37 protein-coding genes are annotated in these 44923 nt (G+C 69.5%); 26 read left to right on the plus strand and 11 right to left on the minus strand.

Annotated features, from left to right (window positions below):
* Positions 1–309, plus strand: a 309-nt coding sequence (locus ACFSNB_RS13580) for a hypothetical protein (protein WP_377317453.1), incomplete at its 5' end; no start/stop codon positions are given.
* A gap of 19 nt (positions 310–328) precedes the next feature.
* Here ACFSNB_RS13580 and ACFSNB_RS13585 read toward each other — a convergent pair.
* From ACFSNB_RS13585 to ACFSNB_RS13605, 5 genes are read right to left on the minus strand one after another with little or no spacing between them, the layout of a single operon-like run.
* A complete protein-coding gene (locus ACFSNB_RS13585) occupies positions 329–1810 on the minus strand; it encodes a lipopolysaccharide biosynthesis protein (RefSeq protein ID WP_377317455.1) in 1482 nt (493 codons plus the stop codon).
* A complete protein-coding gene (locus tag ACFSNB_RS13590; RefSeq protein ID WP_377317457.1) occupies positions 1797–2720 on the minus strand; it encodes a hypothetical protein in 924 nt (307 codons plus the stop codon). The genes ACFSNB_RS13585 and ACFSNB_RS13590 overlap by 14 nt, the downstream gene beginning before the upstream one ends.
* Positions 2720–3928 carry a glycosyltransferase gene (locus ACFSNB_RS13595; RefSeq protein WP_377317459.1) on the minus strand — a complete coding sequence of 403 codons (1209 nt, stop codon included), beginning with the start codon at positions 3926–3928 and terminating at the stop codon, positions 2720–2722. The genes ACFSNB_RS13590 and ACFSNB_RS13595 overlap by 1 nt, the downstream gene beginning before the upstream one ends.
* Positions 3929–3950: 22 nt before the next feature.
* On the minus strand, positions 3951–5546 hold the full coding sequence (gene xrtD, locus ACFSNB_RS13600; protein WP_377317461.1) for a VPLPA-CTERM-specific exosortase XrtD: 1596 nt from the start codon (positions 5544–5546) through the stop codon (positions 3951–3953).
* Positions 5536–6687: a glycosyltransferase family protein gene (locus ACFSNB_RS13605; RefSeq protein ID WP_377317463.1), complete on the minus strand. Its 1152-nt coding sequence runs from the start codon at positions 6685–6687 to the stop codon at positions 5536–5538. The genes xrtD and ACFSNB_RS13605 overlap by 11 nt, the downstream gene beginning before the upstream one ends.
* 320 nt (positions 6688–7007) lie before the next feature.
* On the opposite strand from ACFSNB_RS13605, the gene ACFSNB_RS13610 reads away from it, so the two are divergent.
* Positions 7008–7949 carry a glycosyltransferase gene (locus ACFSNB_RS13610; protein WP_377317465.1) on the plus strand — a complete coding sequence of 314 codons (942 nt, stop codon included), beginning with the start codon at positions 7008–7010 and terminating at the stop codon, positions 7947–7949.
* Positions 7950–8021: 72 nt separating this feature from the next.
* Positions 8022–8918, plus strand: a complete 897-nt coding sequence (locus ACFSNB_RS13615) for a glycosyltransferase family 2 protein (protein WP_377317467.1) — start codon at positions 8022–8024, stop codon at positions 8916–8918.
* Positions 8919–8946: 28 nt separating this feature from the next.
* Here ACFSNB_RS13615 and ACFSNB_RS13620 read toward each other — a convergent pair whose 3' ends face one another.
* The gene (locus ACFSNB_RS13620; RefSeq protein ID WP_377317469.1) at positions 8947–11358 is read right to left on the minus strand and encodes a tetratricopeptide repeat protein; all 2412 of its coding nucleotides are present in this window, start codon (positions 11356–11358) and stop codon (positions 8947–8949) included.
* Positions 11359–11527: 169 nt separating this feature from the next.
* Positions 11528–12157 (minus strand): hypothetical protein, encoded by a 630-nt coding sequence (locus ACFSNB_RS13625; RefSeq protein ID WP_377317471.1) that lies wholly within the window; start codon positions 12155–12157, stop codon positions 11528–11530.
* Positions 12158–12517: 360 nt separating this feature from the next.
* Between ACFSNB_RS13625 and ACFSNB_RS13630 the strand changes: the two genes are divergently transcribed.
* Together ACFSNB_RS13630 and ACFSNB_RS13635 are read left to right on the plus strand one after the other, a co-directional pair.
* Positions 12518–13891 (plus strand): undecaprenyl-phosphate glucose phosphotransferase, encoded by a 1374-nt coding sequence (locus ACFSNB_RS13630; RefSeq protein ID WP_377317473.1) that lies wholly within the window; start codon positions 12518–12520, stop codon positions 13889–13891.
* 71 nt (positions 13892–13962) lie between these two features.
* Entirely contained in the window at positions 13963–15102 is a 1140-nt protein-coding gene (locus ACFSNB_RS13635) for an acyltransferase family protein (RefSeq protein ID WP_377317475.1), read from the plus strand.
* A gap of 81 nt (positions 15103–15183) precedes the next feature.
* Here ACFSNB_RS13635 and ACFSNB_RS13640 read toward each other — a convergent pair whose 3' ends face one another.
* Entirely contained in the window at positions 15184–16257 is a 1074-nt protein-coding gene (locus ACFSNB_RS13640) for an ExeA family protein (RefSeq protein WP_377317477.1), read from the minus strand.
* Between the two features lie 415 nt (positions 16258–16672).
* Here ACFSNB_RS13640 and ACFSNB_RS13645 point away from each other — a divergent pair, with 415 nt between their 5' ends.
* From ACFSNB_RS13645 to ACFSNB_RS13710, 14 genes are all read left to right on the plus strand, one after another.
* A complete protein-coding gene (locus tag ACFSNB_RS13645) occupies positions 16673–17203 on the plus strand; it encodes a hypothetical protein (RefSeq protein ID WP_377317479.1) in 531 nt (176 codons plus the stop codon).
* Entirely contained in the window at positions 17196–19340 is a 2145-nt protein-coding gene (prsK, locus tag ACFSNB_RS13650; protein WP_377317481.1) for an XrtA/PEP-CTERM system histidine kinase PrsK, read from the plus strand. Before ACFSNB_RS13645 ends, prsK begins: the two co-directional genes overlap by 8 nt.
* On the plus strand, positions 19312–20769 hold the full coding sequence (prsR, locus tag ACFSNB_RS13655; RefSeq protein ID WP_377317483.1) for a PEP-CTERM-box response regulator transcription factor: 1458 nt from the start codon (positions 19312–19314) through the stop codon (positions 20767–20769). Before prsK ends, prsR begins: the two co-directional genes overlap by 29 nt.
* A gap of 8 nt (positions 20770–20777) precedes the next feature.
* Positions 20778–21434 carry a hypothetical protein gene (locus ACFSNB_RS13660; protein WP_377317485.1) on the plus strand — a complete coding sequence of 219 codons (657 nt, stop codon included), beginning with the start codon at positions 20778–20780 and terminating at the stop codon, positions 21432–21434.
* Positions 21431–21811, plus strand: a complete 381-nt coding sequence (locus tag ACFSNB_RS13665) for a hypothetical protein (RefSeq protein WP_377317487.1) — start codon at positions 21431–21433, stop codon at positions 21809–21811. The genes ACFSNB_RS13660 and ACFSNB_RS13665 overlap by 4 nt, the downstream gene beginning before the upstream one ends.
* 4 nt (positions 21812–21815) lie before the next feature.
* A complete protein-coding gene (locus ACFSNB_RS13670) occupies positions 21816–22202 on the plus strand; it encodes a hypothetical protein (RefSeq protein WP_377317489.1) in 387 nt (128 codons plus the stop codon).
* 21 nt (positions 22203–22223) lie between these two features.
* Positions 22224–23327 carry a UDP-glucose 4-epimerase GalE gene (gene galE, locus ACFSNB_RS13675; RefSeq protein ID WP_377317491.1) on the plus strand — a complete coding sequence of 368 codons (1104 nt, stop codon included), beginning with the start codon at positions 22224–22226 and terminating at the stop codon, positions 23325–23327.
* Positions 23328–23454: 127 nt separating this feature from the next.
* Entirely contained in the window at positions 23455–24066 is a 612-nt protein-coding gene (locus tag ACFSNB_RS13680) for a polysaccharide biosynthesis/export family protein (RefSeq protein ID WP_377317493.1), read from the plus strand.
* Positions 24067–24077: 11 nt separating this feature from the next.
* Positions 24078–25307, plus strand: coding sequence for a hypothetical protein (locus ACFSNB_RS13685; RefSeq protein WP_377317495.1), 1230 nt, complete (start codon positions 24078–24080; stop codon positions 25305–25307).
* 29 nt (positions 25308–25336) lie between these two features.
* Entirely contained in the window at positions 25337–27109 is a 1773-nt protein-coding gene (locus ACFSNB_RS13690; protein ID WP_377317497.1) for a GumC family protein, read from the plus strand.
* Between the two features lie 18 nt (positions 27110–27127).
* Positions 27128–27964, plus strand: coding sequence for a CpsD/CapB family tyrosine-protein kinase (locus ACFSNB_RS13695; protein ID WP_377317499.1), 837 nt, complete (start codon positions 27128–27130; stop codon positions 27962–27964).
* 143 nt (positions 27965–28107) lie between these two features.
* Positions 28108–29298 carry a family 16 glycosylhydrolase gene (locus ACFSNB_RS13700; protein WP_377317501.1) on the plus strand — a complete coding sequence of 397 codons (1191 nt, stop codon included), beginning with the start codon at positions 28108–28110 and terminating at the stop codon, positions 29296–29298.
* Between the two features lie 73 nt (positions 29299–29371).
* Positions 29372–30463: an acyltransferase family protein gene (locus tag ACFSNB_RS13705; protein WP_377317503.1), complete on the plus strand. Its 1092-nt coding sequence runs from the start codon at positions 29372–29374 to the stop codon at positions 30461–30463.
* Entirely contained in the window at positions 30460–31800 is a 1341-nt protein-coding gene (locus ACFSNB_RS13710; protein ID WP_377317505.1) for an O-antigen ligase family protein, read from the plus strand. The genes ACFSNB_RS13705 and ACFSNB_RS13710 overlap by 4 nt, the downstream gene beginning before the upstream one ends.
* 149 nt (positions 31801–31949) lie before the next feature.
* Here the strand turns inward: ACFSNB_RS13710 and ACFSNB_RS13715 are convergent, their stop codons facing one another.
* From ACFSNB_RS13715 to ACFSNB_RS13725, 3 genes are all read right to left on the minus strand, one after another.
* On the minus strand, positions 31950–32333 hold the full coding sequence (locus tag ACFSNB_RS13715; RefSeq protein ID WP_377317507.1) for a response regulator: 384 nt from the start codon (positions 32331–32333) through the stop codon (positions 31950–31952).
* Positions 32334–32365: 32 nt separating this feature from the next.
* A complete protein-coding gene (locus tag ACFSNB_RS13720; protein WP_377317509.1) occupies positions 32366–33559 on the minus strand; it encodes a methyl-accepting chemotaxis protein in 1194 nt (397 codons plus the stop codon).
* 205 nt (positions 33560–33764) lie between these two features.
* Positions 33765–36731 carry a response regulator gene (locus ACFSNB_RS13725; protein WP_377317510.1) on the minus strand — a complete coding sequence of 989 codons (2967 nt, stop codon included), beginning with the start codon at positions 36729–36731 and terminating at the stop codon, positions 33765–33767.
* Positions 36732–37010: 279 nt separating this feature from the next.
* Here ACFSNB_RS13725 and ACFSNB_RS13730 point away from each other — a divergent pair, with 279 nt between their 5' ends.
* The 7 genes from ACFSNB_RS13730 to ACFSNB_RS13760 all read left to right on the plus strand — a co-directional run.
* On the plus strand, positions 37011–38945 hold the full coding sequence (locus ACFSNB_RS13730; RefSeq protein WP_377317512.1) for a methyl-accepting chemotaxis protein: 1935 nt from the start codon (positions 37011–37013) through the stop codon (positions 38943–38945).
* A gap of 27 nt (positions 38946–38972) precedes the next feature.
* Entirely contained in the window at positions 38973–40559 is a 1587-nt protein-coding gene (locus ACFSNB_RS13735) for a chemotaxis protein CheW (protein ID WP_377317514.1), read from the plus strand.
* Between the two features lie 25 nt (positions 40560–40584).
* Positions 40585–41700 (plus strand): chemotaxis-specific protein-glutamate methyltransferase CheB, encoded by a 1116-nt coding sequence (gene cheB, locus ACFSNB_RS13740; RefSeq protein ID WP_377317516.1) that lies wholly within the window; start codon positions 40585–40587, stop codon positions 41698–41700.
* Positions 41681–42307: a HEAT repeat domain-containing protein gene (locus ACFSNB_RS13745; RefSeq protein WP_377317518.1), complete on the plus strand. Its 627-nt coding sequence runs from the start codon at positions 41681–41683 to the stop codon at positions 42305–42307. The genes cheB and ACFSNB_RS13745 overlap by 20 nt, the downstream gene beginning before the upstream one ends.
* A 3-nt stretch (positions 42308–42310) precedes the next feature.
* Positions 42311–43174, plus strand: a complete 864-nt coding sequence (locus tag ACFSNB_RS13750; RefSeq protein WP_377317520.1) for a CheR family methyltransferase — start codon at positions 42311–42313, stop codon at positions 43172–43174.
* 5 nt (positions 43175–43179) lie between these two features.
* The gene (locus ACFSNB_RS13755) at positions 43180–43575 is read left to right on the plus strand and encodes a response regulator (RefSeq protein ID WP_377317522.1); all 396 of its coding nucleotides are present in this window, start codon (positions 43180–43182) and stop codon (positions 43573–43575) included.
* A partial coding sequence (locus ACFSNB_RS13760; RefSeq protein ID WP_377317524.1) for an Hpt domain-containing protein occupies positions 43572–44923 on the plus strand: 1352 nt, incomplete at its 3' end. The genes ACFSNB_RS13755 and ACFSNB_RS13760, both read left to right, overlap by 4 nt.

Raw genomic sequence — 44923 nt, forward strand, 5'->3', positions numbered from 1 at the left:
GCGCGGGCGCTGGCCCAGGCGGTGGGCAACCGGCTGCGCCGCCTCGGCGACCGCCTGCCCCGCCGCGCCCCGCCGCCAGCCGCGCTGGTGCTGACCGCCGCGCCCGATCCGGCCCGGCTGGCCGAAGCGCGCGCCGAAGGGCGACAGGTGCGGCATCACCCCACCGAGGGGACCGGACTGGACGGTCTCGCCCCGGCCGAGTTGACCGCGCTGGCGCTGACATTGGCCCGGCTCGGCCCCGGCACCGGCCTGATCGGCGCCGAACCGGCCCAGCCCGATCTGCGGCCGTTCCTGCTCGAAACCGCCTGATCGCCTCGGCCGGGACCGTTCAGCCGGGCGGACAGGGGGCCGGGCGCCGCAGCGACCGCGCCAGATCCCGCGCCCGTCCGGTCAGGAAGGCGAGGCAGGACCGTCCGTCGGGAAACAACGCCACCACGGCGAGATAAACCGGATAGGACAGGACGAACAGCGCCCCCGCCAGCCAGATATCGACCGCGACCAGCCGCGACAGCGCCAGATGCAGCCCGGCCAGCGTCGCCGCCGCGACCAGATGCGGCAGCATCGACCGCACCAGCGCCCGCAGCGAAACCGGCCCGACCCGGGTGGTCGCCCACCACAGCAGCGGCCCCTGCACCAGACCGACGCCGACATAGCAGGTGGCCACCCCGATCGCGCCCCAGGGCAGCCCGACCACGAAGGAGGTGATGAAGACGATCGAACTGAGGATGCCATAGTTCCGCATCTCGCGGGTGCGGTCCTGGGAGATGAACAGCCAGCCGGTGGTATGGGTGATCTGGGAGAGAACGGCCCCCACCGCCAGGACCGAGAAGATCGGGGCCACCCCGCCCCATTGCACCCCGAGCAGGGTGACCACCAGCACCGAACTGTGGCAGCCGCCGAACACGATGGCGGGAAAGGTGACCAGGACGATGAATTCGAGGACGCGAAGATAGGCCCGGCGATAGGCGGCCGGATCATCGGCCAGTTTCGCCAGCAGCGGCAGAACCACCCGGGCAAACGGGGCCGACACCTGGGTCAGCGGCAACAGCAGCAATTTGTAGGCGCGATCGTAGAGGCCGAGCTGCTCCTGTCCGAGATAACGGCCGATGAGGACGTTGTCGAGGTTCCGGGCGAAGAAATTGAAGAAGTTGAACCCGGTCAGGTTCAGCCCGAATTTCAGCGCGCTCCGCCCGGCCCCGACCCAGCGGGGCGGGCCGGGGATCCACCGGGCCGCGCGCCAGGACAGCGCGACCGAGACGAGGGTCGTCACCCCCTGGGTCAGCATCAGCGACCAGTATCCCAATCCGTGGACGGCGCCCGCCACGCCGCAGACCGCCCCCGCCAGGAAAGCGAGGACGTCGATTTTAGCCAGATCCAGGAAACGGAGGTTCCGGTTCAGCAGCGCCTGATGCTGCGCCCCCAGGGCGTTGAGCCAGAGGAACGCCCCCGACAGACCCATGATCGCGACGACATTCGGCTCGTGATAGAACGCCGCCGCGACCGGGGCCAGGGCGAGGCACGCCACGCCGATGAACAGCCCGGCGAGGCAGTTGCACCAGAAAATGAAGCTGAGGATCTCCTGATCGACCTCGCGCCGCTGGATCGTCGCCTGGGACAGCCCCAGGTCGGACAGGATCGCGACGAAGGCCACGATCGGAGCGACCATCGCCACCAGTCCGAAATCGCCCGGAGACAACAGCCGCGAGATGGCGACCTGGTAGCCGAACTGGAGGGCGAACTTGACGATCTGCGACGAGGAACTGACCAGAACGCCGTTGACCGAAGCCTTTTTCAGATCATCGTGGCCCATGGTCCTCCCCCCACGCCGCCGGCACCGCCCCCGGCAGGCCATAGCGGGCGACCATCCGGGCGATCTGGCGGTCGTTGGCGTCCTGGGCGAGGTTGTCGTTCCACAACGCAACCTCCTGGGTGCCGTCCCAGAACACCAGCCCGGCGCGATCGCCGACACGGCGATAACGCATGCCGTTGCGCCGCCCCATCCAGTACAGCCAGACATCGTCGGCCTGGGGACACAGATCGAGGAACGCCGCCCGGTCGCGCACCTCGGGATGAAGCGAGCCGGGCGGATACAGCACCCCGCCCACCCCGGTCGGGAAGATCTCGGTCGAGTCCCCGTCCCGGACCGTTTCGAACCCCCAGGCGCGATAGGGACGCAGGCCGCCGTCGCCGTCGCGGCCGACCAGATGGGCGCGCCGGCAGACGATCCGGTCGGGCCGGCCCTCCCAGCCCGTGACCAGTTGCCGCAGCCAGTCGGCCGGGTAATAGAGGTCGTCGTCGGCGGTGACGATCACCGCGTCGGGAAAGGCCTCGAGCGCCGGAATGATCTTCTTGTAGGAGCGCAGATCCTCGGTGGCGGCGATGGTCAGGCCGGCCCCGCGCAAGGCCAGCACCGCCGGCGGCAGCAGGGCGAGATCGGCATGGGCGACCCACAGCACCACCCGGTCCGGCCGCAGATCCTGGGTCAGCAGGCATCGCAGGGTGAGGGCCAGGGTCGGGAAACGCGGCGGATAGGAGGTCAGCGACACCACCAGCGGCGCCGTCAGGCCATGCGGCCGCCCGGGACGGCGCGCCGCCCAGCGCAGGGCGGTCCTGACCAGAGCCCAACGCACCGTCAGCCGCCACAGCAGATGCCGCCGGCGCCAGGACAGCCCGGGGCCGATCCGGCGCCCCAGCCGGCACAGTCGGTCAGGCCAGGACATCACCGCCGCGCCTCCTCCCCGGTCAGACCAGCCGCCAGCTTGCCGCGCAGGCTGGCGCCCAGCGCGGCGGCGGCGCCGGACGGGCCGCGCCAGCGCCACAGCACCCGGACAAACCCGGCGGCCAGCCCCGGCCGGCCGGCGGCCAGGGCCTCGCGGCCGCGCCACACCAGCGGCTGGGCCAGCGCCGCCACCATCGCGGCCCCGAAGGCATTGGCGCGGGCGAGATCGGCCACCGCCGCGATCACGTCGGCCCGGCCGGGCAGATCGGCGCAGCCATGCTTGCCGAGCAGACAGCGGCGGGCGATCGCCAGTTCCGCCGGCAGCGGCGCCGCGCCGTCCCCCAGCCGCACCGCGACGGCGAGATCCTCGACCGCCTCGTCCCACATCTGCCGCCGGGCGAACACGCAGCCGCGTTCGAGCCGGGCCGCCCGCTCCCGCCCCGGCCCGCTCAGCCCGGCCAGGGCGCGGGGCAGAAAATCGGCCACCGCCATCTCCCGGCGCAGGTCGCGGAAGATCGCCCGGTCATATTCGGCCCAGCGCGCCATCATCTGCCCGGCGCGGATCTGCTCGGCCCGGGTGCCGCGCAGCCCGCCATGGGCCCGTTGCAGGAACAGCGGCGCGTCAACGAAGCGGGCGGGAAAATGCCGCAGCAGACGCAGCCCCATCTCGTAATCCTGCGACCGCACCAGATCGGTGCGGAACGGCCCGACCCGGCGGTAGCCGTCCCGCCGCACCAGGGTGGCGAACTGGAACAGGAAGCAATCCTCCAGCAGGGCACGCAATTCGTCGCCCTCATGCGCCTCGGGCCAGTAATCGGGCGGACGCGCCGCCGCCGGCCCGGCGGCATGATCGAACACCAGATAGCGGCCATAGGCCAGCCCGGCGGCCGGGTCGGCCGCCAGCGCCGCCTCGAGCCGCGCCGCCGCCTCGGGCAGAGCGAGGTCGTCATCGTCGCAGATCCACACCAGATCGCCGGAAATCAGGTCGAGGGCGCGGTTGAGCGCCACCGACTTGCCGGCATTGTCCTGGCGGCAATAGCGCAGCCGGGCGCCATACGCCGCCACCACCTGGGCGGTGTCGTCGTTCGAGCCGTCGTCGATCACCAGGATCTCGTCGAGCGGCCGGGTCTGCCCCAGCAGCGAGTCGAGGCAGGCCCGCAACAGGTCGGCGCGGTTGAAGGTCGGAACGATCGCGCTGATCCGGCTCATCTCATCCTCCTGGCCGCCGCCCTCATCGCGCCGGCTCGCAGCGGCCGAGCCGCGTCGTCAACGCCGGCCGGACCTGGGCGAGGAACGCCGCCAGCCGGCGGTCGGCCGCGTCCTCGGTCTCGCTTGGGGTCAGCGCGGTCGAGAGGCGGACCAGCGCGCCATCAGACCGGTGCAGCCGGAGCGAATCGACCAGCAGCCACCATTTCAGCGCGGTCTGGCTGGTCAGCGAGCGGCAACGCTGGTCGAACCAGTAATAGACCAGTTGCCGCGCCTCGCCCTTGCCGACCAGGATCCGCCGCACCGGCTGATCCGCCCCGTCGGCCAGCGGCACCGCGCGGACCGCGTCGGCGAGGATCCGCCAGCCGGCGCCGGGGATGCAGCTGGCCGGGCTGTGGGTCATCCCGCCGACCCGCTGGCGGCTGTAATAGGCGACGTAGAAATTGACCGGGGGCGCCGGTTCGCCCGCCCGGCGGAAATCGGCCAGCAGATAATCCTGCAATCGCAGCACGCCGAGCAGCGCGGGATCGAGCGTCAGCGGCAGACCGCTCCATCCCCCGATCTCGGGGGGGAAGCCTGCCAGCGGGCGGGGCGTGTCGGACGGCGGATCATCCGCCGGGGCGAACCAGCCGGCCGCCGCCGCCAGCGCCGCCGCCAGCGCCAGCACCGCCAGTCCGCCCCCGGCCGGCGCGACCGCCAGCCGGCCGGACCAGAACGGCGGGCGGGGCAGCGTCAGGTAGTCGAGGCAGATCCGGTCGCCCCGGCCCAGGCGCACCAGCAGCGCCGCCTCGGCCAGCAGCACCGCGATGCACAGCACGAACACCGTCCAGCCCTCGACCTCGTGGATCACCCCTTCCGCCGCCGCGATGCCCCAGGTGTTGACGGCGACGCCGATCAGGGTGATCCGCAGCGAATTCATCACCAGGGCGATCGGCACGGTCGACAGCAGCAGCAGCAGCCGCTTCCACAGCCGGCCCTTGAAGACATAGGCGGCGAGGTAGCCGAAACTGACCATCGGGAACAGATAGCGCAGGCCGGAGCAGGCCTCGATCACCTGAAGGCGGACCTGCCCGAGATCGATCACGTTGCCGTCCTGATAGACCGGCACCCCGCCCAGTTCGAGGAACCACACCCCGAGCGAGGAGGACACAAACTGCAATTCGGACGACAGGCCGCTGTAGAGGATGTTGGGCAGCGGGATGGCGAAGCAGAGATAAAGCAGACTGGGCCAGCAGATCCGCAGGAACGCGGTGCCGAACGCCGCCACCGGCACCGCCGCGATCGCCAGCACCAGCCCGTAAAGCGACAAGGCGACGAAGGCGGCATGCTGGCCGACGAACAGCAGGGCGAGCGCCAGCGCCAGCAGCACCGCCCCGACCCAGGACGGACGCGGCTCGGGCCGGGCCTGGCCGAGCTGGTGCAGCCCGATCAGCAGCGCCAGCAGCGGGATCAGCGGCCCATGGCTGTATTCCTCGCTGCGCCACACCGTCAGCAGGTCACCGAGCGGCCCGGCGAACGCCGCCAGCACCGCCAGCAGCGACAGCGCGGACAGGCCGCCGGGGACGACCGCCTCCCCCCTCGCTCCCAACCGGCCGGGTTGCTGCCGGGGGTCAGGATTCACGCGTGGCTCCTGGGGTAGAAACGCTCCGGCCCAGCTCTTCGATCAGGTCGCGACACTCGGACTCATCCAGCCGGAACAGGCGCGGGTCGCTCGCGGCCAATTGCCCGGTCAGCCTGACATAGCCGGCAGGGGTCAGGTTGGACAGGAACACGATCATCGCCGCCTCGACCGATTCATCAAGCCGCACGCCAAGATCGTGGCGGGCCAGCCAACGTCCGGTTTCGACCGAGGCCACCGCGATCGGCACGGAACCATGCAGGCAGCTTTCATAGAGCCGGTTGGGCAGCAGCCAGGAGGAATTGAGTCCCTCCTGGTAATAATCAATCGCCCAGCAAAAATGAACCTTGGCGTAAATATCGGCCAAGTCCTCGCCGCGATAGCCACCGTGCCAGACGATATTGGGATAGGGCCGCACCTCGTCGGGCAGAGAGGCCAGAGCCTCGCAGCACAGGCCGCCACGTAGATCGATCTCGACCGTATCGGAAAAACGACGGGCCAGCGCGATCAGGACGTCCAGGCTGCGCCGGCACCGCAGGTTACCGAACCAGCCGATCCGCCAGGGGGGGCCCGGCGGACGCGACGCGACGGCGGCACGCGCGGGGTAGACCTTGTTCTCGACCAACACCACCGGGGGGTGACCGAGTTGGAACTGGTCGAGATACCGTTCCGCAAAGGCCGGCGAACTGATCAGGATCCGCCCGCAATCGCGCAACAACCAACGTTCCAGCCCCCGCAGAGCGACAGACAGCGGACCATCCCCGACCATCAGGCTGTGGATGTCGATCAGTTCGTAAACCAGTCCGGCGCGCGGGGCGAACAGCCGGCGGGCCAGCCAAGCCAGCAGCAGCATTTCGAGATTGCGGGCGACCACCAGATCGGCCCCCCGGCAGGCACGCCCCCAAACCGCGAGGCCAAACGCGGCCCGGATCACCTGGACCGCGCGCAGGGCCAGACGGCTGTCGTGGGTACGGCCAAGATCGGTGGCCGCGACCCCCGCCACTTCCGCAACCGGCGCCTCGCCGCGGCGAAAACCGAGCAACCTGACCCGTCCTCCCCCCGCCAGAAAGGTTCTGACCCGCCGCTCAACATTACCGTTGCCCAGATCGTGGACGAGATAGACAACCGAAAGCTCTTTCGTCACCGACTGCGTTCCCCGTCGTTAGCGCGGCTTCCGCCGGCCGCTCCTTCTCCGCTGCAAAAGCCGCGTCACTATGATTTTTCCATGATGCGGCTGTCCATTGAAAAGCGATTTTTATCGGTATATTTTAACCAAAATTGATAAAATTCTCTCCCTAACCGATCCTGGTGGCACCCCCGTTGCCACTACCCCCCGACCCGACGGATCAAGCCGAGCCCGACGTGACACTGCCAGACCAGCCTTCGGACGGAAGCCTCGCGACACCCGAGGCAAACGACCGTCCTCCCCCGTCCCCCGCCCCGGATCTCGCCCTGTCGATCGTGATGCCGGCCCTCGACGAGGAACGCCACATCGCCGCCGCGCTGGCCTCGCTGGCCGACGACGATCCCCGCATCCGCGAGATCCTGGTGCTGGATGGCGGCAGCCGCGACCGCACCCGGGCGATCGTCGCCGAGTTGGCCCGCCACGATCCCCGCATCCGCCTGCTCGACAATCCCGGCCGGTTGCAGGCGGCGGCGGTCAACCGCGCCGCCGCGCTGGCCGACCCCGCCGCCACCGTGCTGGTGCGGGCCGATTGCCACGCCGTCTATCCCCCGGGCTTCGCCGCCGCCGCCGCCGCCCGCCTGCGCGCGGTCGGCGCCGAGTCGCTGGTGGTGCCGCTGCTGACCGCCGGCACCGCGCCGCTGCAACGGGCGATCGCCGCCGCCCAGAACAGCCGGCTCGGCAATGGCGGCGCCGCCCACCGCCGGCCCGGCCCGGGCGGCTTCGTCGAGCACGGCCATCACGCCGCGTTCGACCGCGCCTTCTTCCTGCGGGTCGGCGGCTATGACGAGCGTTTTTCCCACAACGAGGACGCCGAGCTTGATCTGCGCCTCGCCCAGGCCGGCGGGCGGATCTGGCTCGAACCGGCGCTGGCGGTGACCTATTTCCCGCGCGACCGGCTCGGCGCGCTGGCGCGGCAATATTTCAATTACGGCGCCGGCCGGGTCCGCACCCTGCGCAAGCACCGCCACCGGCCCCGGCCGCGCCAGATCGCGCCGGTACTGATCCTGGCCGGCTGCGCCGCCGCCCTCGCCGCCGCGCCATGGCTGCCGGCGGCACTGGCCCTGCCCGCCGCCTATCTGCTGCTGTGCGGCGGCTGGGGCGGCGTCGCCGCGCTGCGCCGGCGCGATCCCGCCCTGCTGGCGATGGGGCCGGCGGCGGTGACGATGCATCTGAGCTGGGGCGCCGGCTTCCTGCGCGGACTGGCGCGGCGGGCCGGCTGAAACGGGCGGCCCTTCGCGCCGACCCGTGATGGCGGCGAGCCCGCCCGCGCAGCATGAGAGGAGAGAGGGACCGTGGGGATCGAGGATCAAGAGGAACCGGCCGCCGAGGTGACGGTGTGCATCTGCACCTTCCGCCGGAGCAGCGTCGCCGCCGCCATCGCCTCGGTGGCGACCCAGAGCGTCCCGCCGCCGCCGATCGTAGTGGTCGATAACGACGAAACCCCCTCGGCCCGCGCTACCGTCGAGGCCGCCGCCGCCGCCAGCGGGGTTGATCTGCGCTATGTTCATGCGCCGGCCCGCAACATCTCACGCGCCCGCAACGCCGCGCTCGACGCGACGGCAACCCGCTGGGCGGCCCTGATCGACGACGACGAGGTCGCCGCCCCGGGCTGGCTGGCGGCGTTGATGGCGGAACGGCACGGCCACGCGGCGGTGATCGGGCCCGCCATCGCCCTTTATCCCGAGCAGGCGCCCGCCTGGCTGCGGCGGTGCGACTTCCACAGCAACCGGATTTCCGGTGATCCCGCCAACGCCTATACCGCGAACGCCCTGCTTGATCTCGCCCTCGTCCGCCGCCTCGGCCTGCGTTTCGACGAGGCCTACGGCCAGACCGGGGGCGAGGACACCCTCTTTTTCCGCGCCCTCGCCCGGGCGGGCGGGCGGATCCATTACTGTCCCGACGCGGAGGTCCACGAAGAGGTGCCGCCGGCGCGCGCGACGATGCGCTGGGTCCTGCGGCGCCGGTTCCGGTCCGGCCAGACCCACGGCCGCCAATTGTCGCTTTTCAGCCCACGCGCCTACCGCCTGCTGCCGGCAACCGCGCTGGCCAAGGCGGCGGTTGCCGCCCTGGTCGCGGCAGTGCTGTGGCCGGTCGATTGTCGCTGGCGCCGCTGGGCGGCCCGGGCGGCGCTGCATCTTGGCGCCCTTCATTTCACCCTCACCGCGTCGATCCACCGCGAATACGCCTGACCCGCGCGCACCCCCTGCCCTCCCCCGGCTAGCGCCCGCCACCCGGGCCCAGATCGCGCAGGGTCCGCCGGGCCTCGTCGAGACCGGGATAGGGCTCGGGGCTGTTGACCGCCAGCTGAAGGTGGCGGGCGGCATCGTCGCGCCGCCCGGCCTGGGCGTAGATCTCGCCCAGATGGTAGTGAACCTCGGCCGGAATGTTGGTGGCGGTGGCGATGCGGTCGGCCAGCACCAGGGCGTTGGCGATCCGCCCCTGGCGGCGATAGACCCAGGCCAGGGTGTCGAGCGCGGCCGGATTGTTGCTGCCGAGGAAGCGTTCCGCCACTGCGGCGGCACGATCGAGCGCCTTCTGGTCGGAATAATGCAGGTCGGCGATCAGCGCCGCCATGTTGTTGGCGGCGACGTCGAGGCCGGGATTGTTGCTGAGCAGGCTGTCGTAAAGGGCGATCGCCTCGCCCGGGCGGCCCATGTCGCGCGACACCGCCGCCAGCTGCATCGGCAGGCGGACGTCGTTGGGCACCTCGGTCATGCCGCGCCGCAGCACGTCGGCGGCCTGGGGCAGGTTGCGCGCCTCCATCTCGACCCGGGCGCGGCCGAGGAACGGCTCGGCCCGCTTTTCGCCGCGCGAGATCGCCCGGTCGAACACCTCGGCCGCCTGCTCGGCGTCGCCCTGGGCCAGATGGATCTCGCCCAGCAGGGTCAGCGCGAAGGCCGTCGGTTTGGGCATCGATTCGAGGAAGGTCCGGGCGGTGTCGAGCCGCTTGCTCTGGTTGCAGGCGGCCAGCAACGCGGTCAGGGCGTGTTCGGCCAGCGGCTGATCGGGCCCGGCCTCGACCGCGGCGATGTATTTGGCGATCGCCTCCTGCGGCTTCCCGGCGGCCTGCAGGATCTGGCCTTCAAGGAAAGTGACCACCACGCTCTGATCGGGGAGACGGGCAAGGGCCTCGACCGCCTCGCGCGCCTCGCCCAGCTGGTTGTGGGCGAGGGCGAGCCGGGCCTGGGTTTCCCACACCACCGGGAAGTTCGGATTGATCTCGGCCGCCTGGGCCAGGATGTCGCGGGCGTGAACGGTGTCGCCGTTGGCGTCGGTCAACTGGGCGAGGCGGACCCGGGCGCCGGGGTCCTCGGGAAAGGCCTCGACCAGTCGGGTGGCGGTATCGACCGCCAGATTGAGATAACCCTGGCGCATCAGGGCTTCCGCCAGCAGCGGCAGGGCCTGGGGATCCTTCGCCCGCTCGCGCAGGATCGCGCGCAGGTCGGCCACCGCCTGTTGGAGCCTGCCGTCGTCGAACGCGAGCGAGGCGCGCAGCAGCAAGGCATTGCGGTTGGACGGATCCTTTTTCAGCACCGCCGCGATCAGGGTCTCGGCCAGGTCGCGGTCGCCGCGGGCGAGGCTGACCTGGGCCATCAGGGCGCGGGCGTTGAGGCCGGACAGCTCGGTCCGTCGTCTGACGACGATCTCCTCCAACACCGTGACCGCACGATCGAACTGGTCGTGGCGCAACAACAGTTCCGCCAGCCAGAAATAAGGCTCGACCACCTCGGGCGCGGTAGCAACGAAAGCGCGGGCTTGGTTTTCCGCCGCCTCAAGGCCACGCTGCTCGCCCAGCAGCAGGATCAACTGCCGCTCGAACCCAAGATCACCGGGATGCGCGGTCAAGGCTTGGCGCAACACCTGCTCGGCGGCGTCAATCCGCTGCCGCTCGGCCAGTTGTCGGGCCAGTTCGCCCCACACCGGGCGGGCCTCGGGGTGAGCGGACAGCAGATCGCGATAGGTGCGCTCAACCCCGTCGGCATCGCCTTGGCGGCCGAGCAGATCGATCTTGAAGGTCAGCAATCGGAGATCTCCTGGCACCAGGGCCAGGGTCTCGTCGATGGCCGCGACCGCCCGGGCGGTCTGGCCGCGCCGACTGAACACGGTGGCGCGCACCGCGGTGGCGGCCGAATTGCGCGGATCGAGCCGGCTGGCCTCCATCGCCTCGGCCTCGGCGGCGGCCAGATCGTCGCGCTTGAGCAGCAGCGCCCCCTTGAGGGCATGGAGTTGTGGATTGTCGTGCTCGATCTCGAACAGGGTATCGAGACGGCGGGCGGCCTGATCGAGATCGTCGGCAGCGATATGGATCTCCACCAGCTTCAGCAGCGCCAGAATATGGCGGGGGTCCTGCTGTTCGGCCCCGACAAAATTGCCATAGGCAGCGCCGAGATTGCCTTGTTTCTCGTCCAGGAGGCCCATCCGGTACCGCACCTCGGCGTCGGTCGGCAGAATCCTGATCGCGTTGCGATATTCAAGGCGCGCCTTGTCATACTCGCCTTTCTGAAAGTACTCATTTCCCCTTTGGATGTATTTTCGCTCCCTTGAAGCGAGATCGTCGCAGGCAGAAACCAGCATGCCGGCCAGAAAAACCGCCAGTGCGACCATCATTTTCCCGTTGCTCATCCCCATCCCCACGCCGCCGCCGGCAAGTCACAGGTTGAAAATATTCATAGATAATTCTTTTATAAAATGACCTCCCCGTCAAACCAGGAAATGTAAGGAAACGACAACGGCGGGGGGAGAAGCCCCCCCCGCCGAAACCTGGGCCAAGTGTCGCCTGAAAGACCAGGGCCGCGGATCAGGCCGCCTTGCGCCGCAACCGTCGGCCGAGCAGACCACCCAACACCAAGGCACTGCCAAGCAGCGGCAGGGCTCCGGGGAGAGGCACGACCGTGGTGCTGATGTTGTCAACATAAAGCGCGCTACCGCCGCTTTTGCTGATGACGATCTTGTAGATGCTGCTGGACAGGCCATGCGTTATCGCGGCTAGATCAACATTTCCCTTAAACCAGGTTATCTTTTCGACATATTCAACGGCATTTTTCATAGCCGCATCCGTATAAATAGTAATGTGAATTTTTTCACCAATCGGCAATAGAGTGTAATACTTAAAATTACTCACACCAAATTTCGTTCCGGCTGAAAATGATATCGAGTTTGACCCTGAAATTTTCAAGGTATAATTATTTGTGAGCGGAATACGGACAACATTGCCATCGATTCCACTCCAGTCAAAATTATAATACTTGCCACCTAAGGTTGATCTATAATCACCGAAACGCAGAGTGACCGGATCACCGATCGACATGCCCTGCAAGTGAACGTAGTCACCATAACCGTTCCAGTTGGCGTAAGAGGCGACCGGAGCAACGATGCTGGAGGCCACCAGGGCTACGACCGCAAGCGCGGCCTTGTACAAGACGTGCATGATCCCCCCTTGAATGTAACGACTTCGACAGTCACAAGCACGAACCATGCCGAAATACGTAAACCAATGTTTTATATAAACAAAAACACAACAAGCCCCAGAGAGTGTCAAGCCCAGCGACGGATGGCCGCGATGCAGCGGCGGCCCTGGGAACCAGAGTGTCGCATATCTTTACAATTTAAATTTCCAGGATTCCTTTCGCCTTTCATGCTATCAGGAAGGACACCGCTTAAGCGCGGGTGAAGACAAACGAGAGCGGAAATGATCCAGATCGGAGCAGCTGAAAAGTCGTGCCGAGGGGAGCGCGAATCAACCGGGCACCCTCAGCTGCCTCCCTGCTCGCTGTGCCGGGCCTGCGTGATGTTTGGCCTCGCGGTGGGCGACCATCTGCTGCTGGCCGGGGCCTATGCGCTGTCCTATCTCGACGCCGCCAGTGTCGGCGGGTTCGACACCGACCTGTGGCGGGGCGCCGACGCGCTGTTTTGCCTTGGCCTGCTGTACCTGCTGATGGCCTCGGGCGGTTACCGGGTGACGGCGCTGGCCGGCATGCCGTCGCAGATCACCCGGCTGCTGGTGATCGGCTGCGGGCTGATGACGTTCGAATGGCTGGGGCTGGTGACGCTGGATTTCGCCGACCATTACCACTGGCCGCTGCACGGGCCGCTGACGGTGGTGGGGGTCGGGGTGGTCGGCATGGCGCTGACGCGCCTGCTGCTCGACCGGGCGCTGCTGCGGCTGGGCGAGGGGGGGCGAATCGCCCGCACCGTGGCGATCGTCGGCGGCGGGGCGCAGGGGGCGCGGCTGCTGGCGCTGCTGCGGCATCAGCACGAGCCCTGGACCCGGGTGCTCGGCGTGTTTGACGACCGCCGGGGGCGGTGCGACGGACAGACGCCGCCGACCGGCACGGTGGACGACCTGATCGAGCTGTCGCGGCGCCAGCCGGTGGACGAGATCCTGATCGCGCTGCCCTGGGGAGCAGAGACGCGGCTGCTGGAACTGCTCGACAAGCTGAAACCGATTCCCGGCAACATCCGGCTCGCCCCCGACGCGATCGGCTATCACTTCCTCAATGGCGGCTTCGATCGCCTCGACGGGGTGCCGGTCTACAACATCTACGGCCGGCCGATGGGGGAATGGGGCGCGCTGGCCAAGCGGGTGGAGGATCTGGTGCTGGGCTCGCTGGCGCTGATGGTGGCGGCGCCGGTGATGCTGGCCTGCGCGCTGGCGGTCCGGCTGGACAGCCCGGGGCCGATCCTGTTCCGCCAGCAACGCTACGGCTACGGCAACGGGCTGATCGAGGTGTTCAAGTTCCGCTCGATGTATCACGAGGCGCGGGACGTCAACGCGACACGGCTGGCCACCCCCGACGATCCGCGCATCACCCGGGTCGGCCGCTTCCTGCGCCGCACCAGCCTCGACGAGCTGCCGCAATTGTTCAACGTGCTGGGGGGCTCGATGTCGCTGGTCGGGCCGCGCCCGCACGCCACCCAGGCCAAGGCGGCGGGCCGGCTGTATCAGGAAGTGGTGAGCGAATACGGGCTGCGGCACAAGATCAAGCCGGGGATCACCGGCTGGGCCCAGGTCAACGGCTGGCGGGGCGAGACCAACACCGAGGAGAAGATCCTGCGGCGGGTCGAATGCGACCTGTATTACATGGAACATTGGTCGGTGATGCTCGACCTCGAGATCCTGTTCCGCACCGTTTTCGTCCTCGCCGGCCGCAACGTCTACTGATCCGCCCACCCGAGCGGGAAGGGGCGACGGGCGCCCGCCGCAGACGATCCCAGGACAGGAGGAGGAGCACCATGCCATCCGTCACGGCCGCCGACAGACCGGCCCCCTCGCCCCGCCTGCTGCCGCGCTCGCTGTCGATCTATCTCGACATCGTCCGCTTCGCGGCGGCGTTCGGCGTGTTCGCCAGCCATCTGTGCCAGGACAAATTCTCGGGCGGCCTGCTGCCCTGGCGGGTCGGGTCCTATGGCACCCTCTGCGTCACCCTGTTCTTTGTCCTGTCCGGCTATGTGATCGCCCATTCGCTGCGCTCGAACGGAGGTGGTGGCCTTGGCTACGCCCGCGACCGGCTGTCACGGCTTTATTCGGTCGCCCTGCCCTGCCTGATCCTGACCGCCTTGTTCGACGCCATCGGCAGCCGGATCGACCCCGCGCTGTACGTCAACCCGTTCGCGGAGGGAAAGGTCGGCGCGGTGGCGACCTATCTGGCCTCGCTGTTCTTCGTCAACGAATACGGGGTGTTTTCCTTCGGCGGCATCGCGCCGGGAACCAATGCGCCGTACTGGTCGCTGAGCTTCGAGGCGACCTATTACCTCGTGGCCGGCGCGGTGATCTTTCTGCCCCGGCTGCCCGGCCTGCTGCTGTCGGTGGGGATTCTGGCGCTGGCCGGCCAGACCATCCTGGCCCTGTTCGGGCTGTGGATCGGCGGCTACCTGCTTTACACCCACCTGTTCTATCGCGACCGCGGCGCGCTGACGGCGGCCTTGCTGCTCGGCTCGACGATCCTGCTGGTGCAGATGCCGGCGATCGAGCTGCACCTGCGGGCCGACAATTTCGGTTTCTTTTTCCCTTGGGGGCGGGGGGCTTGGAACCGCAACCTGCTGTCCGACTACCTCGTCGGGTTCGCCTTCCTGATCCACATCGCGGCGGCGCGCCGGGTGGCCGAGGCCTGTCCGCACGCGCTTGATCGCATTGGCGGGCTGTGCCGCAGACTGGGCGGCTACACCTTCCCCCTGTATTGCATCCACCTGCCGGCGATGACCCTGCTGCGGGCGCTCAGTCCCTGGCCCTCGAACGACCCGCGCACGCTGGCCTTGATCGTGGCCGGGGTGATGGGGCTGACGGTGGTGCTGACGCCGGCCTGCGACCGGCTGCGATCGGCCCTGCGTCAGCCGGGGCGGCGCCGGACGGCTGCGGCGGGCGCCTCGCTCTGACCTGGGGTGGAGGGGCGCCCGCCCCTCCGGGGGATCGCCAAGGGGCGCGCCCCTTGGCCGGCCGGTCGGGGCCGGCCCGGGTCAGCCGCGCAACAATTCGGCCATTCCCTGCCACAGCCGGCCCAGCCGGCGGCGCGGCGGCGGCGCGACGACCACCGGCGCCACCACCGGCGCGGGCGCGGGCACCGGCGCCGCCTCCCGCGTCACCGCCCGTTCCGGCTTCGGGGGTGGCTCCTGCTGCGGGGGCGGCTCCGGTGCCGGGATCGCCTCGGGCGGGGGGAAGGCGGCGAGGATCTCGGCGCACAGGCGGGCGCGGTCCCATTCGACCGGCAGCTCGGTGAAGGGGCTGAGGCCGGCGCGGTTGCGGTCCTCGGCCGCCTCGATCACCGGTTCGAGCCCGATCGTTTCGAGATCCTCGGAGAAGCCGTAGACCAGGGCGACATCGCACAGCAGGTTGATCAGGCGCGGCACGCCCTTGGTGAAGTAATGCACGGCGGCGCAGGCGCCGTGATCGAAGATGTCGGGACGCCCCCCGGCGATTCCGAGGCGATGGCGGATGTAGAGCGCGGTTTCGACCGGCGCGAGCGGGGCCAGATGGTAATGGACCGACACGCGCTGAACGAACTGGCGCAGTTCGGGCCGTTTCAGGGTGGCGAGCAGTTCGGGTTGGCCGAGCAGGACGATCTGGAGCAGCAGATCGGCCTCGTTGTTGACGTTGGACAGCATCCGCAGCTGTTCGAGGTTTTCGACCGTCAGGTTCTGGGCCTCGTCGACGATCAGCACGGTGCGGCGGCCGGCGGCATAATGTTCGAGCAGGAAGCGCAGGAAGCGTTCGTTGAGTTCGACCGGATCGGCGTCCTGATGGTCGATCCCGAACGCCACCGCGACCCAGGTCAGCAGGCGGCCGACGGTCGAGCCGGCATTGGTGATCACCCCGACCACCAGATCGGCGCGCTCCTGCTTGAGGAAGCGGCGAACCAGGGTGGTCTTGCCCGAGCCGACCTCGCCGCTGATGACGATGAAGCCGGCCTCGCTCATCAATCCGTAATCGAACAGATTGGCGGCCTGCCGGTGCTTGCGGCTGGGGAACAGGAAGGCGGCGTCGGGAAGCAGGGAAAAGGGCTTCCGGCTCAGACCATAGAACGTCTCATACATCTCGCATCCCCCCGCGCGGCGGTCGCGCCCGAGCGCCCCACCTTCTCCCCGCTGGCGCAGCACCAGACCGGCGTCTCGTCAAGTGGTTGATTCAATCGCGCCACCATCCGACCCGGCGCGCTTGGGTTCCGGCGGCAACGGCGGTCAGGCGCGGCAAAATTTTACGCACATTAACACAACTCGTTTCTACCCCTGCGCACCCGTCCGCTTGCATTTTGTTAAAAATCATGAGAATCTCTTAACAATCATTGCGGGAAATAAATCAGCAAGTCTTCCCAAGACAAAACTTATTATTTAAGGCCGAATGCCATAGCAAAATCGGGGGCCTATGCACTCCCTCCTAGCCAGCCCATCCGGACGGTGTTATAGTCCGCCGCCGCGAAGGGGAAAAGGGTAAACCTCCGAGGATAAGTGATTGCCAGGCCATCGTCCCTTTTCGCTGGAGACCGTAATGCATTCGGGGCGGATAAAGCCTAAGGATCTCATCGAGATCGCGGCAGATTATGCTGAGCAGGCCATCATCATTTCCGACGAATCGGGTCTGATTCTTTGCCCCAGCCGTCCGGCTGCCAATTTGCTTTGGCTTTCTCCCGTTAAAATCAATAACGAGAATATTGACGCAGATATATCAACTGAAGATTTTGGCGTCAATCAAAATGAAGACCTCCCACCGCACCCCATCGATCCAGTCTCGGGAAAGATTACCGGGCGCCGCGCCGCCGGCCGGCCGGTGTTTGTTCCCACCCAGATCCGCAGCGGAACCACCGCCGTGAGACGCCGGTTTTACAGTTCCATTTCCAGGCCGCCGGCCGAAGGCTGCTCCGAAGTGATCCGGCGGCGTTTTCTCGCCCGGCAGGCCCGCCGCCACGACGGCCGGGCGGCGCCGCGGCCTGTCGGTCTCGACCGGTTCGGGGCCGGAAACGCGCGCGGACAGGACGATGCTTGACCTGACCCTCCCGCTGCTCGGCGCGCTGTCGCCGCGCCTGCTCGGCCGGATCGGCATCGATCTGTGCGTGCTGTTCCATCTCGCCGCCTGCGTGCCGATCTGGCGGGGCCGGGCCCCCCGGCGCGAGCGGATCGCGCTCGGGATCGCCTGCCTCGCCACCGCGGTCTGGGCCGGCCAGACCCTGCTGCCGCTCGGCCCGGCCGGGCTGCTGGCGCTTGAAACGCTGCGCGCCACCGCCTTCACGCTGACCCTCGCCGCCGCCGCCGGACTCGAGGGCGGGCTCGGCCGGGGCCGGCCGGACCGGCTGCCGCCCGCCCTGGCGGCAACGGCGCTGGCCGGGCCGGCGCTGCTGCTGGCGGGGATGGCGCTGGCCCTGCCCGCCTGGGCCTGGACGCTGGGGCTGCTGCTGCTGATCCTGCTCGACCTCGGGCAATTGCTGCTGGTCGAGCTGCTGCTGCGCGACCGCCTCGACCGGATCGCCGGGGCCGACCGGCTGTTCTGCCTGACCATCGGCGGGCTGGCGGCGTTCGATCTGGTGTTTTTCGCCAACCTGCTGACCAACGGGCGGATCGAGCCCGGTTTCGAGACCGCCCGGGTGTGGTGGGTCCTGCTCGGCGCCCCGCTGCTGGCGGCCTCGGCGCTGCGGCGGCGGCAGCAGCGCGCCTTCGGCCTGTCGCGCCGGGTGCTGTTCCATTCCACCGTGCTGATCTCGGCCGGGCTGTATCTGGTGACGGTGTCGCTGGCGGGGCATTCGCTGCGGCTGTGGGGCGGCGCCTGGGGCGGGCCGTTCGAGCTGGCCTTCCTGCTGGTGGCGGTGACGGTGCTGGCGGTGGCGCTGCGCTCGGCCTCGCTGCGGGCCCGGCTCAACGTGCTGATCGGCAAGCATTTCTTCCGGCTGAAATACGATTACCGCGAGGTGTGGCTCAATTTCATCGGCAAGATGGCAACGCCCGAACCCGGGGAATCGCTGCCGGCGCGGGCGTTGCGGGCGGTGGCCGAGGCGGCGCATTGCCGCGACGGGGTGCTGTGGACCCTCCAGCCGGCGGGCGATCTCTACCCGGCCGCCGCCACCCTCGCCCGGCCGGGCGAGGTGCCGCCGCTGGCGGCGGATTCGGCGCTGATCGCCTTCCTGGGCCAGACCGGCTGGGTGATCGACGTCGCCGAGTGCCGGCGCGACCCCGAACGCTATGACGGCCTGACCCTGCCGGCGTGGTTCCACGCCACCCCCGGCCTGTGGGTGATCGTGCCGGTGCTGCACAACCGGGTGCTGGAAGGGGTGATGGTGCTGGGGGGCGCCCCCTCGGCCCCGGCGGCGCTGGGCTGGGAGGAATTCGACCTGCTGAAGACCCTGGGGGCCCAGGTCGCCGGCTATCTGGCCGAGGAGCGCGCCTCGCGCGCGCTGCTCGACAGCCGCCGGCTGGCCGAGTTCAACCGGCGCTTCGCCTTCGTCGCCCACGACATCAAGAACGTCGTCACCCAGATGTCGCTGATGATCCAGAACGCCGAGCGCCACGGCCACGATCCCGAGTTCCAGCGCGACATGGTGCTGAGCGCCGGCGACGCGGTGGCGCGGCTGAACGGGATGCTGGTCCAACTCGGCACCGGGAGCGAGGCGGAGGCCCGCCCCGCCGCTCCGGCCCCGGTGGCGTTCGACCTCGCCGCCGCCGTGGCGACGGTGGCGCGGCGCTGGCGGCTGTCGTTTCCCCGCCTCGGCTTCACCGCGCCGGGCGGGGCGGTGACGGTGCTGGGCCGGCCGGACCGGCTGGCCACCGCGCTCGACCACCTGATCCAGAACGCGATCGACGCCGCCGGCCCGGACGGCGCCGTCACCCTGGCGGTGCGCGACGGCGAGGCCTCGGGGCTGGTCGAGGTGATCGACGACGGCCCGGGCATGAAGCCCGATTTCGTCCGCGACCGGCTGTTCCGCCCGCTCGAGACCAGCAAGCCGCAGGGCAGCGGGGTCGGCGCCTTCCAGGCGTTGCAGACCGTGCGCGAGATGAACGGCCGGCTGGAGGTCGAATCCCGCCCCGGCGCCGGCACGGTGATGAGGATCCGGCTGGCCCGCCCCGGCGCCGCCGCCGACGCCCCCCCTCTGGTGGAGGATTGGCATGCCCGCCGCCACGCCCGCCGCGCCTAGCATCCTGATCGTCGATGACGAGGCCGGGCTGCGCACCCAGATCAAATGGGCGCTGGCGCCCTGGCCGACCCTGATGGCCGAGGACCGCCTCTCCGCGCTCGACCTGTTCGAGCGCGAACGGCCGCCGATCGTGATTCTCGATCTCGGCCTGCCGCCCGACCGGGGCGATGCCGGCGAGGGGCTGGCGACCCTGCGCCAGATCCTGGCCCGCCAGCCGCTGACCCGGGTGATCATCGCCTCGGGCAACCAGGACCGCGCCAACGCCCGGCGGGCGATCGGGCTCGGGGCCTGTGATTATTGCAGCAAGCCGGTCGATGCCGACACCCTGCGGGTGATCGTCGAGCGGGCCTGGAACGTCTACCGGCTGGAAGCCGAACTGAACGCGGCCGGGCCGGAGCCGGAGGCGCCCGACGGGCTGGTCGCCGCCGCCCCGGCGATGCGGCGGGCGGTCGATCTGGCGCGGCGGGTGGCCCCGGCGCCGGTCAGCGTGCTGCTGACCGGCGAAAGCGGCACCGGCAAGGACGTGCTGGCCAAGGCGATCCATCGCTGGAGCCCCCGCGCCGCCGGGCCGTTCGTCGCGATCAATTGCGCCGCGATCCCGGAAACCCTGCTCGAAAGCGAGCTGTTCGGCCACGAGAAGGGCGCCTTCACCGGGGCGAGCGGCCGGCAGATCGGCAAGGTCGAGCAGGCCGATGGCGGCACCCTGTTCCTCGACGAGATCGGCGACATGCCGGCGCCGCTCCAGGCCAAGCTGCTGCGCTTCCTGCAGGAGCGGCAGATCGAGCGGATCGGCGGCCGCCGCCCGGTGGCGGTCGATGTGCGGGTGATCGCCGCCACCAACCGCGACCTCGCCACCCTGATGGGCGAAGGCGGCTTCCGCCAGGACCTGTTCTACCGCCTGAGCGAAATCGAGATCGCCCTGCCGCCGCTGCGCGACCGGCCCGAGGACATCCCGGCACTGGCGCTGCACCTGCTGCGCAAGCATCGCGCCATCGCCGCCGGCGCCCCGCGCGCCTTCGCCGAGACGGCGCTGGCGCGGATGCAGGCCTATCCCTGGCCGGGCAACGTGCGCGAGCTGGAAAACCGGGTCCGGCGCGGGCTGACGATGGGGCGCGGCGCGATCGGCCCGGCCGATCTCGGCCTCGCCCCCGCCGAGGAGGAGGAGGGCGACCGGCCCGCCGAGGTGGCGACGGTGGACGGGGCGCCTGCCGAGCCCCTGCCCACCCTGCGCGCGGCCCAGGAGAAGGTCGAGCGGGAGCTGATCTCCCGCACCCTGGCCCTGACCGGCGGCAACATCCAGCAGGCGGCGCGGCGGCTGGGGATCAGCCGGCCGACGCTGTACGCCAAGATGCGGGCGCTGGGCATCCCGCGCGACGAGCAGGCAACCGCCGGAAGTCCGGCGCCATCCGAGAAAGAGGAACAGGCATGACGAGGGGGATGAGCCGGATCCTGGCGCTGCTGGGACTGATCTGGGCGATCGCGGCCGGCGGCGCTCCGGCCCGGGCGGAAATGGAATATCGCTGCCTCAATGCCTGCCTCAACGTCGCCCACAAGAGCGGCGGCGAATGCCGGCGGCAATGCCTCTACCGCGCCAGCCCGAGCGGCGGCGGCCGGGGCGAGGCGGTGCTGTCGCCGCAGCGGCAGGCCAACAGCCAGGTGTCGCTGGCCGGGGTGCCGCTGACGGTCCCGGCGGAAAGCACCGCCCCCGCCCCACCCGCCCCACCCGCCCCGGCCGGCCCGGCCCCGGCCTCGCTGCTGCCGGCGCCGCTGCTCGGCCATCGTCCGCTGCTGCCGCCGATCCCGGCCGAGCTGTATGGCGGCGCCATCGGCCGCGGCCTCGACCCGGCCGGCCTCGACGTCAGCGAAAGCCAGAGCCGGTCGTGGGTGCCGAGCACCGGCGCGGTCAGCGCCAACCGGCCGACCACCACCACCCAGCTCGACTTCGCCTGCCTCGCCGTCTGCTCCCGGGCCGGCTACCAGTACCAGTATTGCCGCGGCCAATGCACCCCGCCGGTCAGCTGGGTCGATCCCGCCGCCCTGCCCGTCCCGCCCCGGCGCGACCGGTTCCAGGCCCTGCTGGGCTATGGGCCATGAGCCGGGCCGGCCGCACCGCCGCCGTGGCGGCGCTGGCGCTGGCCGGAACCGGCTGCGACGCCGCGCCGCGCCAGGAGCTGGCGATCGAGTCCGACCCGCCCGGGGCGCATTGCGAACTGATCCGCGCCAACGTCCAGCTCGGCGGGATCGACACCCCGGGCCGGCTGGCGGTGCGGCCGGCGCGCCAGGACATCCAGGTGGTCTGCGCCAAGGCGGGCTATCGCGACGCGCTGTTCCTGATCCGCGCCGAGGGGGCCGGATTCGAGGCGCGCGACCTGCTGATCCCGATGGCCGCCACCCTGAAGTCGCTGAAGGGGGACCGCAATGAATACCAGACCTCGACCCGGGTCGAACTGGTCGCCGCGCCGGAGCGTTGAGGCGATGGTGCTGGCCGCCCCCCTCGCCGCCTGCTCGGCCCCGGTGACGCTGGTGGCCGACCCGCTGATCGGGGCCGGCCTCGCCCTCGACCGCGACGCCCTGCAGGACGAGGCGGCGACGCTGACCGGCCGGCTCAACGCCGCCCTCGCCGCCGATCCGGCGCTGGCGCGGGTGGCGGTGATCGCCGCGCTCGACCGCCGCGTCCCGGGGGGCGACCGGGTCTGCTATCTGGTCGCCGCCGGCTCGCTGCCCGACGACGGCCAGGTCGAGCGGCTGCGGGCGCGGCTGCGCGACACCGCCGGGACGGACTGCCGCAGCGTGATCAACCTGTCGCAGGTCGAATGGCCGGGCTCGCCCCGCGCCCGTGGCCCGGCCGGCACCGACCGCTGAAGAAAGAGGGGGGGAGAGGCGATGCGGACGATTCTGGTCACCGGCGGCGCCGGCTACATCGGCAGCCACACCTGCCAGGCACTGGCGCGGGCCGGCTGGCGGCCGGTAGTGCTCGACGATCTGTCCTCGGGCCATCCCTGGGCGGTGCAATGGGGGCCGCTCGAACCGGGCGACGTGCGCGACCCGGCCCGGCTCGACGCGGTGTTCGCCCGCCACGCCCCCGAGGCGGTGATCCATTTCGCCGGGCTGATCGAGGTGGGGGCCTCGGTGCGCGATCCCGGCGCCTTCTACGCGGTCAATGTCGGCGGCAGCCTCGCCCTGCTGGAAGCGATGCGGCGGCACGGCGTCAACCGCCTGATCTTTTCCAGCACCTGCGCGGTGTTCGGCCCGCCCGACCGGCTGCCGCTCGACGAGGACCTGCCCCACCGCCCGATCAGCCCCTATGGCGCCTCGAAGGCGATGGTCGAGCGGATCCTGGCCGATCACGCCGCCGCCCACGGCCTGCGCGCGGTGGCGCTGCGCTATTTCAACGCCGCCGGGGCCGACCCCGCCGCCGGACTGGGCGAGGCCCACGCCCCGGAAACCCACCTGATCCCGCTGGCGATCGCCGCCGCGCTGGGCCAGCGCCCGGCGCTGACCCTGTTCGGCACCGATTACGACACCCCCGACGGCACCTGCGTGCGCGACTTCGTCCACGTCAACGACCTCGCCGCCGCCCACCTGCTGGCGCTCGACTGGACCGGGCGCGAGGCGGGGATGCACGGCTTCAACCTCGGCAACGGGGTCGGCTACAGCGTGCGCGAGGTGATCGCGGCGGTCGAGCGGGTCAGCGGCCGGCCGGTGCCGGTGAGCTTCGGCCCGCGCCGGGCCGGCGACCCGCCCCATCTGGTGGCGGATTCGCGCCGGATCCGCGCGCGTCTGGGCTGGAATCCGCGCCACCCCGCGATCGACGACATCGTCGCCAGTGCCTGGGACTGGCACCACCGGGTGTTCCCCGCCCTGCCGGCGCGGCTGGCGCCGCCCGAGTCGCTGCGACCGGTGCGAGAAAATGACGACGATCCCCGGCCCGCCACCCGGGACGAAAACGGCGAACACAAGCGCCGGCGCGGCGCGGGCCAGGGATGAGCGCCGAAATCCCAAGTAAAAATACCGTTTGCGCCTTTCAATTTATAGAGTATAGGATCTCCGGTTTTTCTTTTAACCATCCCTGCCGCGCAATGGTTTTGTCATCACCCAGGAGAACGAGCGGAAAATGAACGGAATGAACGACAGGCTGTCACGGATCGGACGGCGGCTGGCCGCCGGTCTGGTCCTGGCGACGGTGGCCCTGGCCGGCGCGCCGCACCCGGCCGCCGCCGCCACCCCCGCCGCCTACACCATCAATCCCGGCGACGTGCTGCAGATCACGGTGTGGAAAGAAGAGGGCCTCGACCGCGAATGCCTGGTGGTGCCCGACGGGACGATTTCCTTCCCGCTGGTGGGCGAGATCGCCGCGCGCGGCAAGACCACCGAGCAGCTGCGCGCCGACCTCGAGGCGGCGATCGCCCCCCTGATCCACGACACCCGGGTGACGGTGACGGTCAAGGCCGCGCTCGGCAACACCGTGTCGGTGCTGGGCCAGGTCGCCCGCCCGGGCGAGATCGTGCTGAGCCATCCCACCACCGTGCTGCAGGCGCTGAGCCAGGCCGGCGGACTCACCCCCTACGCCGCCGAGAGCCGGGTGCTGGTAATCCGCCACGAAAACGGCAAGCAGACCGCGACCGCCTTCCCCTATGACGACGTCTCGCGCGGGGAATCGCTCGAAGCCAACATCCTGCTGCGCCCGGGTGACGTGATCCTGGTCCCGACCGAATCCTTGTTCTAGGGGCGAACGCGATGAGCCAAGCCCTGGGTGTCCCCTCGCGGCGGGCGGTGGCCCGGGTCGCGGCGCCGGCGGTGCTGGCCGCCGCGCTGGCCGGCTGGCCCGGCCCGGCCCGGTCCCAGCAGGCGCCCGCCCCCGTGCCCAGTTCGTCGCTGACCCTGATCGGCAGCATCGGCGAACGGTTCGAGGCGACCAGCAATCCGCTGCTCCAGGCCGGCTCGACCGACGTGCTGGTCGGCGAGGTGACCACCCCCAAGCTGACGATCGAGCGGCGCACCCCGACCAGCTCGCTGGCGCTCGACAGCCAGATGGAGGTCAGCGCCTACAATCTCGACAGCTACGATTCGACCGACAACCACAGCACGCTCAAGGCCAGCACCCAGGGGGAACGGTGGGTGCTCGGCTTCAACGGGGCGTTCGATTACGACACCACCCGCACCAGCGAGGAAACCGGGTCGGGGGTCAACATCACCGGCATCCGCCACACCGGGGTCACCCTGACCCCGCTCGCGCTTTATGCGGTGACGCCGACCGACTCGCTCCAGGTTCAGGCCAGCCTGTTCAATTCCGCCTACGCCGACAAGCAGCGCTACACCGATTACCGCACCACCGGCCTGTCGCCGACCTGGCAGCACGCCTTGTCGCCGACCAGCGCGCTGGTGGCGACGCTGATGCTGAACGAGTACGAGACCCGCCACGGGCCACGGATCTCGATCTTCACCTGGTCGCCCCAGCTCGGCTGGAAGGGCGACCTGACCGAGACCCTGACCCTGGCGGTGATGGCCGGCTACCAGCAATCCTCGACCGACAGCCCGGACGGGATGCAGACCAGCGGCCAGGGCGGATCGAACGGCGACTACAATTTCTCGGTGCTGACCACCCACCGCACCGAACTCAACACCCTTGATCTGCGCTTCAGCCGCCAGCTCAACCCGCAGAGCGACGGCACCCAGACCCAGGCGCTGGCCTTCAGCCTCAACGACACCTACCGGATCGGGCCGCGCCTGTCGGCCGGGCTGCGGGCCTATCTCCAGCAGGCGACCTACGATTCGACCAACAAGCAGGGCGACACCGTCTACGCCAATCTGTCCCCGCGCCTGAGCTATGCCCTGACCGATCTGGTCGCGCTCGATCTCAGCTATCAGTTCCGTTTTCAGAAGAATGTTTCCGACCAGATGGCGCGATCGAACACGATCCTGCTGGGGGTCACCGTCAAATCCGATCAGGTCAAGATTTGGGAGTAACCGGCGCGGCGGCGCCGCAGGGGGCTGACATGGACGAATTGAACCTTTACGAATACATTGCGATCTTCAAACGCCATCTCGTGGCCTATGCCGCGACCGCGTTCGCCGTCTTCCTCGCGGTCGGGATCTTTGCCGCGACCTTCTCGAACTACACCTCGGACGCGATCATCAACGTCCAGGCCCCCGACATCGCCGAGGGGATGACGGTGCCGATCGGGGTGTCGCCCCAATTGTTCGCCCAGAGCCAGGCCGACGAGAAGATCGAGCAGATCCGCCAGAAGGTGATGGCCTCGGCCTCGCTGGTCGAGGTGATCTCGAAATTCAATCTCTATCCGGAGATGCGCGAGACCAAGCCGATGAGCGAGGTGGTCGAGCTGATGCGCAAGAAGATCCGGCTCCAGTTCGTCAAGGCCGACGACACCAACCCGGGGATGGTGGCGCGGATGCAGTCGGGCCAGATGGGGGCGTTCGCCTTCAGCCTCAGCTTCACCTACCACCAGCCGCTGCTGGCCCAGCAGGTCGCCAACGAGATCGTGTCGCGCTTCGTCGACGAGGACATGAAGGTGCGGCGGGCCCAGGCGCGCGAAACCGCCAACTTCCTCGAAGGCCAGATCGCCGCGCTGGAAGAGACGATGAGCCGGCAGGAAAAGGCGCTGGCCGATTTCCGCGCCGAGCACCCCAACGCCCGGCCGGAATCCCTCGCCTTCAACCAGCAGATGGTCGCCACCATCGCCCTCCAGATCCAGGACGTCGAGCGCCAGATCGCCGCCACCGACAAAAGCCGGGGCGACCTGCGCGCCCAGCTGACCGGGGTCGATCCCTATTCCCGCGTCATCGCCGACGGTCAGGTGCTGACCACCCCGGCGGTGCAGCTGAAGGCGCTGCGCACCAAGTACAACGCCCTGCTCGGCCAGTATGGCGAGGCCCATCCCGACGTGCAGAAGCTGCGCAACCAGATCGCCGCGATCGAGGCGGAAGGCGGCGGCGTTGCCGCGCCCGAATCGGGCGAAGGGTTGCAGGCCCAGATCCGCGACGTCCGCGCCAATCTCGCCGTCGCCGAACGGACGCTGGGGCCGAGCCATCCCGACGTGCTGGCGCTGCGGCGCGAGCTGGCGCGCTATCAGCGCCAGAGCGACAACCTCGCCCCCGGCGGCACCGGCGGCGCGATCCGGCGCGACGCCGACAACCCGGCCTATCTGATGCTGGTGTCGCAGATCCAGGGGCTCGACGCCCAATACGCCTCGCTGACCCGCCAGCGCGACAGCCTGCGCGCCCAGCAGGTCACCTACATCCAGACCGTCGCCACCCTGCCGGCGCTGGAACAGCAACTGGAGGCGCTGACCCGCGATTCGGAAAATTCCAAGCTGCGCTACCGCGAGCTGAAGGAAAAGAAGATGACCGCCGACATGTCCAACCAGATGGAGATGGGACGGCGGTCGGAACGGCTCGAGGTGGTCGATCCGCCGGCGCTGCCGACCAAGACCTCGCCGTCGAAGATCAAGATCCTGGCGCTCGGTCTGCTCGGGGCGCTGTTCGCCGGCTTCGGCGGGGTGGTGGTGGCCGAGATGCTCGACCGCAACCTGCACGGCTCGCAGCAGGTGCTGCGGCTGGCCGGGGTGCTGCCGCTGGCGGTGATCCCCCACATCGTCACCGCCGCCGAACGCGCCCGCCGCCGCCGCCGGGTGGCGGCGCTGGGGGCCGGCGGCGTCGCCCTGGCGATGGCGCTGCTGATCGCCTTCGACCAGACCATCATGCCGCTTGACGTGGTCGTCAGCGTCATCACCCGCCAGATCGGATTGTAGAACAGGGAGAGCCGCGAGATGGACCGCCTGGAAAAAGCCCTCGAGAAAGCCCGCGAGGCGCGGCGGGAAAGCCTGGCCGCGCCGGCGGCGGCCCCGGCCGAGGCCGCCCCGCCCCCCCCCGCCGCCGGCCCGGACTCCGTCCCCGGAACCGGAACCGGTGCCGGCCGGGTGGCGATCGACGCCGCCACGCTGGAACGCAACCGGGTGGTGGCCCAGCGCGCCGGCCACGCCGTCAGCGACACCTTCCGCATCCTGCGCAGCAAGGTGTTGCAGGCGATCGGCAAGTCGAACATCCGCACCTTCGCGGTGACCAGCCCGAATTACGGCGACGGCAAGAGCACCGTCGCCCTCAATCTGGCGATCAGCCTCGCCGCCGACGTCAAGCAGACGGTGCTGGTGGTCGATCTCGACCTGCGCAATCCCAGCATCCACGATTATCTCGGCCTCACCCCCACCGCCGGTCTGGCCGACTTCTTCATGCGCGAGGTGCCGGTGCCGCAATGCCTGGTGCGGCCGGGAATCGAGCGGCTGGTGGTGCTGCCGGTCAACGGGGCGATCGACAATTCGTCGGAACTGCTGGGCACGCCGCGGATGGCGGCGCTGGCGCGCGAGTTGAAAGAACGCTACGCCGACCGGATCGTGATCTACGACATGCCGCCGCTGTTGGTGCAGGACGACGTGATCGCGTTCCTGCCCAACGTCGACGGGGTGCTGCTGGTGGTGCGCGAGGCCAAGACCCAGCGCGACGACCTGTCGCGCTGCCTCTACGAGCTTCAGGGCACCAATCTGGTCGGGGTGGTGCTCAACGACAGCCGGGAAAACCAGGGGGTCGGCAGCCCGTCCTCCCCCCGATAAAAACAGCCCTTCCTCCGCGAACAGAGGATTCCATGGCCTCCATTGCGACCAAGATCACCGCCGGCCTGGCCGGAGCGGCTCTCGCCCAGATCGTCTCGACGGCCTCCGCCTCGGAATGCCACCCGCCGGTGCCACCCGATCAGATGACCCTGACCTTCTCGGACGATTTCACCGGCGGGACGCTCGACAAGCGCAAATGGAACACCCATCCGCGCAACCTCGGCACCATCAACGGTGAGGCCCAGGCCTACGTTCCCGACGCCTACGAGATGATGCCGGGGGGAGGCCTCCGCCTGCGCGCCGACCGCCGGGCGTTCGCCGGACAACGCTTCACCTCGGGCGAAATCACCACCGCCGGGGCGTTCTATCAGACCTATGGCCATTTCGAGATCAAGGCCCGCCTGCCGGCGGTCAACGGCGCCTGGCCGGCTTTCTGGCTGCTCAACGAGGACGGAGCGTGGCCGCCCGAAATCGACGTTCTCGAATACATCTATCAGCCCTGGGGCAAGGCGATCAGCCCACAGAACAGGTCATATGCCCATTTCGGCGTATTTTGGCCGATAAATTCGCCTAATACGCTATGGAAGCCCCGAAAAATCAGCCCCTACAACAACAACAGCGAGGTTTATCTTACCGACAACTATACGAAAACACCGACGAAACCCTGGAAAATAGATGGGGATTTCACCAAGGAATACCATGTTTTCGCGGTGGACTGGCGACCACAAGAACTTCGTTTTTCGGTCGATGGGGTCGAGGCGATGTGCTGGGTGGAGGGGCCGGACACCCTGGACACCGTGCCGAAAACGCCGATGTACCTGATCGCCAACCTCGCTTTGTCCAAGGCCGCGCCTGACCCGGCTGGCTGGGCCGGACAGGTGCAGATCGACCAGCCGTTCCCGATCTACATGGACATCGCCTATGTCAAAGCCTACCAGTTCAGGGACGTTCCCGTTGCACCGCCGCCGCCGCTGGTGATCGGCATCCCCACCGTCACCCCCGAGCAGGTCAAACCGGGGGAGACGGTAACGGTCAGCACCCGTTTCATCGCCGGCGCCACCGATCAGACGGTCAAGCATGTCGACGTGGTGGTGACCTCGTTCGACGGCAAACAGCGCTTTGCCCAAATCCCCTTCAGCGGCCCGATCACCGTTCCCGCCGGCCAGAGCCGGCCCTTCTCGTTCCACTATACCGTACCGGCGACCCTGGCCGACGGCCTCTATTCGATCGGTCTCTATGCGTCTCACCTCACGGGACTGGCCCGCAAGGACAATTTCGTGCAGTTCCAGGTACAGCGGCCGGAGAAATCCGGCGGCGTGATGGGCCCCAACTGAGATGCCCGCACGGCAACAGAGGCTAGTGCTACGGAGCGGGCGCCCAGAGGGTGGAGACAGCCTGAGCAACCGGATGGCTGCCGCCGGTGGCCATCCCAGCGGCTTCGACTATGTCCGGCTTGGTCTCGCCATCGGAGTACTTGCCTGGCACACCGTGGTGCTGTCTTACGGGCTGACGTTCCAGAACGAGGTCTGGGCTGGCCCATGGCGAGGGCTGCCTGACCTGATCTTGCCGATGTTCTTTTCGTTGAGCGGCTTTCTGATCGCCGGCAGCCTGGAACGCTCCGCAGGTCTGGTGCCCTACCTAATCCTGCGCGGGCTGCGCATCTTGCCGGCACTGGTCGTGGAAATGGTGATCACGGCCTGCGTGATGGGACCGCTGGTCAGCGATTATCCGCTCTCCGACTATCTCGCCGACCCCCGGCTGGCGGACTATTTCCTCTCGATCTTCGGCGAGGTGAAGACCGACCTGCCCGGGGTCTTCGTCCACAACCCGCTGCCTTCGGTCGTCAATGGGCAGTTCTGGACCATTCCCTACGAGATCAAATGCTACATTGCGCTGGCTCTGCTCTCCCTGGTGGGCCTGTACCGGCGACGGGGAGCATTGCTGGGCTGCGCCCTCGCCCTCCAGGCCGCCTTCGCGGTCCGAGCCTGGTTCGGACCGTCCCTGATCTGGGCCGGAGTTCCAGCCAACGTGCTGTTTCTGTGTTTTCTGTTCGGGGCGGTGCTGTACCGCCACCGTAACGTCGTGCCGGCACGGGCGGGGTTGGCGGCGGCCTGCCTGCTGTTGACCGCCGGGCTGCTCTACCTGCATCACGGCCCTTATTTCGTCGCCGCGCCCATCGCTTATTTCACCGTTTTCCTCTGCCTGCACAACCCGCGGCGCAATGTCCTCATCCGGCACGGGGATTATTCCTACGGGATCTACCTGTACGCCTTTCCGATTCAGCAACTCGTCACCCTGATTCCCGGGGTTGAGACCTGGTACGACAACCTGCTGCTGGCGTTGCCACTGACCCTGGCGGTGGCCGTGGTGTCATGGCACGGGCTTGAACGACGGGTGCTGGCTTTGCGTTGCCATATTCCCGCCGTGCGCCAAGCACTCGATCTGTTCGGCGAACAGATCCGCGCGCGGATCGTCAGAGGAGGAGATCGTCAACCATGACCGCCCCGACCGGTTCGATCGAGACCTTGCTGCCTGTCCGCACCGGTGAAGACCGCCGGATGGTGATCGTGCTCGCCACCGCCCTGCTGGTCACGGTACCACTCAACACCCAGGGCCAGTTGGCCGCCGCCGCCGCCGCCGGTCTGTGCGCCCTGCTGGTGCTGACCACCCTGCCCCGACTGATCGTGTTCCTGCGACGCAACCCGCTGCTGCTGGCGATGCCACTGCTGATCGGGGTATCGTTCCTGTGGTCCGATCAGCCGTTTCTGTCGTTGCGGCTCGGCATCCAGGAGGTTGCCACCCTGCTCGCCGCGATCGCCATCGCGGCAACCTGCCGGGAACGGACGGTGCAACGGATCCTGATGATCGCCCTCGGCCTGACGGTGGTCGGATGCATTCTTCACGGCGGGACCGGACCATCGGAGCAGGGACCGGTGTTGATCGGCTACATGGGCAGCAAGGACCCTCTCGCCCTGGTCGCCTATCTGGGTGCCCTGGTGGCTTTTTCTGTGACCATCGATCGCGAAAGCGGCCGGGCATGGCGTCTTTTCGCGCTGATCCTGATGCCGGTTTGCGGCGTGGTGGCAGCCAGCCTCCACGCCGCCACCGCCGTCATCTCGCTGGCGCTCGCCCTGTCCCTGTTCCTCGCCATCAGCATGCTGCGTCGTTTCCCCGCTCTGCGACGGGGAGTGGTCCTGGTGACCCTGGTGGCCGGCCCGGTGCTGTTGCTGGGAATTCTCGATTTCTGGAATGATCTGTTCAATGCCGTAATGAAGGCACTGGGCAAGAGTTCCACCATCACCGGCCGGACCATCCTGTGGGCCAAGGGACTGGATCTGTTCGCCGGATCCCCTCTGTTCGGTCTTGGCTACCGTTCGTTCTGGGTAGGGGAGTCCAACTCGGCTTTTTCCCTACTTCTCCAGATGGGACAAACCGATGGGCGCGGCTTTCATTTTCATCAGCAATTCATCGAATTCGCCGTAGATACAGGCATGGTCGGCCTGACGACGTTCCTGACCCTGCTGACGGTCTCGCTGAAGCGGGCCTGGGCCTGTGCAACGATGTCCTCCTCCCGCATCGCGCCGCTTTGGTTCAGCATTCTTGCTGTTTATTGCGTTCGATTCTTCGGGGAAACCGTCTCAACCCCCTTCAACATTGACGTGATCGTGTTGTTCCTTGTCATCACGATCCTAGCCCGACAATCCGAGGCACTGCGTCGCGATACCGCCCGGCCGGTGAAGGGACTCGTTGGGGCTCTTCATGCAGATATGCTGGAACTCAACCGGCGCCCGGGCTGGCAGGTCAACATCAGGGGCGGTTCGAGTCCCGACCGGTAGGGCATCATACCAAGCTGCGGCAGGTGAAACTCATCGCAGCTTGGCTCTGTCCAAGGGGCCGCCCCTTGTGGCTGCCAAAGCCAAGAGGCGCTGCCCCCCCTACGCTTGAGGCTGCTGCGGGGCTCGGGTCCAATCCCCGCAGCCTGATTTCAGGCCAGCAGCCGTCGCACCGCCGACTGGAACTGGACCAGGGTGAACGGCTTGCGCAGCACCACGTCGATCCCGGCCGCGTGCACCATCGTCTCGGTCAGTTCGTCGCCGGCGGCGGTCACCAGCACCACTGGCAGGCGGGGGTTGATCCCGTTCTCGCCGGCGCGGATGCGGCGGGCGCAGTCGAGCCCGTCGCCGCCCTCCATCTTCCAGTCGAGAATCGCCAGCACCGCGCCCGGCCCGGCCAGCGCCGCCAGCGCCTCGGCCCCGCCGGAGACCTTGACGATCTCCCACGACCCCAGCCAGCCCAGCCCCTTGGCGATGATTTCCCGCAGGATGTGATTGTCCTCGGCGATGATGACGCGGCTGCATCCGTCGGTCATGGCGTTCCTCGAAAAAATGGCGGCGGCGGAAATCAGAACAGCTCGATCGTCTGGGTGCCGGTTTCCGGCGGGGGCGGTTCGAGCCGCGACAGCACGTCGCGCACCAGCCCGTCGATCCGGGCCCGATAGAGGGCGTTGCTCTCCTCGAGCCCCATCGAGGCGGATTCGGACATCTCGATCACCGCCGCCTCGATCCCCCGCGAGATCTCGGCGAAACAGCCGGCCAGGCCGTCGAGCCGGCGCTTGACCACGTCCTGGAACTGGATCGAGCCGATCATCCGCATGATCGGACGGGCCATCGCCTCGTTCTCGCGGTGAACCTGGGCCATGGTCTCGCCCTGGTGCTCGATCAGCGTCCGCAGGTTGCGCGACAGCTCGCCCATCGCCGCGGCGATCACCGCGAATCCCTCCTCCTCCTTGGCGACGCGGTCGCCGACGATCGAGGTGAGGGTGTCGCTGATCGCCTGTTCCAGTTGGGCGATGCCGGCACCGATCGCCACCGCCGCCCGGTCGGATTCCTGCGACAGCGCGCCGACCTCGTCGGCGACCACGGCGAACCCGACCCCGGCGGCGCCGGCCCGCACCGCCTCGATCTTGGCATTGAGCGCCAGCATCCGGGTCTGCCGGGCCAGGGCGCGCACGCTGTCGACGGTCGAGCCGAGATGGGAGACGACCTGACCGACCTGCGCCACCCGCCCCTGCACCACCTGGACGTCGCGCTGCCGCTCGGCGGCAAGGGCGCTGATCAGGGTCTGGCTGTGGGCGAGCTGGGCCTCGGTCTGCTCGACCATCCGCGCCACCTGATCGCCGGTGCCGCTGCTGGCGATGTAGTCCACCAGCCGCAGCAGGCCGCTCTGCACCTCGCCCAGCCCTTCCATCAGCTCATGGGCGTTGACGCTGGAAATCTCGATCACCCGGGCGGTTTCCTGCTCCATCACCTTCGAGAAATCGCCGAAATAGCGGATCTTCTCGGCGGTGCAGACCCCGCAGCAGAACGGATCGTACTCGGCCGCGCCCACGGCGGCGGGCGGCGCGGGCACCGCCGCCGGAAGGGCATCGTCCCGGAGCGGCGCCGGGGCCGGGGCCGCCCGCCGGGCCAGCAGCAGCGGAACGAGGCCGGCCGCCAGCGCCAGCAGGCGCAGCGCCAGCGCCGCCCCGGCCGGCAGGGGCGGCAGCACCGCCAGCGCCAGTTCGGCCCCGGGCACCGTCGCCAGCGCCAGCGCCACCCATGGCCAATCGTGGCGGAGCGACCGCGCCGGCGCGTCCGCTCCCTCCCCGACGGCAGCGGGGGCACGGTGAAAATCGAGGGCGGAGGGGACGGCGCGCATTGCGGAAATCTGTCCTATCCCGATGGGCATGGTCGGCTCTTTGGTTAGGGAGATGGTCATTTTTGCCGGGACAATCAACCCGGACCGGCCGGAGTCCATACCCTCAGCCGGCAGCGGCGTCGCTCGCGGCGGGGGCGTCGCCGCCGATCACCCCGACCGCCTCGATCGCCGCGATCAACGCCGTGATCTCCGCCTCCAGCCGGTCGAGGGCGGTGGCGCAGCCGGCGCCGTCGCCACGGCGGGCGTGATCCTCCATCTCGAGCGCGGCCGCGCGCACCGCCGTCGCGCCGAGGGTCGCCGCCAGCCCCTTCAGGGTATGCGCCGCCGCCGCCACCTGATCGATCCGTCCGGCCAGCAGCTCCTGCCGCACCGTCGCGGCGGTGTGGCGGTGCTGGCGGGCGAACTTGCCGAGCACGTCGCGGTAAAGCCGGCGCATCCCCGACAGGTGGCGCAGCCCGGCCCGCACGTCGAGCCCGGGAATCGCCCCCAGCGGCGGACAATCACCCTGGTCGTCCGCCACCATCGCCTGAAGCCCCTGGGCCTCGGCCGGACCGAGCCCGGTGACCCATTTCTGGATCAGGGTGAACAGTTCGCCCGGCTCGAACGGCTTGGCGACGAAATCGTCCATCCCGGCCTCAAGGCAATCCTGCCGCTGCCGATCGAGCGCGTTGGCGGTCATCGCGATCACCGGCAGGTCGGCCAGCCGGGGGTCGGCCTTGATCAGCCGGGTGGCGGCGAGGCCATCGAGCCCAGGCATCTGCACATCCATCAGCACGATCTCGTAATCGCCCCGCCGGGCCATCTCGACCCCGCTGGCGCCGTCGTCGGCGACATCGACCCGCGCCCCCACCGCCCGCAACAGCCCGAGCGCGACCATCTGGTTGGTCGGATCGTCCTCGACCAGCAGCACCCGGGTGCCGTCGAGCAGCAGCAGATCGATGCCGGGGTCGGTGGCGGCCGGGCTCGCCGCCGCCGGATCGGCCACCGTCACCCGGGCGGTGAACCAGAAGGTGCTGCCGGCGCCCAGCGCGCTGTCCACCCCGGTCTCGCCGCCCATCAGCGCCGCCAGCCGGCGGCAGATGGCGAGACCGAGCCCGGTGCCGCCGAACTGGTGCCCGGCCGGCAGGCCGGCCTGTTCGAACGGCTGGAACAGGCGCTGCTGCTGCTCGCGGCCGAGGCCACGGCCGCTGTCGGTAACCGCGATCCGCAGCAGGATTTCCCGCCCCGGCTCCGGCGCCGGCTCCGGGGGAACCGAGACCTCGACCACGATCCCGCCGCGCGTGGTGAACTTGATGGCGTTGCTGAGGAAGTTGCCGACGATCTGGCCGATCCGCAGCGGATCGCCGATCAGGTGGCGCGGCACCTCGGGCGGACGCTCGATCCGCAGGGTCAGGCCGCTTTCCTCGCGCCGGTAGCGGAAGGTCTCGGCCGCCTGGGCCAGCACCTCGTCGAGGTCGAAGCGGATCGCGGCGATCTCGGCCCGGCCGGCCTCCATCTTCGACAGATCGAGGATGCCGTTGAGGATGCCGAGCAGCCGCCCGGCCGACCGGACCGCCGACTCGACCTGGGACCGCACCGCCGCCGGCAGATCGTTCAGCAGCACCACGTTGAGCATGCCGAGAACGCCGTTCATCGGGGTGCGGATCTCGTGGCTCATATGGGCCAGGAACTCGTCCTTGACCCGCAGGGCGTCGGCGGCGCGCAGCATCGCCTCCTTCAGCGGGGTGATGTCGACATGGGTGCCGATGATCCGGGTCGCCCGCCGCGCCGCGTCGCGCTCGACCACCTGGCCCCGGCGCAGGATCCATTTCCAGCCGCCGTCCGCGGTGCGCATCCGCAGTTCGAGCGCGTATTCATCGATGCCATGGTCGATGCAGCGGGCATTGGCCGCCAGCACCTGATCGAGATCGTCGGGATGGATCAGCTCGGCCTGACGGCGGGCGTCGCCGGCCAGCGCGTCGGGCCGCAGCCCGATCATGCGGAAATAGCTCGGGCTGTAATAGGTGGTGCCGGCGCGGACGTCCCAGTCCCACACCCCGTCATTGGTGGCCGACATCGCCAGCCGGAAGCGTTGCTCGACGCTGGACAGGGCGGCGGCGTCGGCCGCCTGCCCCATCCGCCAGTTGCGGTAGTAGGACACCGCCCACAACGTGCTGAGCAGGACGAAGGTGACCGCCAGCAGGCCGGAGATCACCGTCTGCCGGCGCCAGGTGTCGAGGTAATCGGCGTCGCCGATGCCGACATTGACATAGAACGGATAAGCGCCGACCCGGCTGAAATAAACCGCGCGGGCGGTGCCGTCCCAGGTGGTGCCGCTGTGGTAGCCGCCCTCGGCGGCACCCGAGGCCATCAGTTCGATCAGTTCCTTCGACACCGTCCGGTTGCCGCGAAACCGCCCGCCGGGATCGGGATGGCGGACCAGGATCGCCATCCCGGCATCGCGCAGGCTGATCCCGCCCTGGGGGCCGACATCGACCGTGGCGAGGAAGGCCTGAATGTCGTCGAGCAGAATGGTCGCGCTGACCACGCCGAGGAAATGGTTGTCGGCGTCGGTCACCCGCCGCGCCATGTAGAGCGAGGCCTTGCCGCTGACCCGGCCGAGATGGGGCCCGCCGAACACCGTCTCGCCGTCGCCGTCGCGGGCGAGGATGAAATAGTCGCGATCGGCGATGCTGTAGTCGCGGTCGGGCGGAGCGTCGTTGCGGAACAGGATCCGGCCGTCGCGATCGATGAAGCTCAGGCCGTCGATCTTGGGGTAGCGCGCCTTGATCGCCCGCACCAGCCGCTCGGTCCGCGCGATGATCGCCTCGGGCTCGGCCGGGCCGTCGACGATGTTGTCGGCCAGCGCGATCAGCACCAGTTCGTTGAGGGTGAAGGTGTCGCTGACCGATTTCTCGACGATCTTGGAAAGGTTGCGGGTATCGACCTCGACCTGATGCCGGTACTGCTGGTGGCTGCGCCAGGCCGAGGTCGAGGCCCCGGCGATCACGAACAGGCTGGCCAGCACCACGGCGATCACCAGCCGATGCGCCATCCCGATGTTGTTGCGCCATGCCGACAGTCTGCTCACCCGCCCGCCTTTCCGCCCACGCGCCGATCCAACCCGAGGGCACCCGCGCCCAACACATCCTTAAGATATGCCCTGACCGGCCTTTTTGTTAGTGGTTGGCTGGTCGCCTGGGATGCGCATTTGCATTTAGCCCATAGGGCATGTCACTATGGGCCGCATCGAACCACCTAAAGTATGCGCCAGCCCGCGCACAAGCCGGGCGTGGCGCGGCTTATCCGATCGCGACGGGGTGACGGTCCCTCCGGGCGGGACCGCGGCAGCAACAGGAAGGGATCGATCATGGCCCTGGTGAAGAAGACACAGGTCGGCACGACCGGAGCGGCCCCGCGCGCGGCGGGCGGGGACGGCGCCGCCGCCAGCGGCGGCCGCCTGCTGGCCGAGGCGCAGAAACGCAAGGCGCGCACCTTCGCCCGCCAGCAGAAGGCGGCGGAACGGATCGCCGCCGCCACCTCGCAGCTGGCCAGCGGCATCGCCGAGGCGACCGCCGCCGCCGAGGAACTGCGCAAGGCCTCGGAACAGATCGCCTCGGGCGCCGAGGAAGCCGCCGGCGCGGCCCAGCAATCGCTGCGCGCGGTCAATCACGGCGCCGGGCTGATCGGCCGGGCCAAGGAAAACGCCGAGGGCGCGCTGGCCAAGACCGAGGCGCTGCAAGGACTGATCTCCAACATCTCCGGCCAGATCACCAATTCGATCCAGGCGATCGGCCGGGCGGCGGAGCGTCAGCTCAGTTCGGTCAAGATGGTCGACGAGCTGGAGCGGCAGGCGGCGGCGATCTCCGAGGTGGTCAAGGCGGTGGCGCGGATCGCCGACCAGACCAACCTGCTCGCCCTCAACGCCGCGATCGAGGCGGCGCGGGCCGGCCAGCACGGCAAGGGCTTCGCCGTGGTCGCCGACGAGGTGCGCACCCTGGCCGAAACCTCGGAAAAGAGCGCGCGCGACATCCAGGACCTGATCGCCCAGATCCAGCGCGAGGTCAAGGTGATCGCCGAGGGGATCAACGCCTCGGCCGTCACCGCCCGCCAGGAGGTCGAAAAAGGCCAGCAGATCACCACCCAGCTCGGCCAGATCCGCGACGACATGGCCGAGATCGCCGAGGGCTGCCGCGAGATCGCCAAGGCCAACCTTGAATCCGACACCGCCTCGCGCGAGGCGCAGAAGGGATCGGAAGTGATCGCCGCCGCCGCCGAGGAGCAGAGCGCGGCCTGTCAGGAATCGCTCAAGACCATCGACGAACAGGCGCTGGCCCTGTCCCAGTCGGAACAGGCGGCGCAGGAACTGTCGGAACTGGCCGACGAGCTGAAGAACTCGACCGACATCGGCAAGAGCAGCGAGGAGGTCGCCTCGGCGGCCGAGGAACTGTCCTCGGCGGTGGAGGAGATCAACCGCGCCGCCGCCCAGATCCTGGTCGCGCTCGACCAGATCCTCAAGGGCACCCAGCAGCAGGGCTCGGCCACCCACCAATCCTCGGCGGCGATCGCCCAGATCGAGAAGGGGGCCCAGGTCTCCTCCAGCCGCGCCCGCGCGGCGGTGGAAAAGGGCGAGGCGATCGCGACCCTGCTCGACGGCAACAAGCAGGCGATCGACAGCCTGATCGCTGGAGTCCAGCAATCGGTCGAGGCCAGCCGGCAGAGCCGTGAACAGATGGCCTCGCTCGAACAGGTCAGCCGCCGCATCGACAAGATCGTCGATGCCATCACCACCGTGTCGATCCAGACCAACATGCTGGCGGTCAACGGCTCGATCGAGGCGGCGCGGGCCGGCGAGTTCGGCAAGGGCTTCGCGGTGGTCTCGACCGACATCCGCAACCTCGCCCGCGACTCGGCCGAGAACGCCGAACGGATCAAGGACACCGTCAAGGCGATCCAGGACCAGATCGGCGCGGTCCGCCGCGACCTCGAGGAAATCGCCGCCGCCGCCGCGCTGGAGGTCGAGAAGAACAAGGCGCTGACCGCCGATCTCGACGCCACCGCCCGCGACATGGCGGTGGTGCTCGACGGCAACCGCGAGATCCTGTCCGGGGCCGAGGAGATCGTCCGGGTGGTCAAGGAGGTGCAGACCGGGGTCGAGCAGATCGCCGCCGCCGCCCAGCAATCCTCCCGCGCCAGCACCGAGGCGGCCAGCGCCGCCCGGCAGCAATCGAAGGGGGCCGAGGAACTGGCCGCCGCGATCGAGGAGATCGCCTCGCTCGCCGATGAATTGCAGGCCGGCGCCTGATCCCGCCCCCCGCCGAGGAGAGTCGCCATGTCCGAGATCGTGGCCCAGGAGGCGGCGGCCCCGCCGCCCCCGGCCGGGGAATCCCCCGCCGGCGGCGACAGCGCCGCCGACGGACGGCAGTTCGTGATCTTTCACGTCGAACAGGAAATGTTCGCGGTGCCGCTGGCCGAGGTGCAGGAGATCATCCGCATGCCCGAGGTGGTCAGCGTCCCGCTCAGCCCGGCGGCGCTGGAGGGGCTGGCCAATCTGCGCGGCTCGGTGCTGCCGGTGATCCGGCTGCGCCACGTCTTCGGCATCGACGACATCGCCCATGACGATTCGACCCGGGTGGTGGTGCTCGATCAGGGCAGGCCGGTCGGGCTGGTGGTCGATCGGGTCGCCAACGTCGTCAGCGTCGAGCCCGGCCGGATCGAGACCGCCGACACCATCCAGGGCACGGTCGATACCGATCTGCTGACCGGGATGATCAAGGCCGCCGACGGCGAGCCGATGGTGATGGTGCTCGACGCCGCCCGGGTGGTCGGGCGCGAGTTCGCCGCCCTCGGCGCGGGCCGGACCGGCGCGGGCGAGCCGCGCGGCGGCGGCGCGGCGGCGGCAGACGACGCCGCCACCACCGCGACCGGCGAGGAAAGCCAGCTGGTCAGTTTCGAGGTCGCCGGCCAGGAATACGCCCTGCCGATCGAGCGGGTGCAGGAGATCGTCCAGATCCCCGGCCAGATCACCGAGATGCCCAACACGCCGCGCCATGTGCTGGGGGTGATGACCCTGCGCAACCGGCTGCTGCCGCTGGTGTCGCTGCGCGAGCTGTTCGGCCTGCCGCCGCAGGAACTGGGCGAGGCCAACAAGATCGTGGTGGTGGCGGTCGAGGGGGCCGGGCCGGGCGCCGCGGTCGGGGTGGTGATGGACAGCGTCAAGGAAGTGCTGCGGGTCGGCCGGGCGGTGATCGATCCGGTGCCGCCGCTGCTGGCCCGCGACGGGGCGCTGGGCGAGATCGAGGCGATCTGCCGCCTCCAGGACGGGCGGCGGCTGGTGTCGATCCTGTCGGCCGAGACGATGTTCAGTCGCGAGGATCTGCGCCGGGTGGCCGGCGCCGCCAGGGAGGAGGAACAGGCGATGGCCGAGGAGGAGGACCGCAATCGGGCCGCCCGCAGCGACGACGAGGAGCAGTTCGTCGCCTTCCGCCTGATGAACGAGGAATTCGGGGTGCCGATCGAGGCGGTGCAGGAGATCGTCCGCGTCCCCGACGAGCTGACCCGGGTGCCGAAGACCCCCGATTTCATCGAGGGGGTGGTCAATCTGCGCGGGGTGGTGCTGCCGGTGGTCGATCAGCGCCGCCGCTTCGGCCTGCCGGCGATGGAGCGCAGCGACCGCCAGCGGATCATGGTCTACACCATCGGCGGCCTGCGCACCGGCTTCATCGTCGATGCGGTGTCCGAGGTGCTGCGGATCCCCGCCTCGGCGATCGGCCCGGCCCCGGCGCTGTCGGAGGAACAGCAGCGGCTGGTCCGCCGCGTCGCCAACATCGAGCGGCAGAACCGGATGATCCTGCTGCTCGACGTCGAACAATTGCTCGATGGCGGCGAACTGGCGGCGGCCCGCCGCGCCGTCGTCTGACCCCGGCGCCGCGAGGAACCCCGCCATGCCCCGGGTCCTGATCGTCGATGATTCCGCCCTGATGCGCCGCCACCTGCGCGAGGTGCTGGAGTCCGAGGGCCACGAGGTGATGCTGGCCCGCAACGGCGCCGAGGCGCTGGCGGCGCTGGTCGAGTTCGATCCCGACGTGATCACCCTCGACATCAACATGCCGGAGATGGACGGGCTGACCTGCCTGTCGCGGATCATGGCGACCCGGCCCAAGCCGGTGGTGATGGTGTCGTCGCTGACCGAGCGGGGGGCCGAGGTCACCTTCGAGGCGCTGGCGCTCGGCGCGGTCGATTTCATCCACAAGCCGGACGGCACCATCTCGCTCAATGTCGGCCGGATCGAACGCGAGATCCGCGACAAGGTCGCCGCCGCCGCCCGCGCCCGCATCCGCCGCAGCATCGGCCTCAGCGGACGGGTCCGCTCGCTCGGGGCCAGCCGCGACCCCCGGCGCGAGGGCGGGCGCGAGGGCCGGGCGGCGACGCTGGCGGCGCTGCCCCCGGGCGAGATCGGGGCGGTGCTGATCGGGGTCTCGACCGGCGGCCCCGGCACGCTGGAGGAGATCCTGCCCCGCCTGCCGGAGGGTTTCCCCTGGCCGGTGCTGGTGGCCCAGCACATGCCGGGCAGCTTCACCTCGGTGTTCGCCCGCCGGCTCGACGCGATCTGCCGGATGACGGTGGTCGAGGCCGCGGGCCAGATGCCGCTCGAACCCGGGGTGATCTACATCGCCAAGGGCGACGCCGATCTGGTGATCGGCCGCCGCCTGTCGCGGCCGGTGATCAATCCGCTGCCGGCCGGCGGCCAGTATCTGTGGCATCCGAGCGTCTCCCGGCTGGTCGAAAGCGCGATGCAGGCCCTGCCGCCGGAACGGCTGATCGGGGTGCTGCTGACCGGGATGGGCGACGACGGCGCCCAGGCGATGGCCGAACTGCACCGGCGCGGCGGGCGCACCATCGCCCAGGACGAGGAGAGTTGCGTGATCTTCGGCATGCCGGGGGAACTGGTGAAGCGCGGCGGGGCCAGTCTGGTGCTGCCGGCGGGGCGGATCGGCGCCCAATTGTGCGAATGGCTGCCACCAGCCGGGGAGACACGCCGTGGGACTCGTCAGGCTTGACCCGACCACACCGGAAACCGCGCCGTCGCCGGACGCCGCCGCCCCGTCGCTGAGCGGATGGCTGACGGCGCTGGCCGCCCCCGCCCCCGCCAGCCGCCGCGCCGCCGCCCGCGCCCTGGCCGACCATCCCGAGGCGGCGGCGGCGCTGTGCGACCGCTTCGAAATCGAACCCGCCCCCAGCGTGCGGGCGATGATCCTGTCCAGCCTGATCCGCATCGGCGGCCCGGTGGTGACCGGCCGCCTGGTGGCCCTGCTCGGCAGCGACGACGCCGCCCTGCGCAACGGCGCGGTCGAGGTGCTGGCCGCGCTGCCGGCGGCGTTCAGCCCCCATGTCGAGACCCTGCTCGACCACCCCGACGACGATGTCCGCCTGTTCGCGGTCAACATCCTGAGCGAACTGCCCCATCACGAGGCCCCAGACTGGCTGCTGCGGGTGATCCGCCACGACCCCCACCCCAACATCTGCGCCGCGGCGGTGGACGGGCTGGCCGAGGCCGGCACCCCGGCGGCGATCCCCGCGCTCGAATCCCTGCGCGAGCGGTTTCCCGACAATGCCTTCCTCACCTTCGCGGTCGAGACCGCGATCCACCGCATCCGGGGGAGCTGAGCGATGACCCTGCCGCTCCGCGCCGACCCGGTCCAGCCGGCGGTCACCGACGTCGAATATGCCAAGTTCTGCGAATTCTTCTATCGCAAGACCGGCATCCATTTCATCGAAGCCAAGAAGTATTACGTCGAGCGCCGGTTGCAGGACGCGATTCTGAAGACCGGCGCGACCAGCTTCCGCGATTATTTCCAGTTTCTGCGCTTCCAGGCCTCGGGCGAGGAATTGCAGCGTCTGGTCAACGCGATGACGGTCAACGAGACCTATTTCCTGCGCGAGGATTATCAGTTCGACACCCTGGTGCGGGAGGTGCTGCCCAGCCTGACCCGCGCCCGCCGCCCCGGCCGGCCGATCCGGATCTGGTCGATGCCCTGCTCGTCGGGCGAGGAGCCCTATTCGATCGCGCTGATCATCCTCGAACGCTGGGGCCAGGCCGATGCCTGGGACATCGAGATCCTGGCCTCGGACATCGACAGCGGGATCCTGGCCAAGGCCCGGGCCGGGCTGTTCGGGCCGCGCTCGCTGTCGCGGGTGCCGCCCGGCTGGATCGACCGCTATTTCAGCCGGCGCGAGGAAGGCGCCTATCAGATCTGCGACGAACTGCGCCACTCGATCGATTTTTCCCTCTGCAACGTCACCGACCGGACCCAGACCGCGCGCTTCCGCGACCTCGACGTGATCTTCTGCCGCAACATGCTGATCTATTTCGACGATGCCGCCCGGCGCGAGACGGTCGAGATGTTCTACGAGGCGCTGGCGCCGGGGGGCTTCGTCTTTCTCGGCCATTCCGAAAGCATGAGCCGGATCTCGCCGATCTTCACGCCGCGCCGGTTCGGCGACACCATCCTCTATCAGAAGCCGTGGGAGTGACCACGATGACGCCGCCCGCCGCCCCGCTCCCGCCCCGCGTCCTGGTGATCGACGACAGCCTGACCATGCGCCTGTTCTATCGCAGCCTGCTGGACGCCGCCGGCTTCACCGTCGAGGAGGCGGCCAACGGCGGCGAGGGCTATGACCGGGTGCTGGCCGAGCCGTTCGACCTGCTGATCGTCGATGTCAACATGCCGAAGATGGACGGCTACACCCTGCTGCGCACGGTGCGGCAGGACCCGGCGGTGCGCGACGTGCCGGCGGTGATGATCAGCACCGAGGCCGGGCCGCACGACCGCGACAAGGCCTATGCCGCCGGGGCCAATTTCTATCTGGTCAAGCCGGTGGCGCCCGAAGAGCTGGTCGAGGTGGCCCGGCTGATGACGGGACGAAAATCATGAGCGCGCCGCTGCTGCTGCGCTTCGTCGCCGAGGCGCGCGACCTGCTCCAGGCCGCCGCCGGCGGCCTGCTCGACCTCGAACGCCACCCCGGCAACGACACCGCGATCAACGAGGTGTTCCGCGCCGTCCACACCCTCAAGGGCTCGGTCGGGCTGTTCGATTTCGCCGCCTTCACCCGGATGGTCCATGTCGCCGAGGACGTGCTGAGCGCGGTGCGCGACGGCCAGCTCGCCCTCACCCCGGCGCTGGTCGATCTGCTGCTCGACGCGCTCGACCGGATGGGGGCGTGGCTCGACGACATCGAGAGCGCCGGCGCGCTGCCGGCCGACGCCGACCACGTCGCCCACGCCACCACCACCGCCCTGCGCGCCGCCCTGCCCGCCGCGGCCGAAACCGAGACCGCCGCCGCCCCGGCCGCCGCCGCCGCCACCGATCTCGGCTGGGTCGCCGCCCTGCCCGAGCCTGACCGCCACGCCGCCGTCGCCCGCGCCCTGGCCGGCGCGCCGCTGACCGCGCTCGAATACCGCCCGGTCGAGGATTGCTTCTTCAGCGGCGAGGATCCGGTCAATCTGTTCCGCCAGTTGCCCGAGTTGATCGCGCTGGCGATCGAGGCGCCCGAGGGCTGGCCGCCGGCCGACCAGTTCGATCCCTATGCCTGCCGGCTGCGGCTGCGGGCGCTGGTCGCCGCCCCGCCCGAACAGGTCGAGACGCTGTTCCGCTACGTCCTCGATCAGGTCGCCCTGGCCCCGGTCGCTCCCGAAACTCTGATCGTGCCGGCCGGCGCCGCCGGAGACGACGGCGAGGCCGGGCCGGTGCGCGAGGATTTCCTCGCCGCCGCCCGCCCGCTGCTGGCCGCCGCCGACTGGGACGGGCTGCGGCGGATCGTGACGGCGCTGCGCGAACTGACCGGCGGCCATCTGCTGATCGCCTCGGCGCTGCGCTGGCTCGATCTGGTGCTGGCGGCGCCGGCCCCGGTCCCCGGCTGGATCGCCGCCCTGATCGAGACCATCGCCACCGGGGCCGCCGTCGCCCCGGCCGGGGCCGGGCCGGCCGGAGTGCTGCCGCCGCTGGCGCGGGCGCTGCTCGAAGGCCAGCGTTTCGGCCTCGGCCTGCCCGGGGCCGAGACGCAGCCCGGCCGCATCGCCGCGATCGGACGCGGCGTCGGCGCGATCCTGCGGGCGCTGGGCCAGGACGACACCGCGTGGCGGGACGACGTCGCCGCCGCGTCCGCCGGCGACGATCCGACCCCGATGCTGGCGGCGCTCGACCGGCTGCTGGCGGCGGACGACGCCGCCGCCGCCGCCGCCGCCCCGGCCGAGCCGCCGCACCGCGCCACCGGCCCGCCGCC

Source organism: Phaeospirillum tilakii, assembly GCF_042683125.1.
GTDB lineage: Bacteria > Pseudomonadota > Alphaproteobacteria > Rhodospirillales > Magnetospirillaceae > Phaeospirillum > Phaeospirillum tilakii.

Bases quoted from the DNA above. Each gene is read 5' to 3' on its own strand.
- ACFSNB_RS13585 (WP_377317455.1), bottom strand. From the start codon at position 1,810: ATGGGCCACGATGATCTGAAAAAGGCTTCGGTCAACGGCGTTCTGGTC.
- ACFSNB_RS13590 (WP_377317457.1), bottom strand. From the start codon at position 2,720: ATGTCCTGGCCTGACCGACTGTGCCGGCTGGGGCGCCGGATCGGCCCC.
- ACFSNB_RS13595 (WP_377317459.1), bottom strand. From the start codon at position 3,928: ATGAGCCGGATCAGCGCGATCGTTCCGACCTTCAACCGCGCCGACCTG.
- ACFSNB_RS13610 (WP_377317465.1), top strand. From the start codon at position 7,008: ATGCCGGCCCTCGACGAGGAACGCCACATCGCCGCCGCGCTGGCCTCG.
- ACFSNB_RS13620 (WP_377317469.1), bottom strand. From the start codon at position 11,358: ATGGGGATGAGCAACGGGAAAATGATGGTCGCACTGGCGGTTTTTCTG.
- ACFSNB_RS13625 (WP_377317471.1), bottom strand. From the start codon at position 12,157: ATGCACGTCTTGTACAAGGCCGCGCTTGCGGTCGTAGCCCTGGTGGCC.
- ACFSNB_RS13630 (WP_377317473.1), top strand. From the start codon at position 12,518: ATGTTTGGCCTCGCGGTGGGCGACCATCTGCTGCTGGCCGGGGCCTAT.
- ACFSNB_RS13635 (WP_377317475.1), top strand. From the start codon at position 13,963: ATGCCATCCGTCACGGCCGCCGACAGACCGGCCCCCTCGCCCCGCCTG.
- ACFSNB_RS13640 (WP_377317477.1), bottom strand. From the start codon at position 16,257: ATGTATGAGACGTTCTATGGTCTGAGCCGGAAGCCCTTTTCCCTGCTT.
- prsK (WP_377317481.1), top strand. From the start codon at position 17,196: ATGCTTGACCTGACCCTCCCGCTGCTCGGCGCGCTGTCGCCGCGCCTG.
- prsR (WP_377317483.1), top strand. From the start codon at position 19,312: ATGCCCGCCGCCACGCCCGCCGCGCCTAGCATCCTGATCGTCGATGAC.
- ACFSNB_RS13660 (WP_377317485.1), top strand. From the start codon at position 20,778: ATGAGCCGGATCCTGGCGCTGCTGGGACTGATCTGGGCGATCGCGGCC.
- ACFSNB_RS13665 (WP_377317487.1), top strand. From the start codon at position 21,431: ATGAGCCGGGCCGGCCGCACCGCCGCCGTGGCGGCGCTGGCGCTGGCC.
- ACFSNB_RS13670 (WP_377317489.1), top strand. From the start codon at position 21,816: ATGGTGCTGGCCGCCCCCCTCGCCGCCTGCTCGGCCCCGGTGACGCTG.
- galE (WP_377317491.1), top strand. From the start codon at position 22,224: ATGCGGACGATTCTGGTCACCGGCGGCGCCGGCTACATCGGCAGCCAC.
- ACFSNB_RS13680 (WP_377317493.1), top strand. From the start codon at position 23,455: ATGAACGGAATGAACGACAGGCTGTCACGGATCGGACGGCGGCTGGCC.
- ACFSNB_RS13685 (WP_377317495.1), top strand. From the start codon at position 24,078: ATGAGCCAAGCCCTGGGTGTCCCCTCGCGGCGGGCGGTGGCCCGGGTC.
- ACFSNB_RS13690 (WP_377317497.1), top strand. From the start codon at position 25,337: ATGGACGAATTGAACCTTTACGAATACATTGCGATCTTCAAACGCCAT.
- ACFSNB_RS13695 (WP_377317499.1), top strand. From the start codon at position 27,128: ATGGACCGCCTGGAAAAAGCCCTCGAGAAAGCCCGCGAGGCGCGGCGG.
- ACFSNB_RS13700 (WP_377317501.1), top strand. From the start codon at position 28,108: ATGACCCTGACCTTCTCGGACGATTTCACCGGCGGGACGCTCGACAAG.
- ACFSNB_RS13705 (WP_377317503.1), top strand. From the start codon at position 29,372: ATGGCTGCCGCCGGTGGCCATCCCAGCGGCTTCGACTATGTCCGGCTT.
- ACFSNB_RS13710 (WP_377317505.1), top strand. From the start codon at position 30,460: ATGACCGCCCCGACCGGTTCGATCGAGACCTTGCTGCCTGTCCGCACC.
- ACFSNB_RS13715 (WP_377317507.1), bottom strand. From the start codon at position 32,333: ATGACCGACGGATGCAGCCGCGTCATCATCGCCGAGGACAATCACATC.
- ACFSNB_RS13730 (WP_377317512.1), top strand. From the start codon at position 37,011: ATGGCCCTGGTGAAGAAGACACAGGTCGGCACGACCGGAGCGGCCCCG.
- ACFSNB_RS13735 (WP_377317514.1), top strand. From the start codon at position 38,973: ATGTCCGAGATCGTGGCCCAGGAGGCGGCGGCCCCGCCGCCCCCGGCC.
- cheB (WP_377317516.1), top strand. From the start codon at position 40,585: ATGCCCCGGGTCCTGATCGTCGATGATTCCGCCCTGATGCGCCGCCAC.
- ACFSNB_RS13750 (WP_377317520.1), top strand. From the start codon at position 42,311: ATGACCCTGCCGCTCCGCGCCGACCCGGTCCAGCCGGCGGTCACCGAC.
- ACFSNB_RS13755 (WP_377317522.1), top strand. From the start codon at position 43,180: ATGACGCCGCCCGCCGCCCCGCTCCCGCCCCGCGTCCTGGTGATCGAC.